The 55,092-nt window shown below is 71.6% G+C and carries 51 protein-coding genes (1 of these 51 cut by a window edge); 18 read left to right on the top strand and 33 right to left on the bottom strand.

Going from position 1 to position 55,092, the window contains the following annotated elements; translation table 11 throughout:
* Positions 1 to 33: 33 nt before the first annotated feature.
* The 11 genes from pdxT to xylA form a co-directional block, all read right to left on the bottom strand.
* Positions 34 to 612: a pyridoxal 5'-phosphate synthase glutaminase subunit PdxT gene (gene pdxT / locus ACZ6WN_RS13340; protein ID WP_465865125.1), complete on the bottom strand. Its 579-nt coding sequence runs from the start codon at positions 610 to 612 to the stop codon at positions 34 to 36.
* A gap of 42 nt (positions 613 to 654) precedes the next feature.
* Complete coding sequence (locus tag ACZ6WN_RS13335; protein ID WP_465865124.1) at positions 655 to 1,803, bottom strand: signal peptidase I; 1,149 nt, start codon at positions 1,801 to 1,803, stop codon at positions 655 to 657.
* Positions 1,800 to 2,393 (bottom strand): SipW-dependent-type signal peptide-containing protein, encoded by a 594-nt coding sequence (locus tag ACZ6WN_RS13330; protein ID WP_465865123.1) that lies wholly within the window; start codon positions 2,391 to 2,393, stop codon positions 1,800 to 1,802. The genes ACZ6WN_RS13335 and ACZ6WN_RS13330 overlap by 4 nt, the downstream gene beginning before the upstream one ends.
* Complete coding sequence (locus tag ACZ6WN_RS13325) at positions 2,390 to 3,028, bottom strand: LPXTG cell wall anchor domain-containing protein (protein ID WP_465865122.1); 639 nt, start codon at positions 3,026 to 3,028, stop codon at positions 2,390 to 2,392. The genes ACZ6WN_RS13330 and ACZ6WN_RS13325 overlap by 4 nt, the downstream gene beginning before the upstream one ends.
* Positions 3,025 to 3,645: a signal peptidase I gene (locus ACZ6WN_RS13320; RefSeq protein ID WP_465865121.1), complete on the bottom strand. Its 621-nt coding sequence runs from the start codon at positions 3,643 to 3,645 to the stop codon at positions 3,025 to 3,027. Before ACZ6WN_RS13320 ends, ACZ6WN_RS13325 begins: the two co-directional genes overlap by 4 nt.
* A gap of 32 nt (positions 3,646 to 3,677) precedes the next feature.
* A complete protein-coding gene (locus ACZ6WN_RS13315) occupies positions 3,678 to 4,232 on the bottom strand; it encodes an alternate-type signal peptide domain-containing protein (RefSeq protein ID WP_465865120.1) in 555 nt (184 codons plus the stop codon).
* 238 nt (positions 4,233 to 4,470) lie between these two features.
* Entirely contained in the window at positions 4,471 to 5,403 is a 933-nt protein-coding gene (gene pdxS, locus ACZ6WN_RS13310) for a pyridoxal 5'-phosphate synthase lyase subunit PdxS (RefSeq protein ID WP_465865119.1), read from the bottom strand.
* A 43-nt stretch (positions 5,404 to 5,446) separates the two neighbouring features.
* Positions 5,447 to 6,235 carry an inositol monophosphatase family protein gene (locus ACZ6WN_RS13305; protein ID WP_465865118.1) on the bottom strand — a complete coding sequence of 263 codons (789 nt, stop codon included), beginning with the start codon at positions 6,233 to 6,235 and terminating at the stop codon, positions 5,447 to 5,449.
* The gene (pgsA, locus tag ACZ6WN_RS13300) at positions 6,232 to 6,852 is read right to left on the bottom strand and encodes a phosphatidylinositol phosphate synthase (RefSeq protein WP_465865117.1); all 621 of its coding nucleotides are present in this window, start codon (positions 6,850 to 6,852) and stop codon (positions 6,232 to 6,234) included. The genes ACZ6WN_RS13305 and pgsA overlap by 4 nt, the downstream gene beginning before the upstream one ends.
* Before the next feature lie 368 nt (positions 6,853 to 7,220).
* A complete protein-coding gene (gene xylB / locus ACZ6WN_RS13295) occupies positions 7,221 to 8,615 on the bottom strand; it encodes a xylulokinase (RefSeq protein WP_465865116.1) in 1,395 nt (464 codons plus the stop codon).
* A 10-nt stretch (positions 8,616 to 8,625) separates the two neighbouring features.
* Positions 8,626 to 9,780: a xylose isomerase gene (gene xylA, locus ACZ6WN_RS13290; protein WP_465865115.1), complete on the bottom strand. Its 1,155-nt coding sequence runs from the start codon at positions 9,778 to 9,780 to the stop codon at positions 8,626 to 8,628.
* Between the two features lie 139 nt (positions 9,781 to 9,919).
* On the opposite strand from xylA, the gene ACZ6WN_RS13285 reads away from it, so the two are divergent.
* Positions 9,920 to 11,101, top strand: a complete 1,182-nt coding sequence (locus ACZ6WN_RS13285; RefSeq protein WP_465865114.1) for an ROK family transcriptional regulator — start codon at positions 9,920 to 9,922, stop codon at positions 11,099 to 11,101.
* On the opposite strand, the gene ACZ6WN_RS13280 is transcribed toward ACZ6WN_RS13285, so the two are convergent.
* The 4 genes from ACZ6WN_RS13280 to ACZ6WN_RS13265 are packed head-to-tail and all read right to left on the bottom strand — an operon-like array spanning position 11,098 to position 16,782.
* Positions 11,098 to 13,494: a beta-xylosidase/alpha-l-arabinosidase gene (locus ACZ6WN_RS13280; protein ID WP_465865113.1), complete on the bottom strand. Its 2,397-nt coding sequence runs from the start codon at positions 13,492 to 13,494 to the stop codon at positions 11,098 to 11,100. The two genes, ACZ6WN_RS13285 and ACZ6WN_RS13280, sit on opposite strands and share 4 nt — an antisense overlap.
* A gap of 25 nt (positions 13,495 to 13,519) precedes the next feature.
* Positions 13,520 to 14,416: a carbohydrate ABC transporter permease gene (locus ACZ6WN_RS13275; protein ID WP_465865112.1), complete on the bottom strand. Its 897-nt coding sequence runs from the start codon at positions 14,414 to 14,416 to the stop codon at positions 13,520 to 13,522.
* On the bottom strand, positions 14,416 to 15,483 hold the full coding sequence (locus ACZ6WN_RS13270) for a carbohydrate ABC transporter permease (RefSeq protein WP_465865111.1): 1,068 nt from the start codon (positions 15,481 to 15,483) through the stop codon (positions 14,416 to 14,418). The genes ACZ6WN_RS13275 and ACZ6WN_RS13270 overlap by 1 nt, the downstream gene beginning before the upstream one ends.
* A 9-nt stretch (positions 15,484 to 15,492) precedes the next feature.
* Complete coding sequence (locus ACZ6WN_RS13265; RefSeq protein WP_465865110.1) at positions 15,493 to 16,782, bottom strand: ABC transporter substrate-binding protein; 1,290 nt, start codon at positions 16,780 to 16,782, stop codon at positions 15,493 to 15,495.
* 242 nt (positions 16,783 to 17,024) lie between these two features.
* On the opposite strand from ACZ6WN_RS13265, the gene ACZ6WN_RS13260 reads away from it, so the two are divergent.
* Complete coding sequence (locus tag ACZ6WN_RS13260; RefSeq protein ID WP_465865109.1) at positions 17,025 to 18,053, top strand: LacI family DNA-binding transcriptional regulator; 1,029 nt, start codon at positions 17,025 to 17,027, stop codon at positions 18,051 to 18,053.
* A 102-nt stretch (positions 18,054 to 18,155) separates the two neighbouring features.
* Here the strand turns inward: ACZ6WN_RS13260 and ACZ6WN_RS13255 are convergent, their stop codons facing one another.
* From ACZ6WN_RS13255 to ACZ6WN_RS13245, 3 genes are read right to left on the bottom strand one after another with little or no spacing between them, the layout of a single operon-like run.
* On the bottom strand, positions 18,156 to 19,424 hold the full coding sequence (locus ACZ6WN_RS13255; protein WP_465865108.1) for a sugar ABC transporter permease: 1,269 nt from the start codon (positions 19,422 to 19,424) through the stop codon (positions 18,156 to 18,158).
* Positions 19,421 to 20,173 carry an ATP-binding cassette domain-containing protein gene (locus tag ACZ6WN_RS13250; protein WP_465865107.1) on the bottom strand — a complete coding sequence of 251 codons (753 nt, stop codon included), beginning with the start codon at positions 20,171 to 20,173 and terminating at the stop codon, positions 19,421 to 19,423. Before ACZ6WN_RS13250 ends, ACZ6WN_RS13255 begins: the two co-directional genes overlap by 4 nt.
* On the bottom strand, positions 20,170 to 21,291 hold the full coding sequence (locus ACZ6WN_RS13245; RefSeq protein WP_465865106.1) for a sugar ABC transporter substrate-binding protein: 1,122 nt from the start codon (positions 21,289 to 21,291) through the stop codon (positions 20,170 to 20,172). Before ACZ6WN_RS13245 ends, ACZ6WN_RS13250 begins: the two co-directional genes overlap by 4 nt.
* Positions 21,292 to 21,482: 191 nt before the next feature.
* Between ACZ6WN_RS13245 and ACZ6WN_RS13240 the strand changes: the two genes are divergently transcribed.
* Complete coding sequence (locus ACZ6WN_RS13240) at positions 21,483 to 23,657, top strand: acyltransferase family protein (protein ID WP_465865105.1); 2,175 nt, start codon at positions 21,483 to 21,485, stop codon at positions 23,655 to 23,657.
* On the opposite strand, the gene ACZ6WN_RS13235 is transcribed toward ACZ6WN_RS13240, so the two are convergent.
* From ACZ6WN_RS13235 to ACZ6WN_RS13225, 3 genes are read right to left on the bottom strand one after another with little or no spacing between them, the layout of a single operon-like run.
* The gene (locus ACZ6WN_RS13235; protein ID WP_465865104.1) at positions 23,654 to 24,058 is read right to left on the bottom strand and encodes a RidA family protein; all 405 of its coding nucleotides are present in this window, start codon (positions 24,056 to 24,058) and stop codon (positions 23,654 to 23,656) included. The genes ACZ6WN_RS13240 and ACZ6WN_RS13235 overlap by 4 nt on opposite strands.
* A 26-nt stretch (positions 24,059 to 24,084) precedes the next feature.
* On the bottom strand, positions 24,085 to 24,834 hold the full coding sequence (locus ACZ6WN_RS13230; RefSeq protein WP_465865103.1) for an IclR family transcriptional regulator: 750 nt from the start codon (positions 24,832 to 24,834) through the stop codon (positions 24,085 to 24,087).
* Positions 24,834 to 25,853 carry a sugar kinase gene (locus ACZ6WN_RS13225; protein WP_465865102.1) on the bottom strand — a complete coding sequence of 340 codons (1,020 nt, stop codon included), beginning with the start codon at positions 25,851 to 25,853 and terminating at the stop codon, positions 24,834 to 24,836. Before ACZ6WN_RS13225 ends, ACZ6WN_RS13230 begins: the two co-directional genes overlap by 1 nt.
* 131 nt (positions 25,854 to 25,984) lie before the next feature.
* Between ACZ6WN_RS13225 and ACZ6WN_RS13220 the strand changes: the two genes are divergently transcribed.
* The 4 genes from ACZ6WN_RS13220 to ACZ6WN_RS13205 are packed head-to-tail and all read left to right on the top strand — an operon-like array spanning position 25,985 to position 30,989.
* Positions 25,985 to 27,316: a type III PLP-dependent enzyme domain-containing protein gene (locus tag ACZ6WN_RS13220; RefSeq protein ID WP_465865101.1), complete on the top strand. Its 1,332-nt coding sequence runs from the start codon at positions 25,985 to 25,987 to the stop codon at positions 27,314 to 27,316.
* Positions 27,317 to 27,327: 11 nt separating this feature from the next.
* Positions 27,328 to 28,932: an N-acyl-D-amino-acid deacylase family protein gene (locus tag ACZ6WN_RS13215; RefSeq protein WP_465865100.1), complete on the top strand. Its 1,605-nt coding sequence runs from the start codon at positions 27,328 to 27,330 to the stop codon at positions 28,930 to 28,932.
* Positions 28,929 to 29,567: a bifunctional 4-hydroxy-2-oxoglutarate aldolase/2-dehydro-3-deoxy-phosphogluconate aldolase gene (locus ACZ6WN_RS13210; protein WP_465865099.1), complete on the top strand. Its 639-nt coding sequence runs from the start codon at positions 28,929 to 28,931 to the stop codon at positions 29,565 to 29,567. The genes ACZ6WN_RS13215 and ACZ6WN_RS13210 overlap by 4 nt, the downstream gene beginning before the upstream one ends.
* Before the next feature lie 33 nt (positions 29,568 to 29,600).
* Positions 29,601 to 30,989: a GntP family permease gene (locus tag ACZ6WN_RS13205; RefSeq protein WP_465865098.1), complete on the top strand. Its 1,389-nt coding sequence runs from the start codon at positions 29,601 to 29,603 to the stop codon at positions 30,987 to 30,989.
* Between the two features lie 12 nt (positions 30,990 to 31,001).
* On the opposite strand, the gene ACZ6WN_RS13200 is transcribed toward ACZ6WN_RS13205, so the two are convergent.
* The 3 genes from ACZ6WN_RS13200 to ACZ6WN_RS13190 are packed head-to-tail and all read right to left on the bottom strand — an operon-like array spanning position 31,002 to position 34,261.
* Entirely contained in the window at positions 31,002 to 31,544 is a 543-nt protein-coding gene (locus tag ACZ6WN_RS13200) for an HIT family protein (protein ID WP_465865845.1), read from the bottom strand.
* Positions 31,545 to 31,598: 54 nt separating this feature from the next.
* Entirely contained in the window at positions 31,599 to 33,473 is a 1,875-nt protein-coding gene (locus tag ACZ6WN_RS13195; protein ID WP_465865097.1) for an FtsX-like permease family protein, read from the bottom strand.
* The gene (locus tag ACZ6WN_RS13190; protein ID WP_465865096.1) at positions 33,470 to 34,261 is read right to left on the bottom strand and encodes an ABC transporter ATP-binding protein; all 792 of its coding nucleotides are present in this window, start codon (positions 34,259 to 34,261) and stop codon (positions 33,470 to 33,472) included. Before ACZ6WN_RS13190 ends, ACZ6WN_RS13195 begins: the two co-directional genes overlap by 4 nt.
* A gap of 109 nt (positions 34,262 to 34,370) precedes the next feature.
* Between ACZ6WN_RS13190 and ACZ6WN_RS13185 the strand changes: the two genes are divergently transcribed.
* Together ACZ6WN_RS13185 and ACZ6WN_RS13180 are read left to right on the top strand one after the other, a co-directional pair.
* A complete protein-coding gene (locus ACZ6WN_RS13185) occupies positions 34,371 to 35,645 on the top strand; it encodes a sensor histidine kinase (protein WP_465865095.1) in 1,275 nt (424 codons plus the stop codon).
* Positions 35,624 to 36,286 (top strand): response regulator, encoded by a 663-nt coding sequence (locus ACZ6WN_RS13180; protein ID WP_465865094.1) that lies wholly within the window; start codon positions 35,624 to 35,626, stop codon positions 36,284 to 36,286. The genes ACZ6WN_RS13185 and ACZ6WN_RS13180 overlap by 22 nt, the downstream gene beginning before the upstream one ends.
* Here ACZ6WN_RS13180 and ACZ6WN_RS13175 read toward each other — a convergent pair.
* Genes ACZ6WN_RS13175 through ACZ6WN_RS13165 form a run of 3 tightly spaced genes read right to left on the bottom strand, consistent with a single transcriptional unit; the run spans position 36,283 to position 39,325 of the window.
* The gene (locus ACZ6WN_RS13175) at positions 36,283 to 37,572 is read right to left on the bottom strand and encodes an MFS transporter (RefSeq protein ID WP_465865093.1); all 1,290 of its coding nucleotides are present in this window, start codon (positions 37,570 to 37,572) and stop codon (positions 36,283 to 36,285) included. The genes ACZ6WN_RS13180 and ACZ6WN_RS13175 overlap by 4 nt on opposite strands.
* On the bottom strand, positions 37,569 to 38,216 hold the full coding sequence (locus ACZ6WN_RS13170; RefSeq protein ID WP_465865092.1) for a polysaccharide deacetylase family protein: 648 nt from the start codon (positions 38,214 to 38,216) through the stop codon (positions 37,569 to 37,571). The genes ACZ6WN_RS13175 and ACZ6WN_RS13170 overlap by 4 nt, the downstream gene beginning before the upstream one ends.
* Positions 38,213 to 39,325, bottom strand: coding sequence for an MGDG synthase family glycosyltransferase (locus ACZ6WN_RS13165; RefSeq protein WP_465865091.1), 1,113 nt, complete (start codon positions 39,323 to 39,325; stop codon positions 38,213 to 38,215). Before ACZ6WN_RS13165 ends, ACZ6WN_RS13170 begins: the two co-directional genes overlap by 4 nt.
* A 91-nt stretch (positions 39,326 to 39,416) precedes the next feature.
* Between ACZ6WN_RS13165 and ACZ6WN_RS13160 the strand changes: the two genes are divergently transcribed.
* From ACZ6WN_RS13160 to ACZ6WN_RS13145, 4 genes are read left to right on the top strand one after another with little or no spacing between them, the layout of a single operon-like run.
* Positions 39,417 to 40,940 carry a hypothetical protein gene (locus tag ACZ6WN_RS13160; RefSeq protein ID WP_465865090.1) on the top strand — a complete coding sequence of 508 codons (1,524 nt, stop codon included), beginning with the start codon at positions 39,417 to 39,419 and terminating at the stop codon, positions 40,938 to 40,940.
* Complete coding sequence (locus ACZ6WN_RS13155; RefSeq protein WP_465865089.1) at positions 40,937 to 41,623, top strand: response regulator transcription factor; 687 nt, start codon at positions 40,937 to 40,939, stop codon at positions 41,621 to 41,623. The genes ACZ6WN_RS13160 and ACZ6WN_RS13155 overlap by 4 nt, the downstream gene beginning before the upstream one ends.
* Positions 41,620 to 43,071, top strand: coding sequence for an ATP-binding protein (locus ACZ6WN_RS13150; protein ID WP_465865088.1), 1,452 nt, complete (start codon positions 41,620 to 41,622; stop codon positions 43,069 to 43,071). Before ACZ6WN_RS13155 ends, ACZ6WN_RS13150 begins: the two co-directional genes overlap by 4 nt.
* A 35-nt stretch (positions 43,072 to 43,106) precedes the next feature.
* Positions 43,107 to 43,871 carry a polyprenol monophosphomannose synthase gene (locus ACZ6WN_RS13145; RefSeq protein WP_465865087.1) on the top strand — a complete coding sequence of 255 codons (765 nt, stop codon included), beginning with the start codon at positions 43,107 to 43,109 and terminating at the stop codon, positions 43,869 to 43,871.
* Here the strand turns inward: ACZ6WN_RS13145 and ACZ6WN_RS13140 are convergent.
* The 5 genes from ACZ6WN_RS13140 to ACZ6WN_RS13120 form a co-directional block, all read right to left on the bottom strand.
* Positions 43,861 to 44,907: a M36 family metallopeptidase gene (locus tag ACZ6WN_RS13140; protein WP_465865086.1), complete on the bottom strand. Its 1,047-nt coding sequence runs from the start codon at positions 44,905 to 44,907 to the stop codon at positions 43,861 to 43,863. The two genes, ACZ6WN_RS13145 and ACZ6WN_RS13140, sit on opposite strands and share 11 nt — an antisense overlap.
* Positions 44,908 to 44,964: 57 nt before the next feature.
* Entirely contained in the window at positions 44,965 to 45,672 is a 708-nt protein-coding gene (locus ACZ6WN_RS13135) for a TetR/AcrR family transcriptional regulator (RefSeq protein ID WP_465865085.1), read from the bottom strand.
* A gap of 55 nt (positions 45,673 to 45,727) precedes the next feature.
* Entirely contained in the window at positions 45,728 to 47,410 is a 1,683-nt protein-coding gene (locus ACZ6WN_RS13130) for an FAD-dependent oxidoreductase (protein WP_465865084.1), read from the bottom strand.
* 36 nt (positions 47,411 to 47,446) lie between these two features.
* Complete coding sequence (locus tag ACZ6WN_RS13125) at positions 47,447 to 48,442, bottom strand: AurF N-oxygenase family protein (protein WP_465865083.1); 996 nt, start codon at positions 48,440 to 48,442, stop codon at positions 47,447 to 47,449.
* 125 nt (positions 48,443 to 48,567) lie between these two features.
* A complete protein-coding gene (locus tag ACZ6WN_RS13120) occupies positions 48,568 to 49,314 on the bottom strand; it encodes an IclR family transcriptional regulator domain-containing protein (protein ID WP_465865082.1) in 747 nt (248 codons plus the stop codon).
* 114 nt (positions 49,315 to 49,428) lie between these two features.
* Here ACZ6WN_RS13120 and ACZ6WN_RS13115 point away from each other — a divergent pair, with 114 nt between their 5' ends.
* Genes ACZ6WN_RS13115 through ACZ6WN_RS13095 form a run of 5 tightly spaced genes read left to right on the top strand, consistent with a single transcriptional unit; the run spans position 49,429 to position 54,525 of the window.
* Positions 49,429 to 50,691, top strand: coding sequence for an SRPBCC family protein (locus ACZ6WN_RS13115; RefSeq protein ID WP_465865081.1), 1,263 nt, complete (start codon positions 49,429 to 49,431; stop codon positions 50,689 to 50,691).
* Positions 50,691 to 51,155, top strand: coding sequence for an aromatic-ring-hydroxylating dioxygenase subunit beta (locus ACZ6WN_RS13110; protein WP_465865080.1), 465 nt, complete (start codon positions 50,691 to 50,693; stop codon positions 51,153 to 51,155). The genes ACZ6WN_RS13115 and ACZ6WN_RS13110 overlap by 1 nt, the downstream gene beginning before the upstream one ends.
* A 2-nt stretch (positions 51,156 to 51,157) precedes the next feature.
* On the top strand, positions 51,158 to 52,117 hold the full coding sequence (locus ACZ6WN_RS13105) for a PdxA family dehydrogenase (RefSeq protein WP_465865079.1): 960 nt from the start codon (positions 51,158 to 51,160) through the stop codon (positions 52,115 to 52,117).
* The gene (locus ACZ6WN_RS13100) at positions 52,117 to 53,121 is read left to right on the top strand and encodes a 2Fe-2S iron-sulfur cluster-binding protein (protein WP_465865078.1); all 1,005 of its coding nucleotides are present in this window, start codon (positions 52,117 to 52,119) and stop codon (positions 53,119 to 53,121) included. The genes ACZ6WN_RS13105 and ACZ6WN_RS13100 overlap by 1 nt, the downstream gene beginning before the upstream one ends.
* A 27-nt stretch (positions 53,122 to 53,148) precedes the next feature.
* Positions 53,149 to 54,525 carry an MFS transporter gene (locus tag ACZ6WN_RS13095; RefSeq protein WP_465865077.1) on the top strand — a complete coding sequence of 459 codons (1,377 nt, stop codon included), beginning with the start codon at positions 53,149 to 53,151 and terminating at the stop codon, positions 54,523 to 54,525.
* Between the two features lie 72 nt (positions 54,526 to 54,597).
* On the opposite strand, the gene thrS is transcribed toward ACZ6WN_RS13095, so the two are convergent.
* A protein-coding gene (gene thrS / locus ACZ6WN_RS13090) for a threonine--tRNA ligase (protein WP_465865076.1) crosses the window boundary here: on the bottom strand, positions 54,598 to 55,092 show its end. 1,494 nt of this gene lie beyond the right edge of the window; the window shows 495 of its 1,989 coding nt (coding positions 1,495-1,989); its start codon lies off the right edge, out of view — the gene reads right to left on this strand; the stop codon is at positions 54,598 to 54,600.

Here is a 55,092-nt window from a genome sequence, read left to right as displayed (position 1 = left end):
GTGCCCATTCTAACTACGTGGCCTCGGTCACCGTCACCAGCAGGTGTCGAGGAAGAGCCGGTGCAGCCGGTCCTCGCCGTTGACCTCGGGGTGGAAGGACGTCGCGAGCAGATGCCGGTGGCGTACGGCGACGGGGTGGCCCGCCACGCTCGCCAGCACCTCCACCTCGGGGCCGGTCGCCTCGACCCAGGGCGCGCGGATGAAGACCGCTCGGACCGGCTCCTCCACCCCGGCCACGGTCAGGTCGGTCTCGAAGGACTCGGTCTGGCGCCCGAACGCGTTGCGCCGCACCGTGATGTCCAGGCCGCCGATCGTCTCCTGACCCTCGGCAGCGTCGAGCAGGCGCTCGGCGAGCAGCACCATCCCGGCGCAGGTGCCGAAGACCGGCATCTTGTCCTCCACGCGCGCCCGCAGCGGTTCGAGCAGCTCGAAGGTCCTGGCCAGACGCCACATCGTGGTCGACTCCCCACCGGGCAGCACGAGCCCGTCGCAGGTGTCGAGCTCGGCCTGGCGGCGTACGGGAAGGGTCTTGACCCCCAGCCGGGTCAGCGTGGCCAGGTGTTCGCGGACATCGCCCTGAAGAGCGAGTACGCCGATGGTCGGTGCAGTCACCTCGGCAGCGTAGTTCGCGGTGACGGCGGCACGGAACTCGGCTCAGGCGGTGTTGCACTCGAAGGAGGCGAAGGCGAGGATGGCGCTGCTGGAGAAGTTGACCTGGACGGTCGTCGCGCCGTACCAGCTGGTGCCGGTCAGGTGGGAGCGCACCCGCAGCTGCAGCCGGGTGTTGGAGAGCAGGTTGAGGCCGAGCAGGTTGCCCAGCGTCGTCGCGTTCTGCTGGTAGGTCTGTCTCGATCCGGCGGCCCCGGAATGGGCGACGGTCAGGGCGGCGCCCTGGTTCTGGTTGGTGTCCCGGTTGAAGAACTGCAGCTGGTAGCCATAGCTCGCCAGCGGCGGCGCGGAGGCCGGTGCGACTCCCTCCCAGCGCAGCATGATCATGCTGCCGAGCGCCTGGTTCTGCGCCTGGCAGTTGCCGGTCCCGGTGCCGTTGCCTCCGCCGGAGGACGGCGCCGCGGTGGGCGAGACCAGGCTGGTCGTGCCGAGCGTGGCGCCCGTGACAACCACCGGGTCCGTCCAGGCCGCCCAGGTCGGTGGCACCGGCGTACCGAGCACCAACGCGAGCACGAGGACGGCGAACACGAGCCGTCCTCGGCCCGGCCGGCGGCCGCCGGTCGGCGCCGGCGCGGGTTGCGATGGTTCCGGTGGCTCCGGCGGCTCGGGGGCCGCGGGGGCGCTCGGAGCGGGCGGGCTCGCCCGGCGGCGGATCAGGATCGTCAGCAGCAGCGCCGCGTAGCCGGCGAGCACGAAGATCCCCGGCGGGTGCGAGAGCCAGGCGATCGCTGCGCCGAGGTGGGGCACCGAGAAGACGACCCGGTCCGCGGCGGTGACCTGGTAGGGACGCAGGTCGGCGGTGTCGTTGGCGTCGCCCTGCAGCCGCAGCAGCGAGCTCGCCTCGGTGTGGTCGATCGAGACGACCCGGTGCGTCACCCGCGTGCGCTCGTAGGGCACCGAGACCACGTCGCCGACCTCGATCTCGCGGTGGTCGACCGGCACCGCCAGCGCCAGCGACCCGGTCGGGATCGCCGGCGACATCGAGCCGGAGCGGAACACGAGCGGTCGTACGTCGAAGGCGAGCCCCGCGAGCAGGATCAGCAGGCACAGCACACCGGCCACCGCGGCCAGGGTGAGCGCGAGCTCCCCCACCCGCCGGGCGGTGCTGGCGACGAGGCGCTGCAGTCGGGTCACGGCAGCTGGGTCCCGGTGAGGGTGAAGGTGAGGTTGCTCGAGCGGCCCTGGGCGGTGTCGGGGGCGTCGGTGCCGAGCGTCACCTGCAGGCAGAGCGTCTGCGACGCGCCCGGCTGGAGCGTACGCGCGGTCGCGATGCCGGAGGAGGGCAGCGGGCCGCCGGTGCCGGAGAGCGCGGTGCCCGGGCAGGTCTGGTTCACGGTGCCGTCGTTGGTCACGCTGGTGTCGGCGGTGACCTTGAGCGTGAGCGGGGCCAGCGTGGTGGTCGAGGAGGCGCTCGTCATCGTGTAGCTCAGCGGGACCGATCCGACGTTCTGCACGGTCAGGATCCCCGCCGAGGAGGTGCCCGGATACATGCCGGTCAGGCTCAGCGCGGTGAAGCCGGTATAGGGGTCGGCGCCGTTGACCTGGAGGTCCAGGGTGCCGGTGGTCAGCGTGGTGCCGGTGACATCGACCGTGTCGGTCCAGTAGGCCAGCGTCCCGGTCGCCCCGATCGAGACGACCACACCGAGAGCGAGCAGGGCGCGTAGGCGTGCGGACCTCACCGCACGCCGGAGCGCGGCACCCGGGCGCCGTCGTGGACTGGTCATGATCTTCCCTTTCGCTTGCTGCGCAGGACGAGGGCCGTGCCCCCGCCGATCGAGAGTGAGGCCAGGGCGAGAAGCCACCACGTCACCGGGCTGCCGGTGTCGGGCAGCAGGCCACCGTCGCCCGCGGCATCACCGCCGGGCGGCGCGTCATCGCCCGGCCCGGTCGCATCCTCCCCCGTCAGCCGTACGTCGAGGCTGAACGTGAGCGACCTGTCCATCGTGTCGTTGCCCGCGCCCGGCGCGTACGTCGCGACGACACCGATCCGGTCCCGGGCGCCCTGTTCCAGCCGGCCCAGTTCGGCGCGGGCTCCTGGCCGTACGTCCTGCCACTCGCCCTCCCCGCGGCGCAGCCGCAGGCTCATCGCACCTTCGGCGAGCAGGCCGTCGGTGTCACGGACGTCAGCACTCACGGTGAGCGCGCCGCGGCTCTCTCCTGCGTCGCGTACCCAGAAGGTGGCCTCCCGGGAGTCGCCGGGAACCCAGCGCACCTCCGGTTCGAACAGCGGCCGAGGCAGGTCGGCGGCCCAGGTGCGGCCGTCGTTGCTCAGCTGCACCGGCTCGGTTGCCGCCGCCGGTGCGGCCGCTGCGACGGTCGAGATCACCAGGAGCGCGAGCAGGAGGCGTACGGCCGTCATGGCTTCACCTCTGCGTCCTCGGCCCGCTCCCGGCGACGGTCGCGGATGGAGCCCCCGAACATCACCAGCGCGTAGCCGATGAGCAGCCCGGCGCCGACCAGCCGGGTGATGGCGCGCTGCTCACCGTTCAGCAGCGAGTTGAGATGGCCGACGTAGGGCAGCCAGTACCAGCGCTCGCCACGCACCTGCACCGCCCGCACCGGCTTCACGTCCTCGGCGTCGTTGGCGTCACCGCGGGTCGTGAAGACTCGCTCGCCCTTGGTGGTGGTGCCGAGGCCGGTGATCCGATGGGTCGCGACCGTCGGCTCCCCCGACCTCAGCTGGAAGGTGATCACGTCCCCGATCTGGAGCGTGGCCGGGTCCACCGGGCGTACGACCACCAGCGACCCCGGCGGCATGCCGGGCCGCATCGAGCCGCTGAGCACTGTGAACGCCTCTCCTCCGACGAGCCGCGGCGCGGCGACACCGAGGAGGATGACCGCGCCGGCCGCGATGATCACGAACCACACCACGAACTGCCCCAGGAAGCCGAGCACGGCTCGTGGCCCTGGGGTGGGCAGGCGTCGGCCTCCCGGCGGCGAGGAGCGCCGGGCGGACAACGCAGCGGCGGATGTCATGGACACCGCCTCACAGGAGCTGGACACAGGGATCAGGGGTTCGGGTTCTGGCCCGAGCTCTGGTCCTGGGTCAACGTGATCGTGATCGCGTCCAGTGTCGCGGTGACGTCCTGGGTGTCGTTGGCGTTGATCGTGGTCGCGTTGCCGTAGGGGAAGATCACCTCCACGTCGGCGACCAGCGTGGTCGGCCCGTCGATTGCGAACGAGTCGCCGTCGCCCACCGGGTCGCCGCCGAGCTGGTAGTCCGCGGTCGCGGTGAGCTGCATCGTCGTGGTGGTCTTGTCGGTGGTGTAGGTGACCTCACCCGGGGCCGAGACGGTGGCGGTGAGGTGGTCACCGGAGCCGGTCACCTCGAACGAGCAGGACTTGGTGATCGAGTCTCCCGGGACGATGGTCGTGACCGCCGAGCCGTCGGGGTAGGTCCAGGCCGCCTCGCAGGTGCCGTCGCTCAGCGCCATGTTCCCCGTCGTGATCGTGCCGCCGGAGGCGGTGCCGTCGTCGGTCCAGTAGGCCAGCGATCCGGCGCCCCCGAGAAGCAGGACCGCGGCGCTCGCGGCGGCCACTGCACCCTTCGTCGACTTCTTCATGTTTCTGTCCCCATCTCCACAGGGACGCGGTGCCCCCGTTATGTATGGGACCAAGGTCCCCCATAACGCAACGTTTTACGCGGAAACGGGACAATCGTTATGTTTTGAGACTATTTGATGCATTCCTACCTTGGTTGTTCCCGTTGTCGAATCGTCCATGCACCGCACAACGCCGACGCGGCCACGCAGCCCCCGCTCGGGGGCCACGCAGCCGCGTCGGTTCGACGTGGGTCGGGCTCTACCAGCCACGCTCCGCGAACTGGATCGAACGCGCCGGCTCGTCGACGTTGATGCCGACCATCGCCTCACCGAGACCGCGGGAGACCTTGGCGACGACGTCGGGGTCGTCGTGGAAGGTGGTCGCCTTGACGATCGCCTCGGCGCGCTGGGCCGGGTTGCCGGACTTGAAGATGCCGGAGCCGACGAAGACGCCTTCGGCGCCGAGCTGCATCATCATCGCCGCGTCGGCAGGGGTCGCGATGCCGCCGGCGGTGAACAGGACGACCGGGAGCTTGCCGTTCTCGGCGACCTCCTTGACCAGCTCGTAGGGGGCCTGGAGCTCCTTGGCGGCCACGTAGAGCTCGTCGTCGGCGAGCGCGCCGAGGCGGCGGATCTCGCGGCGGATCGTACGCATGTGGGTGACCGCGTTGGACACGTCGCCGGTGCCGGCCTCGCCCTTGGAGCGGATCATCGCCGCGCCCTCGGTGATCCTTCTCAGGGCCTCACCCAGGTTCGTCGCACCGCACACGAAGGGGACGGTGAAGGACCACTTGTCGATGTGGTTCTCGTAGTCGGCCGGGGTCAGCACCTCGGACTCGTCGATGTAGTCGACGCCCAGGGACTGCAGCACCTGGGCCTCGGCGAAGTGGCCGATCCTTGCCTTCGCCATCACGGGGATCGAGACGGCCTCGATGATGCCGTCGATCATGTCCGGGTCGGACATACGGCTCACGCCGCCCTGGGCGCGGATGTCGGCGGGGACGCGCTCGAGCGCCATCACCGCCACCGCCCCGGCGTCCTCGGCGATCTTCGCCTGCTCGGGGGTGACCACGTCCATGATCACGCCGCCCTTGAGCATCTCCGCCATCCCGCGCTTGACCCGCGAGGTTCCCGTCTCATTCGTGCTTGTTGCCATGGGGCCGATCGTAGGTCGGGAGCCGACGTACGCCATCCTCGGAAAGGCCTGGTCAGGCCACTGTTCCCGAAGTGGACTGCTAGGAGGCCAGTGCCTGGGCGGCCTCGGCCACCGCGGTGGGAGCGCCGGCCAGGGACCAGAGAACGCCACCGGCTTCCACCTGGGTCATGGCTCCGCCGGCACCCAGGACCAGGGCGGCGCCGGGAAGACGGTCCCAGTCCGGGACGGAGTGCTGACAGAAGAGGTGGAGCTTTCCCTGGGCGATGGCGGTGAGGTCCATCGAGCCGGAGCCGAGGATCCGGATCGAGGCGGCGCCGCTGGCGACGCGGACGTAGGCCTCACCGACCGGTTGCCTCAGCTTCGACGGGTGCAGGTAGGTGGTGAGGCAGGCGAGGCCGAGCGGCGTGTCGGGCATCGCGTCCAGCCGCACGCCGTTGCGGGTGGTGGGCAGCTCCGGGCCGCCGACGTAGACCGCGTCCTCGGCCGGCGAGTAGATCGCGCCCAGGACGATGCTGTTCGCGTCTGCCGGGTCTCCGTCGGTCAGCGCCAGGGCCGAGCACCACCAGTCGAGACCGCGGACGAAGTTGTAGGTGCCGTCGACCGGGTCGATGGTCCACACCCGGCCGGTGGTCGACTCCCGGGCCGAGCCCTCCTCGCCGAGGATGCCGTCGCCGGGATGCTCGACCGCCAAACGGTCGACGATCGCCTTCTCGGCAGCCTTGTCGGCAGCGGTGACCAGGTCGGAGACCGAGGTCTTGGTCTCGATCGAGTCGCCGATACCCTCGCTGCGCATCTTCGCGGCGAGCGAGCCGGCGCCGCGGACGAGCTCCGCGGCCAGGCGTACGTCTGCCTCGGTCGGCGCGGTCACGAGGCCGCCTCCTCGGCCAGGGCCTGCTTGCGGACGGTCCAGACACGCTGACCGACGGTGACGGTCGAGGCGACGGCGAGGATCCACAGCGCGATGTAGATGAGCAGGTCGAGGTCGAAGATGCCGGCGAAGCCGGTCAGCACCAGGACCAGGACGAGCCGGTCGGCACGTTCGGCGATGCCGACGTTGGCGGTGAAGCCCAGCGACTCCGCGCGGGCGCGGGCGTAGGAGGTGACCGCGCCCATCACCACGCACCACAGCGTCAGGCCGAGGTAGAGGTCGGAGTCACCCGGGCCGGCGAAGTAGAGCGCCAAGCCGCCGAAGACCGCGCCGTCGCCGATCCGGTCGAGGGTCGAGTCCCAGAAGGCACCGAACTTGCTCGTACGGCCCACGGCACGCGCCATCGCGCCGTCGATCAGGTCGCTGAAGACGAAGCAGGTGATGAAGATCGTGCCGGCCAGCAGCTCGCCGCGCGGGTAGAACGCCAGCGCCCCGACCGCTACTCCGATGGTGCCGACGAGCGTCACGACGTCGGGGCTGATCTTCAGCGCCACGAAAAACCGGACGATGGGCGCGAGGACGACTCCCTGTACGAAGCCTTTGATGTGATCCAACATGGCGCGGCCACGCTATCGGATCCCGCCGAGGCGTCACTCCCGCGCGCCGAAACGTCACCCACATTCTGCCCAGGCGTCACGTACGTCGGCCGAGACGGCAGCGGGTGACATCTCGGCCGACGTAGGTGACGTGTCGCCCGACGTACCTGACGCTTCGGCCGACGCAGCTGACGCCTCGCTCAACGCAGCTGACGGCTCGCCCGACGTAGGTGCCGAGTCACCCGACGTACGTGACGGCTCGCCCAACGCAGCTGACGGCTCGCCCGACGCAGCTGACGCCTCGGCCGACGTAGCTGACGGCTCGCCCGACGTAGCTGACGGCTCGCCCGACGTAGCTGACGGCTCGGCCGACGTAGGTGACGGCTCGGCTAGGTGCCTTCGGTCAGGTCGCGGACCTCGGCGTAGCGGGAGCGGACGGCGGGGTCGGGGGTGGCCTCGTAGGTCTCGGTGCCGGCGAGCTCCCAGGACGGGGGCTCGTGGTCGGCGGTGAGGAGCCAGGCGGCCTGGCGGGCGGCGCCGTCGGCGACGTACTCCCCCGGCTCGGGGACGAGGACGGGGTGGCCGAGGACGACGGGGGCGAGGCGGCGTACGGCCTCGGAGCGGGCGCCACCGCCGACGAGGAGGACGCGGTTGACCGCGACGCCTTGCGCCTTGAGGGCGTCGATGCCGTCGGCGAGGCCGCAGAGGAGTCCCTCGACGGCCGCGCGGGCCAGGTGGGCGGGCTCGGCGGTGGCGAGGGTCAGACCGTGGATGACGCCACGGGCCGAGGGGCGGTCGGGGGTGCGCTCGCCCTCGAGATAGGGGACGAGGACCAGACCCCCGGAGCCCGAGGGCGCCGAGAGCGCCAGCCGGGAGAGCTCCTCGTGGGTGACCCCGAGCAGCCTGGTGGTGGCGTCGAGGACCCGTGCGGCGTTGAGGGTCGCGACCAGCGGCAGGTAGCGGCCGGTGGCGTCGGCGAAGCCCGCCACCGTGCCCGACGCGTCCGCGGTCGGCGTCTCCGAGACCGCGCAGGCGACGCCGGAGGTGCCGATGGAGACGACGACGTCGCCCGGCCGGGCACCCACGCCCAGGGCCGCGCCGGCGTTGTCGCCGCAGCCGGGGCCGAGGAGAGCCCCGAAGGACGTACGCCCCGCCGACGCCGAGGGCGCGAGCACCTGCGGCAGCACGACATCGTCGCGTCCGAGCGCACGCTTGAGCAGGTCGCGACGGTATTCGCCGGTCACGGCCGAGTAGTAGCCGGTGCCGCTGGCGTCGCTGCGGTCGGTGCGCAGCGCGTCCAGCCCCGGCGCCCCCGCGAGCTTCCAGGTCAGCCAGTCGTGGGGCAGGCACACGGCCGCGACCCGGGCCGCGGCCTCGGGCTCGTGCTCGGCCAGCCAGCGCAGCTTGGTGGCGGTGAAGCTGGCCACCTGCACCGAGCCGACCGCCTCGGCCCAGGCCGCGGCACCGAGCTCGGTGTTGAGCGCGGCGGCCGCCCCGGCCGAGCGGGTGTCGTTCCACAGCAGCGCGGGACGTACGACCTCTCCGGCCTCGTCCAGGCACACCATCCCGTGCTGCTGACCCCCGACGGAGACCGCGGCGACGTCGTCGAGCCCGCCGGCGGCTTCGGCGGCCGCCTCGAGGGCGGTCCACCACGCCGCCGGGTCCACCTCCGTCCCCTCGGGGTGGGGCGCGGAGCCGGAGCGCACCAGCGCCCCGGTCTCCGCGTCGCGGACGACGACCTTGCAGGACTGGGTCGAGGAGTCGACCCCGGCGACGAGCGGCATGCCCTGCAACCTAACGAAGCCCGAGCAGGTGGTCCATGGCCAGCTGGTCGAGGTGCTCGAACGCGTAGCCGTGGTCCAGCTTCTCGATGTCGTAGCTCGCCTTGCGGATGTCCTCGAGCGTCTCGCCCTCGGCCAGCGTCGGCACGGACAGCTCCTCGACCTGCGAGGCCTCGAGCGCGGCCTTGACCTCCGGGTCGGCACGGAACGCCTTGGCCCGCTCACGCAGCACGAGGTAGTTGCGCATGCAGCCCGCGGCCGAGGCCCACACGCCCTCCTCGTCCTCGGTGCGCGGCGGCTTGAAGTCGAAGTGGCGCGGGCCCTCGTAACCCTTGGTCTCCAGCAGGTCGACCAGGTTGAAGGCACCCCGCAGGTTGCCGGCGCCGAAGCGGAGGTCCTGGTCGAAGCGCGGCCCGTGCTGGCCGTTGAGGTCGATGTGGAAGAGCTTGCCGTGCCACAGCGCCTGGGCGACTCCGGAGGCGAAGTTGAGCCCCGCCATCTCCTCGTGACCGACCTCCGGGTTGAGGCCGACCATCTCGGGGCGGTCGAGGCTGTTGATGAAGGCGAGGGCGTGGCCGATGGTCGGCAGCAGGATGTCGCCGCGGGGCTCGTTGGGCTTCGGCTCGATGGCGAACCGGATGTCGTACCCCTGCTCGGTCACGTAGTCGCCGAGCAGGTTGACCGCCTCGCGGTAGCGGTCCAGCGCCGCCGCGATGTCCTTGGCGGCGTGGGACTCGGCGCCCTCACGGCCACCCCACATGACGTACGTCGTGGCCCCGAGCTCCGCGGCGAGGTCGATGTTGCGCGCGACCTTGGCGATCGCGTAGCGGCGCACCTCACGGTCGTTGGAGGTGAACCCGCCGTCGCGGAAGACCGGGTGACCGAAGAGGTTGGTCGTCGCCATCGGCACCTTGAGGCCGGTCTCGTCCAGCGCCGCCTTCAGCTTGTCGATCTCCGCCTGACGCTCGGCGTCGCTCGCGTCGATCGCGAAGACGTCGTTGTCGTGGAAGGTGATGCCGTAGGCACCCAGCTCGGCCAGCTTGTGGACCGAGTGCGCGACGTCGAGATGGGGCCGGCTCGCCGAGCCGAACACGTCCTGTCCGTTCCAGCCGACGGTCCACAGGCCGAAGGTGAACTTGTCGTCCGGGGTGGGGGTGTACTCCGTCATAGCCTTGCTTCCTCACTTTAGTTCACGACTCGGACTATATGAGCCACATCCAACGCGACGAGCGTCACATTGTCAACCCTCCCCGCGCCGCGAAGCACAGCGCTTGACCTAAAGTTCAGAACTTGCTCTAATCCCCTTCATGACGGTCAGAACCGAGCCTGCCCAGCATGCCGGGATGCGGGCGAGCAACCTTGCGCTGGTGCTCGGCGAGGTGGCCCGCACCAGCCCGGTCTCCCGGGCGCAGGTCGCCGCACGCACGGGCCTGACGAAGTCGTCGGTGTCGGGGCTGGTGTCGGATCTGATCTCCGCCGGCCTGATCCAGGAGAGCGCCCCGGCCGCGACCGAGCGGGGTCGGCCCGCGACAGCGCTCAGCCTCGCTCCCGGAGGCGTCGCCGGGCTCGGCCTGGAGGTCAACGTCGACTACCTGGCCGCCGTGGTCACCGACCTGACCGGCACGCCGCGCTACCACCATGTCGTACGCCGCGACAACCGCGGCCGCGACGTCGACGAGGTGGTCGCCGACCTCGTCGAGCTGGCCCGCACGGCCGCCCGCAGCGCCACCTCCCAGGCTCTGCCGCTCTCAGGCGCCTGCGTGGCGGTGCCGGGCCTGACCGTCGAGGGTGCGGTGGTGCGCGCCCCCAACCTGGGCTGGGCCCGGGTCGACCTCGCCGACGCCGTCGCCGAGGGCACCGGGCTCGACGTCGATCTGGAGAACGAGGCCAATCTGGCGGCGCTCGGCGAGATGTGGTTCGGCGCTCACGAGCACGACGGCGCTCCCCTGCGCGACTTCGTGCACGTCTCCGGCGAGATCGGCATCGGTGGCGGCATCGTGATCGGCGGCGAGGTCTTCCGCGGCGCGCACGCGGGCGCCGGCGAGCTCGGCCACGTCGTGGTGGCTCCCGACGGCCCGCGCTGCGCCTGCGGCGGCCACGGCTGCCTGGAGCGGATGGCCGGGCAGCAGGAGATCCTCGCCCGCGCGCAGGTGGCGACGATGGCCGACCTCACCCGGGCCTGCGAGACGGGCGACCGGGCCGCACTGGAAGCCGTCGCCGACGCCGGCCGCCACCTCGGCGTCGCGCTCGCCTCGGTCATCACCCTCCTCGACCCCACCGCCATCGTGCTGGGTGGCGCCTTCGCCACGCTCGCGCCCTGGCTCACCCCGGCGACCGCGGCCTCGCTCGGCCACCACACCGGTGCCACCGAGCCGCCGCGGCTGCTGGTCTCCGGGCTCGGCAGCGACGCCGCGGTGCGCGGAGCGGCCGGGACCGTCGTACGCCGCGTCATCGCCGATCCCGCCGCCCACCTCGCTCGGCGCCCCTAGCGGGAGACCGTCGCCGTGGTGATCCGCCGGTCGCCGGGGCCGACCGGGTAGACCTCGCCGGTGATGGTGACCAGCACCTTGTCGCTGCCCGACTCGGCGGCCGCCGAGGCGGCCTCGACCTCGGAGAGCTCGGCGATGCCCTCGGCGACCGCGGTCGCCACCTTCTCGCCGGCCGAGGCGGCCACCCAGACCTCCACGTCGCCGGGCTCGACGACACGGGTGAGGCTGCGGTCGGCGAAGGCCAGCCGCGTCGTGGGCACCTCGAAGCGCACCACCGCCGACTCCCCCGACTCCAGCGCGACCCGCTGGTAGCCGAGCAGCTGCGAGACCGGCCGGACCACCGAGGCCTGCAGGTCTCGGCCGTAGAGCTGGACCACGTCCGCGCCGGCGACGTCACCGAGGTTGGTGACCGTCACCTCCACATGGAAGGTGCCGCCGGCCGCGACCGAGCGGTCGGCCGAGAGCCCGCTGTGGCCGAAGGTCGTGTAGGAGAGGCCGAACCCGAACGGCCGTGCCGGCGTCGGGTCGGTGGCGGTGACCTCCGAGGGGCCACCCAGCAGCGGCTGCAGGTAGCTGTAGGGCTGAGTGCCGGAGACCCGCGGCAGCGAGACCGGCAGCCGCCCCGAGGGGTTGACCGCACCGGAGATGACGCGCGCCAGGGCCGGTCCGCCCTCCTCGCCGGGGAAGAACGCCTGCAGCACGGCCGCGGGACGGGCCTCGTCCTCGAGCGCCCAGCCGATGGCGTACGGCCTGCCGGTGACGACCACGAGCACGACCGGTGTCCCGGTCCCGACGACGGCGGAGACCAGATCGCGCTGGACCCCGGGGAGCTCGAGCGACTCGGAGTCGTTGCCCTCCCCCACCGTGCCACGGCCGAAGAGTCCGGCCTGGTCACCCACGACGAGGACCGCCACATCGGCCGCGGCGGCGGCCGCGACCGCGGACGGGAAACCGGAGCGGTCCGAGCCCTCGACCTCGCATCCGGCCACCACCTCGAACGAGGCGCCACCGAGCTCGGCCCGGATCGCCTCGGCGATCGTCGGCAGCTCGATGCCCAGCGGCTTGTCGGGATAGCTCGCCATCACGTGGTTGACGAAGGAGTAGCAGCCCATCAGCGCCTCGGACCGGTCGGCGTTGGGGCCGATGACCGCCACCTTGCCGGCACCATCCGCGAGCGGGAGGATCCCGTCGTTGCTGAGCAGCACCACCGACTCCTCGGCCAGCCGGCGCGCCAGCGAGCGATGGGCCGGGGAGTCCAGGTCGATCGACTCGGGTGCCCCCTCCTCCAGAGCCGTCACGAACGACGAGTCCAGCAGCCCGAGCGACTCCTTCTGCGCCAGCGCCCGGAGCACGGCCCGGTCGACGAGCGACTCGGAGACCTCCCCGGAGCGGATCAGCGCGGCGAGCGGCTCGAGATAGGCATCCCCCGAAGGCAGCTCCACGTCGACACCTGCCTCCAGGGCCAGCGCCGCGGCACGCCCGCGGTCGGCGGCGATGGCGTGCATCACCGCGAGGAAGGCCACCCCGAAGTAGTCGGCGACCACGACCCCGTCGAAGCCCCAGGTCTCGCGCAGCAGCGTGGTGAGGTGCTCGACCGAGGAGTGCTGCGGCACCCCGTCGATGTCGTTGTAGGACGCCATCACCGATCTCGCGCCGCCGTCCAGCACCGCCATCTCGAACGGCGGCAGATAGATGTCGGCGATCTCGCGCGGCCCCGCGGAGACGGGCGCGTGGTTGCGGCCGGCACGCGAGCCCGAGTAGCCGACGAAGTGCTTCAGCGTGGCATGCACGCCGGCGGCCTGCAGCCCCCGGACGTACGCCGTCGCGACCGTTCCGACGAGGTACGGATCCTCGCCGATGGCCTCCTCGCAGCGGCCCCAGCGCGCGTCGCGGATCACGTCGAGCACCGGGGCGAGCCCCTGGTGCACGCCGAGGGCACGCATGTCGGCACCGATCATCGTGGCCATCTCCTCGACGGCCTCGGGATCGAAGCTGGCACCCCACGCCAGCGGCGTCGGGAAGGTCGCGGCCTGCCAGGCCGCCAGCCCGGTGAGGCACTCCTCGTGGACCAGGGCGGGGATCCCCAGCCGGGTCTGGGAGACCAGGCGTCGCTGCTCGGCCCACAGCCACGCGGCCCGCTCGGCGGGATCGACCGGCCGGGTGCCGTACACGCGGGTGTAGTGGCCCAGGCCGTGGGCGGTGATCTCCGAGAGACGCCGGTCGCCACCGGTGTCGCCGGCCATCTCGTTGGCCATCGGCGCGACGACGTCGCCGCCTCGGTCGAGCCAGTAGCCCACGATCTGGGCGAGCTTCTCCGCCAGGGTCATCCGCGCGTGCAGGTCGCGCACGCGCTCGGAGACCCGCGGCCAGGCAGGCAGAGGTACATCGGTCATCGGTTCAGTCACAGGGGTGTCCGTTCTAGCCCTTGACCGCGCCCTGCAGGCCGCTGACGAGGCGGCGCTGGAAGGCGAGGAACAGCACGAGGGCGGGGATCATGGCGAGCGTGGTGAAGGCGAGGACGCCGGCGGTGTCGGCGGAGTGCTCGGTGGAGAAGTCGGCGACGCCGAGCGGGAGCGTGCGCATCTCGTCCTGGAGCAGGAGCAGCGGCAGCAGGTAGGCGTTCCAGGAGGTCACGAACGCCAGCACCCCGACGGTGATCATCCCGGGTGCCGACAACGGCATCAGGACCCGCCAGAAGACGCTGATCCGGCCGGCGCCGTCCATCAGCGCCGCCTCCTCCAGCTCCTTGGGCAGCGCCATCAGGAACGGGCGCAGGATGACCACCGTCATCGGCAGCGCGAACGCGGCCTGCGGCAGGGCCACGCCCCACCAGGTGTTCGCCATCTGCAGGTTGCGGGTGATGATGATGAACAGCGGGATGATCGCCACGGCCGCCGGGAAGAGCAGGCCGAGGACGAAGACCATGAACAGCGCCTCGCGCCCCCGGAACTGGTAGCGGGCCAGCGGGTAGGCGGCCATCAGCCCGAACACGACGGTCACCACCGTGGTGATGATCGCGATCATCGTCGAGTTGAGGGCGTACTGCCAGAACGAGGGGTTGCTCAGCACGCCGGCGTAGTTGCTCCACACCCACGGGTCGGGCAGCCCGGCCGGCTTGTCGGCGAGCTGGGCGTTGGTGCGGAAGCCGCCCATCGCGCCGTAGAGGACCGGACCGAGGGTGATCGCGACCACGACCAGCGCGATCAGGTAGACCCACAGGTTGCCGCCGCCGGACCCGGCGCGGCGCCGCTTGCGGGGTGAGCCGCCCGAGCCGTCTGCGGTCTCGGCGAGAGGGTCGAGGGTCACGCTGGCCATCACGCCGCCTTTCGCTTGCGGAAGAGGGCACCGAACAGCGCGCTCTCCGCTCGGGTGTAGCGCTGGGTGTCGTCCCGGGTGTCACGACGCAGGATGAGGACCTGGTAGGCCAGCGCCATCGCGAACGCGATCACGAACAGGATCACCGAGGCCGCTCCGGCGATGCCGTAGTTGTGGCGCTTGGTGCCCTCGTCGATGAGATACGTCGCCATGGTGTTCGTCGCGTTGGCGGGACCGCCCTGGGTCAGCACCCAGATCATGTCGAAGCACTGGATCGAGCCGATCATCGACAAGAAGGCCCAGGTACGCATGGTCGGACCGAGCAGAGGGATCGTGATCCGCCACTGCGTCTGCCACCAGGAGGCCCCGTCGAGCTGGGCCGCCTCGTGGAGCTCCTCGGAGACCCCCTGCATCCCGGCCAGGAAGAGCAGCACGGCAAGGCCGAGGTACTTCCACGTCAGCACGAGGAGCACGATCCACAGGGCGTACTCCGGGGTGCCGAGCCAGCCCTGTTCGGGTGGGGTGAGGCCGATCCCCGCGGTGAAGGCGTCGATGAAGCCGTACTGCGGCTGCAGCAGCTGCAGCCAGATCACCGCGGCGATGACCTCGGCCAGCACGTACGGCACGAAGATGATCGTGCGCAGCAGGCCCTGGCCCCGCATCCTGCGGTTGAGCAGGAGGGCGATGCCGACGCCCAGTGGGAGCTGGAGCAGGATCGAGCCCACCACGATGATCATGTTGTGGCCGACCGCGCTGCGGAAGACCTCGTCGCCGAGGACCTCGGCGTAGTTCTCCAGGCCGACGAAGTCGGTCAGGTCGCCGAACCCCTTCCAGTCGTAGACCGAGAAGCGCACCGCGGTGACGATCGGCCAGGCGACGAAGAGCGCGATGAGCGCGAGGGCGGGGGTCACGAAGACCAGGATCTCCAGGCGCTTGCGCCAGGCGTCACCACGATGTCTGGTCCCCCCGGGACCGCCGGGTGCCCGGCGTACGGCATCCGTACGCCGGGCCTCCGAGGTGGCGTGCCCTGGCGCCGCCGGAGCGGCTTCGGTCACGTCGTGTGTCACAGGATCAGCTCACTTTTCCTTGTCCGCGGCTTCCTGGGTGGCGGTGACGATGTCCGCCCCCGTGCCCTTGCCGGCGAACACGTTGACGATCGCGTCGTTCATGGCACCTCCGACGCCCTGACCGAAGGCGGTGTCGAAGTAGAGCTGGACGTACGGGGCGCTGTCGCGCACCTTGATCAGGTCGGCCAGGGCCGGGTCGGTCAGCGCACCGGTCGCGTCCGGGTTGGTCGGCAGGCCCATCCCCTTCTCCGCGAAGCCCGTCTGGACGTCGGTGGAGAGGAGGTACTTCACGAAGTCGACCGAGGCGTCCGGGGCGCCTTCGGAGACCGCCCAGGCGTCGCCGCCGCCCATCTGCGCGCCCGGGTCACCCTGGCCGCCCTCGATCTGCGGGAAGGCGAACCAGCCGGTCTTGTCCCCCAGGCCCTTCTTGTCCTCGGTGATGCCCTGCATCACGCCGGGCTCCCAGTGGCCGGCGAGCTCCATGGCCACCTTGCCGGTGGCGAGGAGGCCGGAGGCCGAGGTCGGGCCCTCCTGGGCGCCGGTGGAGAGGAACCCGTTGTTGAACGGCTTCTTCGCGACGATGTCGGCGACGTCGTCGCCGGCCTTCTCGAAGCAGGGGTCGGAGAAGTCGAGGCTCTTGACCGCCGAGCTGAGGACGTCCTCGGAGCACTCCCGGACCGCGGTCCAGTAGTAGTAGTGCGCGGCCGGCCAGGCGTCCTTGGCACCGACCGAGACCGGCTGGATCCCGGCCGCCTCGAGCTTCTCGACGGCGGCGTAGAAGTCCTCCATCGTCGTCGGCGCGGCGGTGATGCCGGCCTTGGCGAAGAGGTCCTTGTTGTACCAGAACCCGACCACGCCGATGGAGAACGGGAGTGCGTACGTCTTGTCCTCGACCTGCCAGCCGGCGACCGAGCCGCCGATCATGTCGATCTCCTCGGCCGCGTCCTCGGACAGGTCCTTGGTCAGGCCGGCCTCGACGTGGTCGGCGAGCTCGCCGCCGCCACGCTCCATGTAGACGTCCGGGATCTGCTCGGGGTCACCGCTCTGGAACGCGGCGTCGAGCTTGGTGAGCATGTCCTCGTGGGCGAAGGCCTGGACCTTGACGTCGACGCCGGGGTTGGCCTCCTCGAAGTCCTTCGCGACCTGCTCGTAGTAGCCCTTCCCGGGATCGTTGTTGGAGTTGTGCCACCAGATGATGGTGTTGTCGTCGCCACCGGAGTCGCCCGAGCCGCCACAACCGGTGGCGGCAATCATCAATCCGGCGCACAGCGCGGCGAGCGCTTGTGTCTTCCTCGACATCTTGGGACCTCTTCGTCACAGCTCTGGATGTATGGGTGATGTGACTGCCGCCACATTGTCGGGGTCGAGCATGGCGCGTCCGAGGTGGTCGTGTCAATCGTTGTCGATAACGTTTTCGTAGATGGTTATCGAACATCCACCAAGTGGGCTACTGTCAGGGTCATGAGCGAGCGCCAGCGAGTGACCACAAGCCTCGGGCCGCCGCGTCCGTACGATCGCGCTTGCGCTACGGAGGCGGCGGCATGAGTACGCTCGACCAGCCCCGCCCTCGCCGGGTGACGATCACCGATGTCGCCCGCGAAGCCGGGGTCTCGGTGGCCACGGTCTCGAAGGTGATCAACGAGCGCTACGGCGTCAGCGAGGCGACGAGCGAGAAGGTCCTCGCGGTGATCGACCAGCTCGGCTACCAGTCCTCGCTGATCGCCTCGAGCCTGCGGCGCAAGTCCACCGGCGTGATCGGGGTGCTCGTGGCCGAGTTCGAGCCCTACTCCGCCGAGCTCCTCAAGGGCATCTCGGCGGCCCTGGACGGCACCGGCTATGAGTTGTTGGCCCACGCCGGACGCACCGGCGCCCACAACCACACCGGCTGGGAGCGCCGCTCGCTCTCCCGCCTGGGCCACACCCTGATCGACGGCGCCATCGTGGTCACGCCGTCGATGATCATCACCGACGAGACCACCATCCCCGTCGTCGCGATCGACCCCCACACCGGGCCGGACGGCCCGATGACCGTCGACGCCGACAACATCACCGGCGCGCGCCTGGCCGTCGACCATCTGGTCGGGCTCGGCCACCGGCGCATCGGGTTCCTCGGCGGACGCCCCGACCTCCGCTCCGCCGGCCTGCGCGAGCAGGGCTACCGCGAGGCGCTCCACGCCGCCGGCCTGAGCGTCTCCCCCGACCTGATCCGGGTGGGCGGCTACCACCCCGAGCTCGCCGAGGCACCGGCCCGCGAGCTGCTCTCGCTCCCGGCCGGTGAGCGGCCCACCGCCATCTTCGCCGCCAACGACATCTCCGCGATCAAGGTCATCGAGGTCGCCGGCTCGCTCGGCCTGCGCGTGCCCGAGGACCTCTCGGTGATCGGCTTCGACAACGTACCCGAGGCCCGCGACGCCACTCCCCCGCTCACCACCGTCGCCCAGCCGCTCCACGAGATGGGCCGCGCCGCCCTCGAGCTCCTGCTCGAGCTGCTGGAGGGCAAGCAGACCGAGCGCCATCTGCGGCTGCCCGCCGAGCTGGTCGTGCGCAGCAGCACCGCGCCGCCGGCGTGAACCTTCAGCAAGGTATGCAGCGAAAGGCGCACATCCCGCGCGGAGCTCCGCTGGGGATGTGCGCCTTCACCTGCATACCTTGCTGAACTAACGCGCCCGCCGCTACACGTGCCCCGTCGCCGATGCCCGGCGCCGGGAGAGCGCGTCGACGCTGGCCGCGACCAGCAGGACCAGGCCGGTGACCATCCAGACGGTGCCCTGGGGCTGGTCGAGCAGACCCATCCCGTTGTCGATCACGGCCACCACGGTGCCACCGATGACCGCGTCGATGACCCGGCCCTTGCCTCCGAAGAGCGAGGTGCCGCCGATGACGGCGGCGCCCACGGCGTACAGCAGGGTCGTCTCGCCACCGGTGTTCGGGTTCACCGAGTTGGTGCGGCTGGCGATCATGATGCCGGCCACCGCCGCCATGGTGGAGCAGAGGATGAAGCACGACAGGCGCACCCGGACCACGTTGATCCCGGCCCTGCGTGCCGCCTCGGCGTTGCCCCCGACCGCGTAGACGTGCCGGCCCCACCCGGAGCGGGTCAGCATGAAGGTGAGCACGATCAGCAGCCCGACGATCACCACCAGCGAGACCGGCACCCCCTTGAGCGAGGTCAGTGCCGGGTTGCGGCTGCGCTCGACGGAGAGATACCCGACCACGGCGAGCACCACGACCGCGAGCAGCCCGGACTTGAGCCCCCACAGCAGGATCGGCTGCACGGTGAGGTTCTTGGCGCGGCGACGCGCGTCGGTGACGTACGTCGAGGCCGCGTAGCCCACGATGCAGACGATCCCGAGGACCCAGCCGAGCCAGACCGGCAGGTTGGCGTTGTTGAGGCCGTTGATGAAGTCGTTGCGGTAGGGAATCGTCCCGCCCTCACCGATCATCGTCAGGAGTACGCCCTGCAGCCCGAGGAACGCGGCCAGCGTGACCACGAACGACGGGATCCCGAGCCGCGCGACCAGCAGCCCGATGCAGAGGCCGATCACCGCTCCGGTGAGCAGCGCCGCCAGCAGCGCCGGGATCAGCGGCCACTCCTGCCGGGTCAGGAGCACGCCGAGCACCCCGGCGCACGTGCCGCCCGCGAACCCCGCCGACAGATCGATCTCACCCAGCAGCAGCACGAAGACCAGGCCCATCGCGAGCACGGTCACGCCTGCCGACTGGCCGATCAGGTTGGCGAAGTTGAACGAGTTGGTGAACTGCTCGGGACGCAGCGCGGAGAAGACCAGGACCAGCGCGATCAGGCCCAGCACCGCGGGCAGCGAGCCGACCTCACCGCCCTTGATCTTGGCCAGGTAGGCCCGGAAGATCCCGCCGAGCGAGTTGTCGGGCTCCGGATCCGGCTCCGCGGCGATCGTCGGGTCATCGGCGTCAAGGCTCATGCCACTCCTCCTTCGGGCACCATGCCGGTGGTGATCGCCTGCACCACCCGCTCACGCGTCGTCGAGGCTGCCTCGATCTGACCGATCATCCGGCCCAGGTACAGGACCGCGATGTCGTCGGCGACCTCGAAGACGTCGTTGAGGTTGTGACTGATCAGCACGACGCCGAGGCCGCGGTCGGCCAGGCGGCGCACCAGCCGGAGCACCTGCTCGGTCTGGGCCACGCCGAGGGCCGCGGTCGGCTCGTCGAGGATGACCATCTTCGAGTTCCACAGCACGGCCCGGGCGATCGCCACGGTCTGGCGCTGGCCACCGGAGAGGGAGGCCACCGGCGTACGCACCGATTTCAGCGTACGCACCGAGAGACCGTCGAGCGTCTCGCGAGCGCGCTGCTCCATGGTGTCCTCGTCCACCAGCCGCAGCCGTCTCTTCATCTCGCGGCCGAGGAACATGTTGTGGACGACGTCGAGGTTGTCGCACAGGGCCAGGTCCTGGTAGACGACCTCGATCCCGAGCGCTGCGGCCTCCTTGGGGCTGGCCACCTTCACCGGCTCACCCTCGAAGAGGTAGTCGCCGGCGTCGAAGAGGTGGATCCCCGCCATCCCCTTGACCAGGGTGCTCTTGCCGGCGCCGTTGTCGCCGACGAGCGCGGTGACCCGGCCCGCCTGCACCGAGAGGTCCACTCCGCGCAGGACCTGCACGGCGCCGAAGGACTTCTCGACGCCGCGCAGCTCCAGGAGGTGACTCACTGAGGCACGCCGTTCTCGGTGCACAGCTCCGCGATCGCGCCGGCGCACACCTCCGCGGCGTCGGCCTGACCGTCCTTGACGACGGTCGCGACGGACTCCTTGGTGACCCAGACGGGCTCGGCGAGCACCGACGGCACGTCCTTGCCGGCCTCGGTGTCCTCCACGGTCGCGGTGGCCAGGTCCGACGCGGCGGCGTCGTCGCCCTCGATCAGCGCGATCGCCAGGTCGGAGGCGGCCTTGGCCTCGAGCTCGGTGTTCTTGTAGACCGTGCCGCACTGGAAGCCCTGCAGGATGTTCTGCAGACCCTCGACCGAGGCGTCCTGGCCGGTCACCGGGATCTTGCCCTGGACCTTGTTGGCCTTCAGCCGGGCGATGATGCCGCCGGCCATGGTGTCGTTGGCCGAGACGACGCCGTCGATCTTGCCGCCGTTGGCGGTGTACATCTGGTCGAAGACCTGACCGGCCTTGGTGGCGTCCCACTCCCCCGACTGGTCGCCGACGAGCTTATAGGTGCCGTCGGCGATCTTCGGCTCGAGCGCCTTCTCGTAGCCGGACTTGAACAGTGCCGCGTTGTTGTCGGTGGCCGCGCCGTTGACGTAGACGATGTTGCCGCCCTTCTTGCCCATCGCGGTGATGCACTCGTCCAGCCCGGTGCCCATCAGCTCGCCGACCTTCACGTTGTCGAAGGAGACGTAGTAGGAGGCACCCCCGTTGAGCGTCAGCCGGTCGTAGTCGATGCTCGTGACTCCGGCGTCGGCGGCCTTCTTCAGGCAGGAGGCACCCGACTCGGAGTCGAGGTTGGTGATGATGATGACCTTGACGCCCTCGTTGATCATGCTGTCGCAGAGCTGACCGAACTTGGCGGTGTTGCCCTGGGCGTTCTGGATCGTGGCCTTGAGGTCGGCGTCCTTGAACGCCTTCTCGAGGTTCGGCCGGTCCTGGGACTCCCATCGGGGAGACGTGGTCGCATCGGGCAGGATCACTCCGACGTCGGTGCCGCCCGAGTCTCCCGAGTCGCCGCCACCGTCATCCGAGCCTCCACATGCCACGAGCGATGCGGTCGACAGGGTCGCCACCGCGGCGACCGCCATCAGGCGGCCGATCTTGTGCGTGTTCATCGTCGAACTCCTCAGTCCTGGGTGTGATCTATGTCACGTCGGGGTGCAACCTATCTCCTTCAGCGGCGGTTTGAAGCGGTTCTGAGGAGATCTCGACGACCGTTCGATGTCGGCCGTATGCCTTCAGGTCACCACTGCTCGTTATGGTGCGACGGCTCCCACCCGCCCACACCCACTAGAACAGCGATCACGTGACCGCCATCTCGGATTTCCGCACGCCCCCGACCAGCCGGACCGACAGCGGACCCAAGAGCCCCAAATCTGGGCACACCGCCGGACACATCAGCGAGATCCACGGCCTGCGCGGTATCGCGCTGGCGCTCGTGGTCGCCTTCCACCTCTTCGGCAACGGCCGGGTCTCGGGCGGGATCGACGTCTTCCTGGTGATCTCCGGCTTCCTCGCCACCCGGTCGCTGGTGGGCAGGGCCGAGCGCGGCCGGGTGGACCTCGGGGAGCACTACGGACGTACGTTCGCGCGGCTCGCCGCACCAGCCCTGATCGTGCTGGCCGCGACGGCCCTGCTGATGGTGGTCTTCATCCCGCAGACGTTGTGGACCCAGACGACCCGCGAGCTCGTCGCGGCCGCGACCTACACGCTCAACTGGGAGCTCATCGCCAGCCAGCTCTCCTACGGCGCGGCGGGGCCGTCCTCGACGCCGGTGCAGCACTTCTGGTCGCTCGCGGTGCAGGGACAGTTCTTCCTGGTGTGGCCGCTGGTCGTCGTCGGGCTCGCCCTCGTGCTCCGCCTCGCGGCCCGCGGTCGTCTACGCGGGCGGCTCACGCTCGCGCGGGTGCTGTTCGTGCTGACCGCGGCCGCGTTCGCGGTCTCCTTCGCCTATGCGGTCAAGGTCTCCGGGGCCGACCAGGCGGCTGCGTACTTCAACTCCGTCACCCGCTTCTGGGAGATCGCCGCCGGCGCCCTGGCCGCGCTCGCGCTGCGCCGCGTGAGCCTGCCGGAGAGCATCAAGCCGTACGCCGCATGGGCCGGTCTCGCCCTCGTCGTGAGCTGCGGGTTCGTGATGGACGGCGCCGACCACTTCCCGGGGCCGGCGGCCCTGTGGCCGGTCACCGGAGCGCTGCTGGTGATGGCCGGCTCGACCCCATCGCCGTGGGGACCGCGGCACCTGCTGGAGGCCCGGCCGCTGCGGTTCGTCGCCGACCTCTCCTACGAGCTCTACCTGTGGCACTGGCCGCTGCTGATCGCCTGGCTCTACTACACCGGCGACGAGCGGCTCACCGTCGCCTCGGCCGCGGGCGTGCTGGTCGTCTCGACGCTGCTCGCCTGGGCGACCAACCGCCTGGTCACCCGCCAGGTCCAGACGTACGTCATCAGGCCCGGCGGTCCGCGAGCCCTGGTCGCCACCCTGGCTGCCCTCGTGATCGCCGTCGGCGCCGGCTGGAGCGGCCTGGCCGCGATCGACCGCTCCGAGGACAGGGCGATCGCGGCGGCCGCCCGGCTCGCCACCGCCGACCCGTTCACGACCGAGTGCCTCGGTGCGGCCTCGCTGGCGGCGAGCTCTGCGGGAGGCTCGTGCCGCAACCCCGACCTGCGTGGGGAGCTGATCCCGGCGGTGGCCGCGATCGGCGAGGACGATGACAACCGCGGACAGTGCTGGTCCTTCGAGGAGCGTCCGGTGCGCTTCAGCGCCTGCCCGAACGGTGCGACCGAGAGCTATCAGAAGCGGCTGCTGATGGTCGGCGACTCCCACGCCGTGGCCCCGGTCGGCGCCCTCGACCTGATCGGCGACCAGCGCAACTGGCGCATCGACGTCGCCGCCCGCGCCGCCTGCCACTGGAACACCCGGCCGCTCGGCCAGGACATCGCCGACAACCGCCCCGCGTGCGCGGAGTGGAACCGGCAGCTCGAGGCCTACCTGCGCGCTCCCGAGCAGAGGGACCTCGACGCGATCATCGTGACCCACTCGGCGCGCAAGACGACCCAGCCGCTGGGCGGCGAGACGCCGTACGAGTCCACCGTCAACGGTCTGGTCGAGGCCTGGAGCCACCGGCCCTCGAAGCAGGTCCCGGTGATCGCGCTCGTCGACAACCCGATGTTCGAGCCCGACAACGCCGCCTATCTCCGCACCACGCTGGGCTGCATCCAGCGGCACTCCCCCGAGACCGCGGGCGAGGCGTGCGGGCGGCCGCGCACGGACGTGCTCGTCCGGGACCCGCACCGCGACGCGGTCGCCCGCGACCCCAACGCGCACCTGGTCGACATGACCGACCTCTTCTGCGAGGACCGGGTCTGCCCGGCGGTGATCGGCAACGTGATCGTCTACCGCGACGGCAACCACATCACCTCGCGCTACGCCCGCACCCTGGCGCCCTACCTCAGCCAGGAGCTGGCCCGGGCCCTGGGTTAGCGGGCCACGGCGAGCGCGTCGATCTCGACGAGCATCTCCTCGCGCGGCAGGCCGGTCATCACGGTGGTGCGGCACGGGAGGATGCCGCCCTCGGGGACCCGTGCGCCGATGAACTCGCCGTAGGCGTCGTTCATCGCGGCGAAGTCGTCGCGGGAGGTGAGATAGACGCGGAGCATCAGCACGTCCTCGAAGCCGGCGCCCGCGGCGGCCAGGATCGCCTCCACGTTCTGCAGGGTGCGCACGGTCTGGGCCTTCACGTCGCCGGGGAACAGGTACTCGTTCGTGGCGGGGTCGACCGGGCCCTGGCCGGAGACCTGGAGCAGGCCGCCGCGGACGACGCCCTGGGAGAAGGTGTGCGCGGGAGCCGGGGCCTGGTCGGTGGAGATGCGGATGTCGGTCATGGGATGGGTTTCCTCTCGGGTGGTTCTCATGAGCTCCGGCCGGCCCAGTCGGCGGAGATCGCTTCGGTGGCGGCGAGGAGCTGCGGCACCAGGGCACGCACCCCCTCGCGGGGCAGGATGACGTCGGGCACGGAGACGGAGACCGCGGCGACGACGCGCCCGGTCTCGTCGCGCACGGGCGCCCCGACGCAGTTGATGAAGTCCTCGTGCTCGGCGGCGTCCTCGGCCCAGCCCTGCTCGCTGGTGCGGGCGAGCACCTCGCGGTAGCCCGCCGCGTCGGCGATGGTGCGGCTGGTGAAGGGCCGGAAGTCGATGCCCGCGATCACCGCCTCGCGCTCGCCCGGCGGGAGGTCGGCGACGAGGACCTTGCCGACGGCGGTCGCGTGGAGCGCGGCGGGCAGACCGACGCGGGAGTACATCCGCACCGCGTGGGTGCTCTCCACCTTGGCGAGGTAGATGGCTGCGCCGTTCTCGTAGCCGGCGAGGTGGACGGCCTGGCCGCCCGTCTCGGCCGCGAGCCGGGTCAGATGTGGCTGGGCCACGTCGCGGATCGCGTGCTGGGCGAGCGCGGCGCCGCCGAGGGCGAACAGCCGGGAGCCGAGGTGGTAGCGCTGGCGGTCGTCGCGGCGTACGAACCGGTCGGCCTCCAGGGTGTGCAGCAGCCGCATCGCGGTGGTCTTGTGGACCTCGAGGCTGGCGGCCACCTGGTCGAGAGACCGCTCGCCCTCACCGAGCTCGATGAGGATCTGCAGCGCGCGGGAGAGACTCTGGCTCATCAGGGGGCCTTCCTATCGGTGTCGAGCGCCGGCGAGTCGATGCCGGCGGCGCTCACCCGGGTCGCGGCCCAGGCGTCCTCGGCGCAGTCGAGCAGCCGGGCGCGTACGTCGGCGGCCGGCGGGGCCGCGTGATCGCCGGTCGCGGCCAGCACGCCCGCCGCGACCAGATGGCCCTGGCGCAGCCGGCCGACCGGCCCGATCCCGTCGACGAGCGCGGCGAGATAGCCCGCCGCGAAGCCGTCACCGGCGCCGACTGGCTCGACGACGTCGACCCGGAGCGCGGGGACCTGGGTGGCGCTGCCGTCCGCGTCGTACTCACCGGCGGCGTGGGAGTCGGCCTTGATCACGAGCCGCGGACGCTCGCCGAGGAGCTCGCGGAGGTCCTGCGGGGCGTGCGCGCCGAGCGCCGCACGCGCCTCGTCGGCCCCGAGCAGGACGATGTCGGCCGCGCGGAGCAGGTCGAGCAGCGGCGCGGTGCTCCGCCCGGCCCACAGCGCCGGGCGCCAGTTGAGGTCGACGCTGAGCCGGAAGCCGAGCTCCTCGCGCAGCGCCAGCAGGCGGGCGACGAGCGCCGAGCCCTCCTCGAGGATGCCCGCGGTGATGCCGGAGGTGTGCACGACCTCGGCCGAGGCCAGCGCGCTCGCGACCTCGGGCAGGTCGAGCAGGTCGGCGTCCATGGCGGCGGCCGCGGAGCCGGAGCGGTAGTAGTGCATCCGGCTGCCACCGGGGGCCGGCTCCTTCACGTAGAGCCCCGTCGGCCGCTCGGGATCACGCTCGGTCTCGACGTGCACGCCGCGGCCGATCAGGTCCTCTGTCACGACGTCGCCGAACGGGTCCTGGCCGAGCCGGGAGACCCAGGCGGTCCGCACCCCGAGGGCCGCCAGGGCTCCGGCCACGTTGGCCTCGGCGCCGCCGACCGAACGTCGCAGGGTCCTCGCCTCGGCCAGCGACTCCTCGCCCTCAGGACGCAGCACGATCATCGCCTCCCCGAGACAGACCGCTCGCACGTCTCCGCTCACCCCCACGAATGGAGCTCCTCCCCTGTTGGTCCCCCGCCGGGCCGTTGACGCCCGCTGTGGCCGATGCTACAACTAACGAATCGAAATACGCAATCGCCGTTGCATAATACGCAACGAAGGAAGGACGGGCCATGGATCACCCCGCAGCCCACATCGACGCAGCCGCCGTCAGGGCCCTGCGCGAGGAGCGGGTCGACTGGCGCCACAAGGCGATCCCGCCCGCGCTGTGGGGACGTACGGTCGCCGAGGTGCTCGAGACGGCGCCCCGGCTCTCGCAGCTGCCCACGCCCGTGCTCTCCCTCTCCCACGTCGCGATGACCCACAACCGGGACACGCTCGCCGCCTGGTGCGCGGAGCGGGGCATCGCCCTGGCCCCGCACGGCAAGACCACGATGGCTCCCCAGCTCTGGGCCGAGCAGCTCGCCGCCGGTGCCTGGGCGATCACCGTGGCCAACCTTCCTCAGCTCGCCGTCGCCCGCGCCTTCGGTGTCTCCCGGGTGATCGTGGCCAACGCTGTCGTCTCACCGCTGACGCTGCGGTGGATCAGCGACCAGCTCACCGAGGACCCCGGCCTGGAGGTGCTGGTGTGGGCCGACTCGCCGCGCACGGTGGCCCTGATGCACGACGCGCTCGCGGCCCACGCGGCCGAGGCCGGTCCACGACGCCCGCTCGGCGTCCTCGTCGAGCGGGGTGCCGCGGGCGGTCGCACCGGCGCTCGGGACGAGGAGACGGCGATCGCGGTCGCCGAGGCGATCGCCGCCTCGCCCCATCTGGAGCTCGCCGGCGTCACCGGCTACGAGGGCGCCCTGGCGCACACGACCGACGAGGCCGCGCTCGGCCTCGTCCATGCGTACGTCGACAGTCTGGTCTCCCTGCACCGGCGGATCTCCGACCTGCTGCCTTCCGGCCGGACACCGGTGGTGAGCGCCGGCGGCAGCGCCTACTTCGAGCAGGTCGCCGACGCGCTCGCCCCGCTCGTGGCAGGTGACGAGGCCCGTGTGGTGCTGCGCAGCGGCGCCTACATCACCCACGACGACGGCTTCTACCGCGGCATCTCGCCGTTGGGGAGCGCGCCGCGCACCACCGGCCCGGGACTGCGCAGCGCCCTGCACGGCTGGGTGCGGATCTCCTCCCAGCCCGAGCCGGGGCTGGCGCTGTTCGACGCGGGCAAGCGGGACCTGCCCTTCGACGAAGGTCTTCCCGAGGCCCAGCTGCTGCGGGCGCGGACCACCGGGTCCCCCGCGACTCCGCTCACCGGTGTCACGGTGACCGCGCTCAACGATCAGCACGGCTTCCTCCGCTGGGACCCCGCGGGTGAGCCGCCGGTCCTGATCGGCGACGAGCTCCGCCTCGGGCTCTCGCACCCGTGCACCGCCTTCGACAAGTGGGGCCTCGTCCCGGTCCTCGACGACGCCGACGCCGAGGACCCGGTCGTCGTCGACCTCGTGCGGACCTGGTTCTGAGAGGGGCCACCATGACCGACCTGCTCATCCGCGACGCGACCGTCATCGACGGCACCGGCGCCCCCGCCTTCCACGCCCACGTCAGCATCGAGGCGGGCCGGATCACGGGCCTCCACACCGATACTCCGCCCCCGGCCGCGCGGCGCACCATCGATGCCGCCGGGCGGGCGCTGACCCCGGGGTTCATCGACATGCACGCCCACTCCGACCTGCAGATCCTGGTCAACCCCGACCACACCGCCAAGGTGAGCCAGGGCGTCACCCTCGAGGTGGTCGGGCAGGACGGTCTCTCGTTCGCGCCCGCCGATCCGGCGACGCGGGCCCAGCTGCGCCGCCAGATCGCGGGGTGGAACGGTGAGCCGGACGACTTCGACTTCGACTGGGACACCGTCGCCGGCTACCTGGACCGGCTCGACCGCGGGATCGCGTGCAACGCGGCGTACCTCGTTCCGCAGGGGACCCTGCGGCTGATGGTCGTCGGCCCGGACGACCGGGCCGCAACCGCCGCCGAGATCACCGAGATGGCCCGGCTGCTGCGGGTCGGTCTCGCGGAGGGCGCGGTCGGGATGAGCAGCGGGCTGACCTACCCGCCGAGCATGTTCGCCGACGACGAGGAGCTGGCCACGCTGTGCCGGGTCGTCGCCGAGGCCGGCGGCTATTACAGCCCGCACCACCGTTCCTACGGCGCCGGTGCGCTGGAGGCGTACGCCGAGATGATCGCCGTCGCGCGCACCTCCGGGTGCGCTCTCCACCTCACCCACGCGACCATGAACTTCGAACCCAACCGCGGGCGGGCCGGCGAGCTCGTCGACCTGATCGAGACCGGCCTGGCCGACGGCGTCGACATCACGCTCGACACCTACCCCTACCTCCCGGGCGCCACCACGCTCAGCGCCGTGCTGCCCAGCTGGTCGACCTCCGGCGGCCCGGACGCGCTGCTCGCGCGGATCGCCGACCCGGCCGACCGGGCCCGGATCGCGCACGAGCTCGACCACGTCGGCACCGACGGCTGCCACGGCTGCGTGACCGAGTGGCACACGATCCAGATCAGCGGCGTACGCAACCCCGAGCTGTCCGGCCACGTCGGCCGCACCGTGGCCGAGATCGCCGAGGAGTCCGGTCAGGCGCCGACGGAGGTCTTCTTCGACCTGCTCGTCCGCGACCGGCTGGCCACGACGATCCTGCAGCACGTCGGCCACGAGGAGAACGTGCAGACGATCATGCGGCACCGCACCCACTGCGGCGGCAGCGACGCGATCCTCGTCGGCGAGCGCCCGCACCCGCGCGCGTGGGGCACCTTCCCTCGCTACCTGGCCCGTTACGTACGCGAGCTCGGGGTGCTCGACCTGGTCGACTGCGTCCACCACCTGACCGGCCGCCCGGCGTCCCGGCTGCGGCTCGCCGACCGGGGCCTCGTCCGGGAGGGGTACGCCGCCGACCTGGTGCTCCTCGATCCCGAGACCGTCGCGGACACCGCCACCTTCGAGCAGCCGCGGCAGCAGGCGCGCGGCATCGACTGGGTGCTGGTCAACGGCACCGCCGTCATCGAGGACGGCCACCGCACCGACGCCCTGCCCGGCCGGGCGCTGCGCCGCACCGAGGAAGGGACCCGATGAGCAACCCCGTGATCGAGACGCTCCGCGCCGACCGGGCACTGGTCGTCGTCCGCGCCTCCCGGCTCACCGATCCCGTCGCGCTCTGCCGTGCGCTGGCCGCCGGCGGCATCCGGACCGTCGAGCTGACCTTCACGACGCCGGGCCTCACCGATCTCCTGGCGCAGGTCAGCGCCCGCGCGGACGACGACATCGTCGTCGGCGCCGGGACGGTGGTGTCCGCCGACCAGGCCCGGGCGGCGCTCGCGGCGGGGGCCCGGTTCCTGGTGACGCCGGGGCTTCCGCCGGAGGCCGCGGAGATCGTGGCGGAGGGTCACGCCGCGGGCGCGGCCGTCGTGCTCGGCGCGCTCACCCCGACCGAGGTCCTCACCGCGACGACGCTGGGCGCCGACGCGGTCAAGATCTTCCCGGCGCGGACCGTGGGCCCGCGCTACTTCGCCGACCTGCGGGGGCCGTTCCCCGAGGTCGCCCTGATCCCTTCCGGCGGAGTCGACGACGACAACGCCGCGGAGTTCCTGCGGGCCGGCGCCATCGCCGTGACCGCCGGGACGTCGGTGGTCCAGCCCGCCGACGTCGACGAGGCCAGGTGGGAGCAGATCACCACCAACGCCGCCCGGTTCCGCGCAGCTCTGCGCTGAGACCGTCCCCCACCCGACACGGGAGAACCAACCATGCATTGGCTCCAGACAAGCACGACCGGCCTGCTGCTGCTCTGCGGCGCAGCGATCGCCGTCCTCCTCTTCCTGATCATCAAGGTGAAGCTCGAACCCTTCATCGCCCTCTTCATCAGCGGCATCGGCCTCGCCGTCGCGGCCGGGCTGTCCGTCGAGCAGATGGTGGGCACCGCCCTGTCCTCGAAGGAGTCGCTCATCGAGACCGGCTTCGGCGGCGTACTGGGCCACATCGCGCTCATCATCGGACTCGGCACCGTCCTCGGGTCGCTCCTGGAGCGGTCCGGCGGCGCCGATGTCCTCGCCGCGAGGCTGATCGGCATCTTCGGCGAGCGCGGCACCCCGGTCGCGATGGGCCTGGTCGGCCTGATCTTCGGCATCCCGGTCTTCTTCGACATCGGCATCTTCGTGCTCGCGCCGCTGGTCTACGTCGCAGCTCACCGCGGCGGCAAGTCGCTCGTCCTCTACGCCCTTCCCGTCCTCGCCGGCCTGTCGATGACGCACGCCTTCCTGCCTCCCCACCCCGGCCCGACCGCCCTGGGCGGCCTCCTCGGCGTCGACCTCGGCTGGCTGATCATCATGGGCCTGCTGTGCGGCCTGCCCGCGTTCGCCGCGGCCGGCATCCTCTTCCCCATGTGGATCGCCCCGCGCGTCCAGGTCTCGGTGCCCGAGGAGTTCCTGGTCGCGGAGACCGAGGCCGAGCAGGACGCGACGCCGACCACCCCCGTCTCGCTCGCCCTCGTCATCGGGGTCATCGCGGTGCCGCTGATCCTGATCCTCGGCGCGACCTTCGGCACGATGCTGCTCGACCCGGGCCGGCTGCTCGACGTGCTCACCTTCCTCGGCAACCCGGCGGTCGCGCTCACCATCGCCGTGCTCCTCGCCTTCTGGCTGCTCGGCACCCGGCGCGGGATGAGCATCGAGGAGATCTCGGAGTTCACCGGTGCCTCGCTGCGACCGGTCGGCATGATCCTGCTCGTCGTCGGTGCCGGTGCCTTCTTCGGCGCGGTGATCTCCGCGACCGGCATCGGTGCCGCGCTCGCCGAGGTGCTCTCCGACGCGGGCCTGCCGATCCTGCTGCTGGCCTACGTCATCTCCTGCGCGCTCCGGATCGCCCAGGGCTCGGCGACCGTGGCGATCGTGACCACCGGCGGCATCATCGCCCCGACCCTCGGCACCGGCTACTCCCAGCCCGAGCTCGCCGTGATCGCGGTCGCGATCGCCGCCGGCTCGATCATCCTCAGCCACGTCAACGACGGCGGCTTCTGGATCGTCTCGCGCTACTTCAACATGACCGTGAAGCAGACGCTGGCGACCTGGACCGTCCTGGAGACGGTGCTCTCGATCGTCGGCTTCGCGGCCGCCGCGGTCGCCTGGGCGATCGTCTGATCGAACCAGATGCTAGGCCGACGCCCACGCCTGCGCGAGCAGGTCGCGGGTGTCGGTCAGCAGCTGCGGCAGGGTCTTGGTGCGGCCGATGATCGGCATGAAGTTCTGGTCGCCGACCCAGCGGGGCACGATGTGCTGGTGCAGGTGGGCGGCGATGCCGGCGCCGCCGGCGGTGCCCTGGTTCATCCCGATGTTGAAGCCCTCGGCGCGCGAGACGCCGGCGAGGGTGCGTACGGCCTGCTTGGTCAGCACCGCCATCTCGGCGGCCTCCTCGTCGCTGGTCTCGACATAGCCGGCGACGTGGCGGTAGGGGCACACCATCATGTGGCCCGGGGCGTACGGGTAGAGGTTGAGCACCACGAAGCAGGTCTCGCCGCGGTGGACGACCAGCCCCTCGGTGTCCTCGAGGGTCGGCACCCGGCAGAACGGGCACTTCGTCTCGGACGGATCACTGGGCTTGTTCTCCCCACGGATGTAGGCCATCCGGTAGGGCGTCCACAGCCGCTCCAGCCCGTCGCCCTCGCCGATGCCGTCCTGGGTGAGCACCCCGTCCATCTCTGTCACGCGGCAAACACTACTTAACCCCTCACAGGCCCCTTCAGGACAGGCTCAGTCGGCCGCTTCCCCACCCCGCAGCGTGTACGCCCCGGCGACGGCGGCGGCGAGCAGCACGACCAGGCAGGCCGCCGTGATCCCGGACAGCGCCGGCCAGGGGAACGTCAGCGGCGCGCCGGGCACGTCGCGTACGACCGCCTGTCGCATCAGCCAGCCGGTGAGACCGGTCACGGCGCCGCCGACCAGCAGCGCCCCGGCGCCGGTGAACGCCGTCTCCCACAGGGCGGTGCGGCGCACCTGTGCCGGGGTGGCTCCGACGAGCCGGGCGGTGGCGGTCTGACGGCGGCGCTGACTCGCCCCGATCAGGACCGCGTTGACGGCCGCGATCGCGGCGTAGACGCCGGCCGGGCCGAGCATGACCCACAGGACGACCGTGTTCATCTGGCGCGCCTCGGCCGAGATCGTGCCGATCCACTCCTCTCCCGTGCCGACCTCGGCCCCGGTCTCCCGGATCGAGCGTGCGGTGGCGGCCACGTCCGCGCCCGCCTCGGTGCGCACGAAGACCGTCCCGGTGTCGTGGGCGACCCTGTCGATGCCGGGCAGGTCATCGGGCACGATGACGTCGCTCCACAGGTTCGGCGCGTCGGGGACGACCGCGACCAGGCGGACCTTGATGATCCGGCCGTCGACCCGCATCCGGCGGGTCTGACCGACTCGGGCGCCGAGGTCGGTGACGTAGGAGGCGGTGACCGCCATCGTCCGGCCGCGCAGGTCGGCGAGACTCCCCCGCGTCGCCTGCAGGCTCCGGGTGGCGGCCGCGCCGGCGACGTCGACGACCTCGACGTCCTCGGGACCGCCCCCGAACCCGACCCTCGCCGTGCGGCGTACGTCGCTCACGCCCACCCCGGGCACGTCCTGGATCCGCTCGGGACGATCTGTCCGGCCGACGACGAGCTCCGACCTGAGCGCGGCCCGGTCGGCACCTTCGCTCCAGTCGGCGGTCGCCCCGACCGCGAGCACCATCGAGCCAGCCACCGCCATGATGGCCACCACCGGCGCCGCCACCGCCGCGGTCATCCGGCTGCTGGTGCGGGCGAGGTCGCGGGCCAGGTGCGCCGCCGGGTCCCGTCGCGCCACCGTGGCGCCGACCCACGCGGCCAGCTGGGTGTAGAGCAGGCCACCCACCGCGTTGGCGCCGATCACGGCGACGATCGGCAGGAACATGCCCACGAGCAGTGCGAACAGCAGCGGCATCTCGGAGGCGAACCAGGCCGCCGCGACCAGCGCCCCCGCCGCGGTGAGCGCGACCAGCGCCTGGATCACGGTGGGCCGTCGCCGCTCGAGGACCGCCTCGCGCAGCGCCTCGACCGGCTGCGTACGTCCCGCGCGAGCGCCCGCGCGCCAGGCCCCGACCAGGGCGACCCCCACACCGCAGGAGGCGGCGATCGCCCACCCGGTGGCCTGGCCCGGTATCGCGAGCAGGACCGGCGTGACCCCGACCTGGTGCAGGACCCGCAGCACCGGCACCGTGACGGCGGTGCCGAGCAGGCAGCCGGCGACCGTGCCGAGGCCCGCGACGGCGAGCGCCTCCGCGAGCAGCAGCGTGCGCACCTGCCGCGGGGTGGCGCCGAGCAGGCGGAGCAGGCCGAGCTCGCGGCGCCGGGTGGCCACCACGAAGCCGAAGGTCGAGGAGACCACGAAGAGCGCCAGGAACAGCGAGATGCCAGCCATGATGCCGAACAGCGACCCGAGGTCGTCGATCTGCGTCCGGGTCTGCTGGTCCAGCCCGTCGGTGGCGGTGCCGAGCGCTCCCAGCATGTTGGTCGCGAGGGTGATCAGGGCGATGCCGCCGGCGAGGGCGACCGCGGCGCCGGCGTACGGGGGCCAGGACTGGCGCAGGGTCTTCAGGCTGTGCGCGACCAGGCTCATCGCGCGGCCTCCAGCTCGGCCATGCGGGCGCCGATCCGGGCCGGGTCGCTGCGCTCCATCTGCCCCACGACCCGGCCGTCGGCGAGGAACAGCACGCTGTCGGCGTACGAGGCGGCGAGGGGGTCGTGGGTGACCATCACGACCGTCTGCGCCGGCCCCTGAGTCATCGGCGCGTCGACGAGGTCCCGCAGCAGCCCGAGCACCTCGCGTCCGGCATGGCGGTCCAGCGCACCGGTGGGCTCGTCGGCGAAGAGCACCGCGGGCCGGGCGTGCAGCGCCCGCGCGATGGCCACGCGCTGCTGCTGGCCGCCGGAGAGCTCCGGCGGCCGTCGCCGGGCGAGGCCGTGCAGGCCGACCTGCTCGAGCGCCCCGATCACCTCGGCGCGATCCGGGCGCCGCCCGGCGAGGCGGGCGGGCAGGACGACGTTGTCGTAGGCGGTCAGGGCGTCGAGCAGGTTGTACTGCTGGAACACGAAGCCCATCACCTCTCGGCGCAGCTTCGTCAGGGTCGTCCGGCTCAGGCCGGCCAGGTCGGTTCCGGCGACCCGGACGCTGCCCCGGGTGGGCCGGTCGAGGCCGGCGGCGATCTGCATCAGCGTGGACTTGCCCGATCCCGACGGACCCATGATCGCGGTGAACGTCCCGGAGGCGAAGGCGTGGCTCACGCCCCGCAGGGCGTGGACCTTCCCGGAGCGGGCTCGGTAGGTGCGGGTGACGTCGTCGAGGACGACGGCGGGCGGGCCGGGCGGCCGAGGCGCATGGACGGCGTCGGGGATGGTGGCGGTCATGACCTCCAGCCAACGCCGTCCCCGCGGCGCGCGCACGGGCGTGGACGCCACGGCGAGGTAGCGCGTGCGCTACCCCGTTGTGGACGATCGGTGCCTAGGCTCGAGAGTCATGAGACCACCACCGGACGTCTGGGCCGCGCTGCGCTCCTCCCCCTGGCGGCTGCTCGCCTCCAGCTGGCCGTGGCGCGCCCTGGCCTACCTCGTCTCCGGTGCCCTGATCGGCCTCGTCGTCGCCGCCGTGCTGTTCGTGCTGGTCGGCGTCGGACTGCTCACCCTGGCCCTCCTGGTCGGGATCCTGGTGCTCGCCGGGATCCCGCTGCTCGCCGCGCTCGTCGCCGACGTGGAGCGGGTACGCCTCCGGCTCGTCCTTCCCGACGTCCGTCCCGAGCCGGCCGAGCGGCCCGTGCCGATCGTCTGGAGCGACCGGCTCCGGGCCCTGCGCCGGCTGCGGATCTCCGGGCCCGAGGTCGGCTACACCGTGCTGCTCGCCACCGTGCTGTGGCTGGTCGACGCCGTCGTGCTCAACCTGATCATCACCATCCCCGGCGTGCTCGTGCTCGCCCCGCTCCTGGTGCGTCTCGACGCTCCGATCGCCTTCGGCCCCTGGCAGCTCACCACCTCCACGGAGGCCTGGATCGCGGTGGTCCCGGGCCTGGTGCTGCTGGTCGCCGGCCTGTACGCCGCGACCCTCCTCGCCGCGGCCCAGGCGAGCCTGGCACGGCTCCTGCTCGAACCTGCCCAGGCCCGGCTGGCCGCGGCGGTCGCCGATCTGCGCCGCTCCCGCGTCGACCTCGTGGACGCCTTCGAGACCGAACGCAGCCGGATCGAGCGCGACCTCCACGACGGCGCGCAGCAGCGCCTGGTCGCGCTGACCATGACCCTCGGGCTGGCCGAGCTGGAGCTGCCCGAGGGCGCCGGCCTCGACCTGGTCCGGCAGGCCCATACCCAGGCCGAGACGGCCCTGGCCGAGCTTCGCGCCACCGTCCGCGGGATCCATCCCCGGGTGCTGGTCGACCACGGGCTCACCGCGGCCGTGCGCGAGCTCGCCGACGCCGCCGGGCTGCCGGTCGCTGTCGACCTGCGCGTGGCCGGCCGGCTGCCGGCGCCCGTCGAGGCGGCGGCGTACTTCATGGTCGCCGAGGCGCTCACCAACGCGGTCCGCCATGCCGGGGCCCGCTCGGCCCGCGTCGAGGGGCAGGTGATCGGTGACCGCCTGGAGATCCTCGTCCGCGATGATGGGGCCGGCGGCGCCGCCGTGCGTCCCGGGGGCGGGCTCGCCGGTCTGGCCACCCGCCTCGCCGCCCTGGACGGCCGCCTGGAGGTCACCAGCCCACCGGGCGGACCGACGGAAGTGAGGCTGACGTGCCCGACCGTGCTCCCCTGAGGATCGTCCTGGCCGAGGACGCCGCGCTGCTGCGCGAGGGCCTGCTGGCCATCCTCGAGCGAGCCGGCCACGACGTCATCGCCGCGGTCGGCGACGCGGACGCCCTGCTCGCCTTCACCGACCACACCCGCCCCGACGTGGTCATCACCGACATCCGGATGCCTCCCACCCACACCGACGAGGGGCTGCGCGCCGCTGCCGAGCTCCGCCGGCGCCACCGCGACCTGGCCGTCCTGGTGCTCTCGGCCTATGTGGCCGACGCCTATCTCGCCGAGCTCCTCGACACCACCGGTGGGGCCGGCATCGGCTACCTGCTCAAGGACCGGGTCGGCCACGTCCGCGACTTCCTCGACAGCCTGGACCGGGTGGCCGCCGGGGAGACGGCCGTCGACCCCCAGGTCGTCCGCGGCCTCCTCGACCGGCACCAGCCCGACGGGCCCCTCGACGTGCTCTCGGAGCGCGAGCGCGAGGTCCTGGCCCTGATGGCCGAGGGCCGCACCAACGGCAGCATCGCCACCGCCCTCTTCGTCTCCGAGGCCGCCGTCCGCAAGCACGTCGGCAACATCTTCGCCAAGCTCCGGCTCGACCCCACCACCGACCGACGGGTCTCCGCCGTCCTCGCCTACCTGCGCGAGGCCTAGCCGGCCACCGCGCCGGTCCGGCGCCGGGTGACGTGGACGAGCAGCGCGAAGGCGGCGACCTGCAGCCCACCGATCACCCCGGCCAGGACCGGGACGTGACCGGTGACCAGCGCGCCGGCCAGACCGCCGCCGGCGAGCGCGCCGAGACCCTGGACGGCGGCGAAGACCCCGTAGGCCGTGGCCCGGCGAGGCGCGGGGACGAGGTCGGCGACGTACGCCTTCACCGTCGAGTCCTGGATGCCGTAGGCCACGCCCCACACCACGACACCGGCCAGCACCAGCCAGAGCTGGGAGGCGAAGACGCACCACGGCACCAGGGCGACGAGGACGGGGACGACCAGGAGCACGCGGCTGCCCCGGCGGTCGAAGAGGTGGCCGGTGCCGAGCGCCGCGACGGCCTCGACCGCCATCGCCAGGGCGTAGACGAGGGGGATGGCGGCTGCGAGGAGGAGACCGTCCTCGACCATCCGGAAGGAGATCACACCGAACGTCATCAGGCCGGCGGTCATCATGGCGGCGGCCAGGGAGAAGAGATGGAACGTACGCGGCAGGTCACTGCCCGTCACGGCCCGGCCGATCGCCGCGAGCGTGCTCGGCGCGCGGCCCGCCGGGTCGACACCCTTCGCAGGCTCGGTCTCGGGCTCGGGCTCGGTCACGATCGGTGCCCGGCGGCGCAGCTGGGCCAGCAGCAGGAGCGAGATCGCACCGGGCACGGCGAGCAGGGCGAAGCCCGGCCAGATCAGCCCGGTCGCGGCGGCGACCCCGGCGAGCAGGAGCGGCCCGGAGAAGGCACCGACCTGGTCCAGGGCCTTGTGGACGGCGAACCCCTTGCCCCGGCCGGTGGAGGTGGCCATCCGCGCCAGCAGGGCCGACTTGGCCGGGCTCCGGATGGCCTTCCCGGTGCGCTCGAGCAGGATCAGGGTCGTCGCGACCGCCAGCCCGGCGCCGCCGAGGAACGGCGCGACCGCGAGGAGCGGCACGCAGACCGCGGTCATGGCGTAGCCGAGGACCGTCAGCCGCCAGTGGTTGTGGCTGCGGTCGGCCCACACCCCGGTCACCAGCCGCAGCACGAGCGCGATCCCCTCGCCGGCACCGGTGATCAGGCCGACGGTCAGCGCGGAGGCGCCCAGGCTGCCGAGGAACGGCCCGGCCATCGCCCGCATGCCCTCGTAGACCATGTCGGCGCAGAGGCTGACGAGGCCGAAGGCGAAGACCGCACGCCACGGGGTCCAGGTCCTGGGCCCGACGGCGGGTGCGGCGTCGTGGCCGGGCGATGTCTGCGTCACGTGGATCCATTCTCGCAGGGAACCTCGCGCCAGTGCTCCCCCAGGGTGCCGACGTTCGCGGAGACCAGCGGACCGGCGAGCAGCTGCTCGGTCGCTGCCAGCGTACGCCGCCAGTCGCCGTGGGGTGCGTGGCGGTCGGTGTCGTGCAGCAGGATCGTTCCGCCGGGCCGCAGCGTACGCAGGACGGTCGCGACGACGGTGGCCGGCGAGGCCGCTCGCTCCCACTCGCGTCCCCAGGCCGTCCACAGCACGGGTGTCAGACCGAGGGCCCGGCAGGCCAGGACGGACTCGCCGCTGGGCACCCCGTACGGCGGCCGGTACCAGGTGACCTGCTCGCCGCTGATGTCCTCCACGACGTCGCGGGCCCGGCGGATCCCGCGGGTCAGCCTGGTGGGCGGCAGCGCCAGGGTGCAGCGGTGCGTCCAGCCGTGGATCGCCAGCTCGTGCCCTTCCCGGCTGATCCGACGGATCAGGTCGGGGTGATCGAGGGCCTGGGAGCCCAGGACGAAGAAGGTCGCCCTCCGGCCGTGGCCGGCGAGGAGGTCGAGGAATGCCGGTGTGCTGGCCGGGTCGGGCCCGTCGTCGAAGGTGAGGGCGATGTGGGATCCGCCGCCGGCTCCCCGGGCGGCCGCGATCCGGCTCATGCCGCCACCTCCGTCGGGACGTGTCCGGTGAGCACGTCGAGGAGCTCGGGCGCGTCCACGGGCAGGTGGCTGCGCCGGGGAGCGAGCCCGGCCCCGGCGAGGAACCGGGCGAGGTCCGCCGAGGTGCGGGCCCACGGGATCAGGCCAGCGGCCTCCAGGTTGGCCGAGTTCGCGACGCCGTGACCCGGCAGGGGCCGGTAGGTGACCACCGGCGTACCGGAGGCCAGCGCCTCCAGCGACGTGAACCCGCCGGCGTTCTGCACGACGCAGTCACAGGCGCTCATCAGCGCCGGGATGTCGTCACGCCAGCCGAGCGCGACGACGCCGGGGATCCGGGACAGACGGCGACGCAGCCGGGTGTCGGTGCCGCACAGCACGACCGGCGTCATCCGTCCGTCGGCGAGGAGGTCGCGCGCGGTGGACTCCAGCCGTCCCATGCCCAACGAGCCACCGGTGACCAGGGCCCAGGGTCCGGCGATGTCAGCGGGGCTCGGCTCCTGGCGGGGCGCGCCGAGCCCCGCCGGCCGCTCCGGGATGAGCGGCCGCACGACCTCGGTACGTCCGCCCCACCGTCGTGCCTCGGCGGCCGCGACCTCGTGGATGGCGAGGTTGAGATCGACGCCGGCGTGGATCCACAGCGGGTGGACGGAGGTGTCGGTGAGGTAGGTGACCACGGGAGCGGCGAGCATGCCGCTCACCCGGGCGTGCCCGAGCGCCTGGGCACCGAACGGATGCGTGGTGAGGACCAGGTCGCAGCCCCGCGTGGCCTCGACGATCCGGGCGGCGGTCGCGGCGAGGAGCCGGGTCACGAGCCGGTACGCGGCGCGGTCCGGCTCGAGCAGCCGCAGGGTGGTCCCCCAGGACCCGGGCCGGCGCCGGAGCTGGGCGTAGTAGACGCGCCGCAGGAGCGGGCCGAGCCGGAGCGGCAGCAGGGTCACGACGTCGTGGATCTCGACGTCGCAGCCCGCCGCCGTCAGGACACGGGCGATCTCCCGAGCAGCGGAGTTGTGACCGGCGCCGTAGCTGCCGGTGATCACCGCGACCCGCGGCGTCCCCGGGGCGAGGGCGAGCAGCGGCACCGCCGCGATGGGCATGGTCTGAGTCGTCATGGCGGCGAGGATGACTCCCTGCGTATGAAGGATTGATGAAGCCCGATCCGCCTTCATCGAGCCTTCATGCAGGCCTTCCTAGCGTGCGAGTGTGACTCTTCCCGTCAGCTGGCCGACGGCACCTGCAACCCCGGCGACCGTCCCGCCCGTACGCGCCCGGCGGTGGGCGACGGCCGGCGTCGTCCTCGCGATCCTGGTGGCGACGGCGGCGTGGCTGCCGTTCCTCGAGCGGCCGTTGTCGGCGGACGAGAGCGGGTTCCTGATGCTCGCGCAGCAGTGGCGGCCGGGGCACTCGTTGTACGGCGACCTCTGGGTCGACCGGCCGCCGCTGCTGCTCTGGCTGTTCGCCGCGGCGGGGCATCTCGGCTCGAGCGGTGCGACGGCGACCGGGTTCGTCGCGCCGGGCGTCAAGATCCTCGGCGCCCTGGCCAGCGCGACGTCGGTGGGACTGGCCGGCGTCCTGGCGAGCCTGGTCTCGCCGACGCGCCACGGCCGACTCACCTGCGTCGTGCTCGCCGCCGCGCTGCTGTCCAGCCCGCTGCTGGCGATGCCCGAGGTCAACGGCGAGCTGCTCGCGGTGCCGTTCGTCCTGGCCGGGCTGGTGTGCGCGGTCGTGGCGCTGCGCGGGACATGGGGACTCCGTACGGCCGGACTGGCGGTCGGTGCCGGTGCGGCCGGCATGGCGGCGGCGCTGGTCAAGCAGAACGTCCTCGACGTGTTCGTGTTCACCGCGGTCCTCGTCGTCGTCTCCTACGGGCAGGTGTCTCGGCTCGGGAGACGCGTCGCCGCGTTCGCCGGTGGCGCGATCACGGTCCTGGGCGTGGTGCTCGCCGGGGCCTGGGCCCGCGGCACCTCGACCCCGGGCCTGTGGGACGCCGTCGTGCTCTTCCGCGGCCAGGCTTCCGAGGTGATCAACGCCTCCGCCTCGAGCGCGACTCTTCTCCGTGGGGCGGAGCTCGCCGCGGCGGCGGTGGTCTCCGGCGTCGCGGTGGTGCTCGTCGTCGCGGTGGCGGCGATCCTCACGCACCGGACCCGCCTCGCCTGGCCGGCGCTCGCGCTGACCGCCTGGGAGCTGTTCGCGATCGCCGCGGGTGGCAGCTACTGGCTGCACTACCTGACCGGCATCGTCCCCGGCCTGGTGCTGCTGGTGGCGATCGCCCCGCCGCGGGCAGGGCGTGCCCTGACCCGGGCCGTGGCCTACACGGTCGCGGTCACCCTCACCGTGTGGACCTATCGGGTCGCCTCCCCGCCCCCGCCCTCCCCCGAGGCGCAGGTCTCCACCTACCTGCGCGAGCACGCGCACAGCTCCACCGACGGCGTCGTGGTCGGGTTCGGCCACCCCGAGATCGTCGCCGCGAGCGGCCTGGACAGCGCCTACGAGTATCTGTGGAGCCTGCCGGTGCGGGTTCGCGACCCCGGGCTGCACCGGCTGCACGCCGCGCTGGCCGGGCCCACGGCCCCGCGATGGGTCGTCGTCGACGGCGGCAGTCTCGACACCTGGGGCCTGAACGCCGACATCGCGCAGCACTATCTGGTTCAGCATTACGTTGAGAGGGTGGGCTACGACAACTGGCACATCTGGGAGCGCCGGAGCGGCGAGGTGACGAGGCGATGAGGATCCTCGTCGCCGAGGACGACGTACGCCTCGCCGGCCTGCTCGAGCAGTCGCTGGCCGAGGCCGGCTGGCAGGTCGACGTCGCCCACAACGGGCAGGTCGCCTACGAGCGCCTGCTGAGCGACGCCGGCTACGACGTCGCGCTCCTGGACTGGATGCTGCCCGGCCTCGACGGCGTCACCGTCGCCCGGCGGCTGCGCGACCTCGGGCTGGCGACGCCGATCCTCATGCTCACCGCCCGGGGCGACGTACGCGACCGGATCAACGGCCTCGACGCCGGGGCCGACGACTACCTGCCCAAGCCGTTCGACCTCGACGAGCTGCTGGCCCGGCTGCGCGCGCTCTACCGGCGTGGCGGTTTCAGCGGCGAGGCGCCCGCGCAGATCGGTGACCTCGTGGTCGATCCCGGGGCCCGCCGGGTCACCCGTGGCGGCGTCGAGATCACCCTGTCCACCCGCGAGTTCGACATCCTCTATCTGCTCGCCTCGCACGCCGGGCAGGTGGTGACCCGCCTGCGGATCCTCGATGAGGTCTGGGACGGCGAGACCGACCTGCGCAGCAACGTCATCGACGTGCACGTGGCCGCGATCCGCGGCAAGATCGACCGACCGTTCGGCACCGACACGATCACCACCCTGCGCGGAGCCGGCTACCGCCTCGAGACCGCGCCGCCGAGCCGATGAGCTCGCTGACCGTACGCCTCTCCCGGCTGCCGCTGCGGGTACGCCTGGTCGCCGGCTTCTCCGCCGCGAGCCTCGTCGTCCTGGTCGCCGCCGGGATCTTCGTCTACTGGCGCGTCGACTACGCGCTGGACCGTGGCCTCGACACCGAGCTCACCCAGGCCCGCCACGCGCTCGAGCCGCTGATCGGCGCCGACGGCCGGGTCCGCAGCCGGTCCGCGGCCGATGCCACCGGCGTTCCCTGGCAGGTGCTGGGCGCGGACGGCACGGTCATCGACCGCGGTGGCGCCGCGGGGACCACGCCCCTGGTGGCGGCATCCCGGCTGGACCGGGTGACCACGACGCCACGCACCTTCAACGTCGGTGACTTCCTGCCCGCCGCGGCCGAGCCCTACCGGCTTCAGGCGGTCCGGCTCTCGACCTCGCCGCAGCGCTACCTGCTGGTCGGGGTGCGGCGCGACCACCGCGACGAGGCGTTGCGCGAGCTCCTCGTGCAGCTCGCTCTCGCCGGTCTCGGCGCCCTGTGCATCACCGCGCTGGTCGGCGACCGGCTGGCCCGCGCGGCCCTGCGCCCGGTCGAGCGCTACCGGCGTCAGGCCGCCGCGATCACCGCCGGCAACACGAGTCTTCGGCTCGACGTGCCGCCCCAGCGCGACGACGAGATCACCCGCCTGGGCGACACCTTCAACGACATGCTCACCAGCCTCGAGGCCGCGCTGGACCGGGAGCGCCAGTTCGTCACCGAGGCCAGCCACGAGCTGCGTACACCGATCACGCTGCTGACCAGCCGGATCCAGCTGGCGCTGCGCCGCCCCCGCAGCGCGGTCGAGCACGAGCGCATCCTGACCGAGCTCATGGTCGACCTGGACCGGCTCGCCGCGCTCTCGGAGCAGCTGCTCCAGGTCGGTCGTGCCGAGGGCAGCCACCCGGCCGGGCACGCCGACCTGGTGACCGTCACGGCGCGTACGGTCAACCAGCGCCGCCTCGCCGACCCCGATCACGCCGGCAGCCTCGCCGTGACGCTTCCCGAAGGACCCGTGCCCGCGCCGATGGCGGACTTCGAGCTGGAGCGGGTGCTCAGCAACCTCCTCGACAACGCCTCGACGCACGGCGCCCCACCCGTGCAGGTCGGCGTCGACGAGCCGGCCACGGGGTGGGCACGGCTGATGGTCGCGGACGCCGGCCCCGGGATGTCCTCCACGCTGCTGACCACGGCGACCCAGCGCTTCACCCGCGCCGAGGAGGCACGCTCGCAACCCGGCTCGGGGCTGGGCCTGTCCCTGGTCGGCACGCTCGTCTCCCGGGCCGGCGGTGAGCTGAGGCTGTGCCACGACGGCCGCCACGCCACCTACGGCTCCCCCGCGCCCGTCGCGTGCACCCACGGTCCGCAGATGACGGTCACCGTGCTCCTGCCGACCGACCGCACCGATCACACCGACCGCACCGGTTAATCCGTCCTTCACGTCCGGCTCCGTACGGTCCACTCATGCGCTGCGTCATCGTCGTGCCGACCTTCAACGAGGCGGCCACCCTCCCCGCGCTGCTCACGAGCCTCGAGACCGTCAGAGCCGGCGACCCGGCGCGCATCGACGTCCTGGTCGTCGACGACGGCAGCCCGGACGGCACCGCCGCCCTGGTCCAGGCGCACGAGGGGTTCGGCGACTGGCTCACCCTGCTCGGCCGTAGGTCCAAGGACGGTCTGGGGGCGGCGTACCGGGCCGGCTTCGCCGCGGCCGTGGCCGGCGGCTACGACGCGATCGTCCAGATGGACGCCGACGGCTCCCACCCCGCCACCGAGATCCTGGCGATGCTCGCGCTGCTGCGCACCCACGACGTCGTCCTCGGGTCGCGGTACGTCCCGGGCGGCGCCACCGAGAACTGGCCGCTGCGCCGGCGCGCGCTGTCCTGGTGCGCCAACGCCTACGCCCGCCGCGTGCTGGGGCTGAGGACGCACGACACGACCGCGGGGTTCCGCGCGTGGCGCACCGACGCGCTGGTCCGGGCCGGCGTCCTGCGGACGACCTCGACCGGCTACGGCTTCCAGGTGGAGAACACCTGGCGCTGCGAACGGCTGGGCCTGCGCGTGGCCGAGCATCCGATCACGTTCGTCGAGCGCACCGCCGGCACGTCCAAGATGAGCGGCGAGGTGGCCCGCGAGGCCGCCGTCATGGTGCTGCGATGGCGGCTCGCGGAGCTCACCTCCGCCCGGCCGCACCCGGTCGGCGCGGCCGGCGCGATGATCAGAAGGTGATCCCCCGGGCGGCGAACCGGTCGCGGACCAGGTCGGCGGCCTCCTCGCCGTCGCGAGCAGCCGCCGCGGCGTACGTCTCGGCGGCCGCGGCCTGGAAGCTGGTGTCCGGCGCGTAGGAGAACTGGGAGTAGATCAGTGTGGTGTCCCAGTCGCGGGTGGAGAGGCCGAGGGCCTGGTAGCCCTCGCGGATCTCCCACAGCGCCTGGCTCCAGATCTGGCCGTCGTAGTGCACCTGGTTGCGGCGGTCCTCGAGGGTCAGGTCGAGGTGGAAGCTGCGGATGCAGTGCGGGGCATCGGTGTAGGAGGTCGAGTCCCAGTCCATCGGGCAGGAGGGGTCGGCGGCGACCGGCCAGCCGAACTCCGAGGCGGCGTCGAGGCCGACCGTGACCGCGAGGTAGTCGCCGAACGACTCCCCGATCGCGCCGGCGTCCAGGCTGCTGCCGTAGCCGGGCACCTGGCTGGCGTGGACCGCGTGGCCGTACTCGTGGACGATCACCTCGGCGTCCTCGGCGTCGTCGACACCACCCTTGCCCAGCCGGATCCGGTAGGGCTTGTCGGTCTGGTAGGAGTTGTCGCCGCCGTACTGGTTGATCTTCACCGAGAACGGCTCGTTCAGGACGCCCGGGAGCGTCTCCCCGAAGCCGAGAGCGTGCAGGTAGGTCTGTGCGCGGGTCACCCAGAAGTAGCCCATGACCTGCTCGAACTGGTCCTGGTTGCGGTCGTAGAAGAAGCTGTTGGTGGTCGAGCGCGCGGGGGTGCCGGTGCTCGACTCGACGACCGCGTAGTCGCCGCGGAGGTAGCCCGAGCCGTCCAGGTGGGTCAGCGGCACCTCGGCGTAGGCGCTGTCGGGCACGGCGCTCGCGGCGTCCTTCTGGTCGGTCAGGCCCTGGTCGTTGCTGGACTGGACCGGGTTGACCATGAAGACGCGGGCGGTGCCCTCGGAGGAGCCGCTGCCGGGGGCGGCGGTGGCCGGGATCAGCGGGACGGCGAGCCCGGCGGTGGCCGCCAGGCCGACGGCGATCGAGAGTCTGCGCATGTGGGGCATGGTCTTCTCCTGGACTGAACGGCCGTGCGGCCGGGTGATACCGGGAGGTTATACCGCGAGGATGTCCTTGGACAGGAGTTCTTCCAGGGGAAGGTCGGGATCGAGCTCGATCCCGAACCCGCGCGCGTGACCATCGATGACGAACCAGATGGACTGCGCGGTGAGCCGCTCCAGCGTCTCGGCCGGCAGGCGCTCGCCGGTGCGGGTCAGCCAGCGGCGTACGGCACCGAAGACCGCGCCGACCAGACCGTAGATCAGCGGGTCCAGGGCCTCGGCCTCCTCCTCGGTGGGGTTGCCCCCGAGGGCGATCACGGCGGTGCCGACGATCGCCGCGATCCGGCCGGCCAGCTGCTCCATGCCCTGCTGGAATGGGCCGTCGTCGCCGCCGTCGATGTCGTGGTCGGCGGCGAGGTGGAGCGCCGGATGGGCCCGGGCCCAGCGGACGTAGGTGCCGATGATCCGCTCGATGATCTGCGGCACGGTGCCGTCCAGGGTGATCCCGGGCATCAGGTCGGACCAGAGCCCGTCGAGGATCGCCTGCTGCACGGCCCGGTCGAGGTCGGCGCGGTCCTCGAAGTGGCGGTAGATGACCGTGCGCGAGAGGCCGGCGCGCACCGCGATCTGCTGCACCTGCACGTCGCCGCCGGGCTCACCGGCCTCGATCACCGCGATGGCGGCATCGATGATCTGCTGGCGGCGCTGCTCGTTGTGCTTGCTCCACCGATCCTGCCGACCATCGCGCTTCTCTCCGGCCACCCGCGTCTCCCCCTGCTCCCGTGCTCCCGAATCACCCCGGTGTCGCGAGAGCGTCTCAGCGCTCCTTGCGACGACCCAGAGCGTATCGGGGTTTCCGCGACTTCGCCGCGATGCCCCGCATCTCCTCGACATCGGTGATCTTGACCCGCGGGCGCCCGGTCTCGGCTCCGCGCCGCTTCTCCTCGCGGTCGATCGCCTGCCAGCCGGCCAGGTCGACCATGCCGGGCTGGCGGCTGCGTACGATCGCGGTGATCTCGCGGGCATCGCCCACCGGGGCCGGGACCCGGTCACCGTCGAGGTCGTCGAGCACCTGCTCGACCGTCTCCTCGGCGTCGGACTTGTTGGTGCCGATGAAGCCGTTGGGACCACGCTTGACCCAGCCCGCGACGTAGACGCCCGGGAGCACCCGGCCGCGCTCGTTGGGGACGGTGCCGGTCGCGGCGTCGTAGGGGAGGTCGGCCACGGGCAGGCCCTTGTAGCCGACCGCGCGCAGCAGCATCCCCGTCTCGAGGACCTCGGTCTCGCCGGTGGGAACCGCCCGGACGACACCGTTCTCGTCGCGCTCGAGGCGGTTGCGGCCGACCTCGACGCCGGTGACCCGGCCCTCGCCCAGCACGCGCACCGGCGAGCTGAGGAAGCAGAGCACGATCGTACGCAGCTCCGGACGCACCTCGCGGCCGGCGAGCTCGCGCAGCAGCCGGACGGTGGTGTCGCCGCCGGCCAGCGCCTCCTCGATCGGGAGGTCCCCCGTGTCGACGACCACGTTGACGCCGGTGTGGCCCATCAGCCCGACCAGCTCCGGCACGGTGAAGGCCGCCTCCCCGGGCCCCCTGCGCCCGAGGACGACGACCTCTCGCACCGCACTGTCACGCAGGACCGCCAGCGGTCCCTCGGCGATGTCGGTGCCGGCCAGCCGCTCCGGGTCCTCGGCGAGGATCCGGGCGCAGTCGAGCGCCACGTTGCCGTTGCCGACCAGGACGACCCGCCCCGAGGGGATGGACCCGGCGTCGAGGTGGATGGGCAGGTCCTGCTTGTCCGGGTGGCCGTTGTACCAGCCGACGAAGTCGGTCGCGCTGAGCGAGCCGGGCAGGTCGTCGCCCTCGATCCCGAGCGGCCGGTCGCTCGCCGCGCCGACGGTGTAGACGACGGCGTGGTAGCGCGCGGTCAGCTCGGCGTGGGAGACGTCCTTGCCGACCTCGACGCCCAGGAAGTAGCGGAACCCGGGCTGCGACTCGATCTGGGCGAAGAGCCTCTCGACCTGCTTGGTGTTCTGGTGGTCGGGCGCGACGCCGGCCCGGACCAGGCCGTACGGCGTCGGCAGCCGGTCGAAGACGTCGACGGTGATCTCGGGGTGCTTGAGCAGCTCGTCGGCGGCGTACATCCCGGCCGGCCCGGCGCCGACGACCGCGACCCGGAACGGTCCGGTGCGGGTCAGGCGGCGCTGGGGGTGGACCAGCGCGAGCGGGGTGCGGTCCTTGTGCGGGAAGACCTCGAAGTACTCCGCGTTGATCGCCAGGAACGGCGTCTGCGCGGGCGTCAGGGTCGTGTGCGGGACGATCGCGTCGGCCGGGCAGGCCGTGACGCAGGCTCCGCAGTCGACGCAGCTCTTGGCGTCGACGTAGAGCATCTCGGCCTCACCGAAGCCGGGCTCGCCCGGGGCGGGATGGATGCAGTTGACCGGGCAGGCGACGACGCACGAGGCGTCGGCACAGCACGACTGGGTGACGACGTGAGGCACAGGTGACTACCGTTCTAGGACAACGGGCTCAGGGGATCAGTAGGACGCCGCGCGCGGCTCGGCGCGGAAGCGCGAGGCGCGCCCGTCGATGCCGGTCAGCTTCCACAGCAGCTTGGCCGGTCCCTTGCGGATGCCGAGGTTGTCGGCCAGCAGGCGTACGTCACCGAAGAGGTCACGCAGCAGCTTCTCGGAGTCCTCCGACTTCCACCAGATCTCACGGGCGACCTCGCCCGGGATACCCATGTCGTAGCGGGCCTGCTTGCTCGGGACCATGATCACGTCGCACAGCAGGCGCATGATCACCGGGAACAGGTAGGCCAGCAGGGTCTTCTTCACCCGGCCGAGCTCGGGCACGTGCTGCTCGAGGTACTGGTGGGCGAAGCCGATGTGGCGCGCCTCCTCGGCGATGTGGATCTGCATGATCCGGTTGGCCGCGGGGTGGCTGCCGCCGGCGCGCATCGCGCCCTTCTGCAGGTGGTCGATCGGCTCCTCACCGGCGAGGATGCCGGTGAAGAACGCCTCCGGGAAGAACGCGCCCGCCGAGGCCATGAAGGGCACCAGGACCTTGAAGTAGGTCGGTGCGCCCGCCACGTCGGGGTTCACCCGGTTGACGAACTCCTGGAACATCTGGGTGTGGTGGGTCTCCTCGGTCACCTCGTGAGTCGCGTAGCGGAACTCCGGGTTGTTGTTCTCCGACCAGACCAGGTGGTTCATGACGCCGCCGATGAGCAGCTGCTCGAACTGCAGCCCGACCTTGGCGACCTGGGCCCAGCGGTACATCCCGATCTCGATCTGGCGCTGCTTGGACAGCGCCTTGTACCACGGGTGGGCACCGATCTCGTCGGCGTCGTTGAGGATCCAGCGCTCGTCGTCCGGGCGCACCTCCAGCTCGGCGGAGTCCCAGTCGATGTCCTTGAACGGGTCGAAGTTGACCTCCACCGAGGCCTCGGACAGCGTGCGAAGCGTGTCGAGGTAGGCCTGCTTGCCCTGGCGGACGTATCCGGTGGACTTCTCATCCTGAACGGCGGTCATGACGATCGCTCCTTCATCGTTGAGTTCTACGTTGAGCTGCTGACGACGTGACCCACGTTACCCGGACACGCGTCCCGATAACAAGAGTACGCGCGACGGAGTGTCACATCTAAATATGTGCCGCCTCAGAGCTGACGACCTAGCTGCTCGGCATGCCGGACCAGGGCGTCGCCACACCGGCTCCGGAACTCCACGACATCGAGTCGCGCCACCGCCGCACTGACCGAGATCGAGGCCACCGTGACCCCGCGCGCGTCCTTGACCGGCACCGCCAACGCGAACAGCCCGATCTCGAGCTCCTCGTCACTGACCGCGACCCCCTCGCGCCGGACATCCTCGATCCGCTCGCGCAACCGCTCGCGATCGAGGATCGTCCGAGACGTACGCGCCACCAGCTCGACCCGCTCGAGATAGGCGTCGAGGTCCTGATCGTCGAGACCGGCCAGCAGGGCATGTCCGGTTGCTGAGGCAAACAGCGGGAGCCGCGCCCCGACCCGTACGCCGGCGTCGAAGACGCGTGCCACCTCGCTACGAGCCACGAAGAGGGACTCGTCGCCCTCCATCACAGCGAGCGAGACCGACTCGTCCAACGCCTCCCTCAGGGCGGTGAGATGGGGCCGCGCCAGCTGCGGGAGGGGCACCGCGTCCGCGTAGATCGCCCCGAGCCGGAGCACCCTCGGGGTCGGGCTGAAGAACTTCTCGTCGAAGGTCAGATAGCCCGCCTCGACCAGGGTCATCAGGCAGCGCCGAGCCGCCGCGCGACTGAGCCCGGTCGCCCGCGCGGCGTCGCTGATCGTCAGTCTCGGCGTCTCCCGGCCGAACGCCTCCAGCACCGCCAGGCCCTTGGCCAGCCCGGCCATTCCCTCGCTCATGTCGCCGTCCCTTCTTGACACCTGTGACAAAAGCCACTTTGGTATGTCCTGTTCGGAAAACATACATGTGTTCGCTATCCGAACGCAAGTGAAATATCTTGATCAGGAGGACGGATGTCAGAGGCGACCACCACCATGGCCGCACGCGAGTGGCCCCAGGCGCTCAGCAAGGTTCCCTACTGGGTGTTCCAGGACGCGGAGGTCTACCGCGCCGAGCAGCAGAACATCTTCCACGGACCGTTCTGGAGCTACCTCTGCCTGGAGGCCGAGCTCGGTGAGCCCGGCGACTACTGCGCAACCTTCATCGGCGAGCAGCCGGTGCTGGTGACCCGCGACTTCGACGGCGAGATCTACGCCTTCGAGAACCGCTGCGCGCACCGCGGCTCCCTCATCGCGATGGACCACTACGGCCACGCCAAGGACTTCACCTGCGTCTATCACGCCTGGACCTACAACCTCCAGGGCGACCTGACCGGCGTCGCCTTCGAGGAGGGCATCAACGGCAAGGGCGGTATGGGCTCCGACTTCTGCAAGAAGGCGCACAGCCCCCGCAGGCTCCGGCTCGCCAACGTCCACGGGCTGATCTTCGGCAGCCTCGACAACGACGTCCCCGACATCGAGGACTACCTCGGCCAGGAGATCCTGGACCGCATCGAGCGTGTCCTCGGCGGCCGCAAGCCGGTGGTGCTGGGTCGCTTCACCCAGAACCTGCCGAACAACTGGAAGCTCTACATCGAGAACGTCAAGGACTCCTACCACGCGAGCATCCTGCACCTGTTCTTCACCACCTTCGGGCTCAACAAGCTGAACCAGAAGGGCGGCATCGTCGTCTCGGAGAGCGGCGCCCACCACGTCAGCTGGTCCGCGATCAACCGTGAGGCCGAGTCCGGCGAGCACTACAAGGACCAGAAGATCCGCTCCGACTCCGAGTACCAGCTCGAGGACCCCTCGCTGGTCGACAGCTTCAGCGAGGTCGGCGACGACATCACCCTCCAGATCCTCTCGGTCTACCCCGGCTTCGTGCTGCAGCAGATCCAGAACTCGATCGCCGTACGCCAGGTGCTGCCGACCGGCGTCGACACCACCGACCTCCACTGGACCTACCTCGGTTTCGAGGACGACACCGAGGAGCAGCAGCTGGTCCGGATGAAGCAGTCCAACCTGGTCGGCCCCGCCGGGTACGTCTCGATGGAGGACGGCGCCATCGGCGGCTTCGTCCAGCGTGGCATCGCCGGCGCCAGCGGCGAGTTCGCCACGGTCCAGATGGGCGGCCAGGAGGCGGTCTCCAGCGAGAGCCGGGTGACCGAGGCCTCCATCCGGGGCTTCTGGAAGGTCTACCGCGAGGCCATGGGCTTCAGCATCGAGGAGAGCAAGTGATGGACGCCTTCACCCTGATCAGTCGCGCCCAGGGCAGCTATGTCCGCACGATCGACGACGGCCCCATCGAGGACTGGCCCGAGCACTTCACCGACGACGCCTTCTACAAGGTGACCACCGCCGACAACCACCGTCGTGGCCTGCCTGCCGGTGTCATCTGGGCGAACAACAAGGCGATGCTCAAGGACCGCATCTCCGCGCTCAAGGAAGCCAACATCTACGAGCCGCACTCCTACCGCCACCTGCTCGGGCAGCCGGCGATCCTCGAGGAGAGCGGGGCCGGCGCCACCAGCGAGACCTCCTTCCTGGTCGTCCGGATCACCGGCAACGGCCCGACCGACGTCTTCGCCAGCGGCCGCTACCTCGATGAGCACGTCTTCGTCGACGGCAAGGCCCTGCTGAAGAAGCGCGTCGTGGTCTGCGACAGCACCCGCACCGACACTCTCCTGGTGCTGCCGCTGTGAGCGTGTCCCCCAGGCTCCTCCTCACCACCGGCGACCCGTTCGGGATCGGCCCGGAGATCGCGATGAAGGCGGTCGCCGAGCTCGGCTGCGCCGCACCGGTCGTCATCGGCGACCGGTGCGCGCTCGAAGGGCCGGCCGCCGCGCACGGGATCGAGCTGCGTACGGCCGAGCCCGGGCTCCTCGCCGAGACCGGAGTATGCGACGTGGTCGATGTCGGCGCACTGACCTCCGACCAGCTCCGAGTGGGCGAGGTACGTCCCGAGGCGGGTGCCGCCACGATCGCGTACGCACGCGCCGCCGTGGCACTGGCGAGGCAGGGCGGCTACCGCGGGATCGTCGCCGGCCCGCACTCGGAGTCCGCGGTGCATGCGGCCGGGATCGGCTTCGCCGGCTATCCGCCGCTCGTCGCGGAGCTGACCGGCACCCCGGCCGACCAGGTCTTCCTGATGCTGGTGGGAGGCGGTCTGCGGGTGGCCCATGCCACCCTGCACCTGTCGATGGCCGAGTCGCTCGAGCGGCTCAGCGTCGACCTGGTGGCCTCCGCGGGCCGGGCGCTCCACCGGGCGCTCGAGTCGATGGGCACCCCCGCACCTCGGCTCGGCATGTTCGGCATCAACTGTCATGCCGGCGAGGGCGGGCTCTTCGGCGAGGACGACCTGACCGTCTCCGGACCGGCGGCCGAGAGGCTGCGTGGCGAGGGCATCGACATCACCGGCCCGACCGGGGCCGACGTACTGCTCGGTGACCCGCAGTGCGACGGCTACCTGGCGATGTACCACGACCAGGGACACATCCCCGTCAAGCTGCTCGCCGGCCGCACCGCCGCGGCGGTCACCATCGGCGCCGGTGTGCCGTTCTCCAGCGTCGGGCACGGCCCGGCATTCGACATCGCCGGACAGGGCGTCGCCGACCCCTCGGCCCTGCTGTCCGCGCTCAGCCTGTTCACCCCGAAGGAGGCGTGATGACGCACACGATCAGCGTCGCCGACACCGACATCTCGTTCACCGCCGAGGAGGGCCAGTCCGTCCTCGACGCGGCCGAGACCGCCGGCTGGGCCATCCCCTACTCCTGCCGCAAGGGCGTCTGCGCGACCTGCGAGGGCACCCTCAACGCCGGGAGCCTGGACACCCCGAACCAGGGAGTGGTCTGCGGTCCGGCCGACAACGTGCAGTTCTGCCGTGCCAAGCCGACCGGCGACGTCGAGATCACACCCAGGCGGATCCAGGAGAGCACACCCCCGGTTCGCAAGAAGCTCACCACCGCCGTGTTCAAGATCAAGCCCGCGACCGACGGGATCACGATCCTGGACCTGCGCTACCCGATCGGGCGACGTACGCCGTTCAAGGCCGGCCAGTTCGTCAACATCATCCTGCCCGACGGAGACACCCGGCCCTACTCGATGGCCAACAGCCCGCAGCACAACGATGCGCTGCAGCTGCACATCCGGCACGAGCCGGGTGGCGCCTTCTCCGACAAGATCCTCTCCTACCTCCGGTTCCACGACGAGGTGGAGATCGAGGCCCCGTTCGGCGAGTTCCATGTCGCCGACGGGGACTCCCCCATCATCCTGCTCGCCACCGGCACCGGCTTCGCACCGATGCGGTCGATCATCCTCGACCACATCGCCCGACGCCTGAGCCGCCCCATCCATCTCTACTGGGGCGGTCGCACCGCTGCTGACCTCTACGACGCCGACATGGTCCGCACCTTGACGCAGCGCTACGAGTGGCTCACTTTCACCCCCGTCGTCTCGCGTCCCGACCCCAGCTGGACGGGCGCGACGGGGTGGGTGCAGGACGCCTTGCTGGCCGACTACCCGGACCTGGACCAGCACGACGTGTACGCCTGCGGCAGCGAGGCCATGACCATCGCCGCCGTCAACGCACTGATCACGGAGCGCAGCTTCAACCCCGAGCGCTTCCACGCAGACGCATTCGTGTCCTCGGGCGCCGCGAACGCGTCCTGAACTCCTCCGAGCTTCCGAAGGGTCCACATGTCAGCAACAACAACCACGGGCGGGGGCGCCGTACGTCTCCCCGACTTCATCGACTCCCGCCGCACCGGCCGCTTCCAGGCGGGCACCGTCCTGCTCTGCGGTCTGGTGATGTTCCTCGACGGGTTCGACACCCAGGCGATCAACTACATGGCCCCGGCCATCAGCGCCGACTGGGGCCTGGAGAAGGCCGATCTCGGCCCGATCTTCTCGGCGGCCCTCGTCGGTCTGATGATCGGCTACCTGCTGGTCGCACCGCTCTCGGACAGGTTCGGCCACAAGCGGCTGGTGCTCGGCGGTGTCCTGCTCTTCGCGCTCACCACCCTCGCCTCGGTGTGGGTGCAGAACGAAGCCCAGCTGCTGGTGATGCGACTGGTCACCGGCATCGGCCTGGGCGCGGCGACACCCAGCACGATCGCGCTCACCGCCGAGTTCAGCCCCAAGAAGGTGCGCGCCAGCTTCGTGCTCGCCATCTACTGCGGGTTCTCCCTCGGCTTCGTCGCGGCCAACTACGTCGCGGACTGGCTGATCCCGGCCCACGGCTGGCGCTCGGTCTTCCTCGTCGGCGCGCTCGCCCCGCTCCTGCTCACGGTCGTCCTGGCCTGGCGGCTGCCCGAGTCGCTGAACTTCCTGGCCCGGCGTGACCGCCACGAGGCGGCGTACGCGCTGTGCCGCAAGATCGACCGCGACCTTCCCACGGTCGGCACACCGCGGGTGGAGACCGAGTCGGAGGCACAGGGCAAGCAGGTCAGGCTCCGTGAGGTCGTCGGGGGCGGACAGCTGCTCGGAACCCTCCTGCTCTGGCTGGTCTTCGCGCTGAACCTGGCCATGTTCTACGGCCTGCAGAGCTGGATGCCCACCATCTTGACCGAGCAGGGCTACTCCAGCTCGACCCTGGCCACCGCCGCCTCGATGACGACGATCGGCGGCATCGCGATCGCCTTCGTGGTCGGACCGGCGATGGACCGGCTGGGGGCGTTCGGTGCACTGAGCACGCTCTACTTCGTCGGCTGCGGGTTCCTGACGATCATGAGCCTCGCCCTCGGCGCGCCCGTGTGGGTGCTGCTGACCGCCATCTTCCTGACCGGCTGCTCGGTCAGTGGTGGGCAGAAGAGCGTGATCGCGCTCGCGGCGGTCTTCTACCCCGCCGACGTCCGCTCCACCGGCGTCGGCTGGGCGCTCGGCATCGGTCGTGTCGGTGGCATCCTCGGCCCGATGGTCGTCGGTGCCATGCTCGCCGGCGGCTGGAGCGCCGAGCAGTTCTTCCTCGCGATGGCGGTGCCCTCCGCGGTGTGCGGGGCCCTGGTCCTCTACCTGGGCGTACGCGCCAAGGCGAGGGCCAAGGCAGAGATCTCCGCGGAGACGGCGGCGGTGTAGGCCTTCGTCACGACGACATCGGCCCCTGGTGCGGAGCACCAGGGGCCGATCGTCAGCTGAGCGTCGCTCTGCTCAGACCTGCTCGTGGGACTCCACGGCGGCGACGATCCGCTCGATCGCCTCGTCGACGGGGATGCCGTTCTCCTGGCGGCCGTCGCGGTAGCGGAAGCTGACCGCGACCTTCTCGACGTCCTCGCCACCGGCGATCAGCATGAACGGGATCTTCTGGAGCTGGGCGTTGCGGATCTTCTTCTGGAAGCGGTCGCTCGACTCATCCACCTCGACGCGTACGCCGGCCTTCTTCAGCTTGCCGGCGATGTCGTAGACGTAGTCGTTGAAGGCGTCCGCGACCGGGATCATCTCCACCTGGACCGGGGCGAGCCACGGCGGCATGGCGCCGGCGTAGTGCTCCACGAGAACGCCCAGGAAGCGCTCGATCGAGCCGAACTTCGCCGAGTGGATCATCACCGGCTGCTGGCGGGTGCCGTCGGCGGCCTGGTACTCCAGGTTGAACCGGTCCGCGGAGGGCTGGTTGAAGTCGTACTGGACCGTGCCCATCTGCCAGGT

This window comes from Nocardioides sp. NPDC054178, from assembly GCF_055585005.1.
Note: the sequence above shows the minus strand (reverse complement) of the source record. Positions and strands in the feature narration are given on the sequence as shown.

Excerpts from the sequence above, each read along its gene's own strand:
- ACZ6WN_RS13285 (WP_465865114.1), top strand. The coding sequence starts at position 9,920 with ATGACGGTCAGAACCGAGCCTGCCCAGCATGCCGGGATGCGGGCGAGC.
- ACZ6WN_RS13260 (WP_465865109.1), top strand. The coding sequence starts at position 17,025 with ATGAGTACGCTCGACCAGCCCCGCCCTCGCCGGGTGACGATCACCGAT.
- ACZ6WN_RS13170 (WP_465865092.1), bottom strand. The coding sequence starts at position 38,216 with ATGAGCCGGATCGCGGCCGCCCGGGGAGCCGGCGGCGGATCCCACATC.
- ACZ6WN_RS13235 (WP_465865104.1), bottom strand. The coding sequence starts at position 24,058 with ATGACCGACATCCGCATCTCCACCGACCAGGCCCCGGCTCCCGCGCAC.
- ACZ6WN_RS13145 (WP_465865087.1), top strand. The coding sequence starts at position 43,107 with ATGCGCTGCGTCATCGTCGTGCCGACCTTCAACGAGGCGGCCACCCTC.
- xylA (WP_465865115.1), bottom strand. The coding sequence starts at position 9,780 with ATGACGGAGTACACCCCCACCCCGGACGACAAGTTCACCTTCGGCCTG.
- ACZ6WN_RS13275 (WP_465865112.1), bottom strand. The coding sequence starts at position 14,416 with ATGGCCAGCGTGACCCTCGACCCTCTCGCCGAGACCGCAGACGGCTCG.
- ACZ6WN_RS13165 (WP_465865091.1), bottom strand. The coding sequence starts at position 39,325 with ATGACGACTCAGACCATGCCCATCGCGGCGGTGCCGCTGCTCGCCCTC.
- ACZ6WN_RS13215 (WP_465865100.1), top strand. The coding sequence starts at position 27,328 with ATGACCGACCTGCTCATCCGCGACGCGACCGTCATCGACGGCACCGGC.
- ACZ6WN_RS13125 (WP_465865083.1), bottom strand. The coding sequence starts at position 48,442 with ATGACCGCCGTTCAGGATGAGAAGTCCACCGGATACGTCCGCCAGGGC.
- ACZ6WN_RS13185 (WP_465865095.1), top strand. The coding sequence starts at position 34,371 with ATGAGACCACCACCGGACGTCTGGGCCGCGCTGCGCTCCTCCCCCTGG.
- ACZ6WN_RS13195 (WP_465865097.1), bottom strand. The coding sequence starts at position 33,473 with ATGAGCCTGGTCGCGCACAGCCTGAAGACCCTGCGCCAGTCCTGGCCC.
- ACZ6WN_RS13265 (WP_465865110.1), bottom strand. The coding sequence starts at position 16,782 with ATGTCGAGGAAGACACAAGCGCTCGCCGCGCTGTGCGCCGGATTGATG.
- ACZ6WN_RS13320 (WP_465865121.1), bottom strand. The coding sequence starts at position 3,645 with ATGACATCCGCCGCTGCGTTGTCCGCCCGGCGCTCCTCGCCGCCGGGA.
- ACZ6WN_RS13330 (WP_465865123.1), bottom strand. The coding sequence starts at position 2,393 with ATGACCAGTCCACGACGGCGCCCGGGTGCCGCGCTCCGGCGTGCGGTG.
- ACZ6WN_RS13155 (WP_465865089.1), top strand. The coding sequence starts at position 40,937 with ATGAGGATCCTCGTCGCCGAGGACGACGTACGCCTCGCCGGCCTGCTC.
- xylB (WP_465865116.1), bottom strand. The coding sequence starts at position 8,615 with ATGCCGCTCGTCGCCGGGGTCGACTCCTCGACCCAGTCCTGCAAGGTC.
- ACZ6WN_RS13150 (WP_465865088.1), top strand. The coding sequence starts at position 41,620 with ATGAGCTCGCTGACCGTACGCCTCTCCCGGCTGCCGCTGCGGGTACGC.
- ACZ6WN_RS13245 (WP_465865106.1), bottom strand. The coding sequence starts at position 21,291 with ATGAACACGCACAAGATCGGCCGCCTGATGGCGGTCGCCGCGGTGGCG.
- ACZ6WN_RS13325 (WP_465865122.1), bottom strand. The coding sequence starts at position 3,028 with ATGACGGCCGTACGCCTCCTGCTCGCGCTCCTGGTGATCTCGACCGTC.
- ACZ6WN_RS13315 (WP_465865120.1), bottom strand. The coding sequence starts at position 4,232 with ATGAAGAAGTCGACGAAGGGTGCAGTGGCCGCCGCGAGCGCCGCGGTC.
- ACZ6WN_RS13120 (WP_465865082.1), bottom strand. The coding sequence starts at position 49,314 with ATGAGCGAGGGAATGGCCGGGCTGGCCAAGGGCCTGGCGGTGCTGGAG.
- ACZ6WN_RS13200 (WP_465865845.1), bottom strand. The coding sequence starts at position 31,544 with ATGGACGGGGTGCTCACCCAGGACGGCATCGGCGAGGGCGACGGGCTG.
- ACZ6WN_RS13095 (WP_465865077.1), top strand. The coding sequence starts at position 53,149 with ATGTCAGCAACAACAACCACGGGCGGGGGCGCCGTACGTCTCCCCGAC.
- pgsA (WP_465865117.1), bottom strand. The coding sequence starts at position 6,852 with ATGTTGGATCACATCAAAGGCTTCGTACAGGGAGTCGTCCTCGCGCCC.
- ACZ6WN_RS13230 (WP_465865103.1), bottom strand. The coding sequence starts at position 24,834 with ATGAGCCAGAGTCTCTCCCGCGCGCTGCAGATCCTCATCGAGCTCGGT.
- ACZ6WN_RS13115 (WP_465865081.1), top strand. The coding sequence starts at position 49,429 with ATGTCAGAGGCGACCACCACCATGGCCGCACGCGAGTGGCCCCAGGCG.
- ACZ6WN_RS13280 (WP_465865113.1), bottom strand. The coding sequence starts at position 13,494 with ATGACCGATGTACCTCTGCCTGCCTGGCCGCGGGTCTCCGAGCGCGTG.
- ACZ6WN_RS13205 (WP_465865098.1), top strand. The coding sequence starts at position 29,601 with ATGCATTGGCTCCAGACAAGCACGACCGGCCTGCTGCTGCTCTGCGGC.
- ACZ6WN_RS13220 (WP_465865101.1), top strand. The coding sequence starts at position 25,985 with ATGGATCACCCCGCAGCCCACATCGACGCAGCCGCCGTCAGGGCCCTG.
- ACZ6WN_RS13210 (WP_465865099.1), top strand. The coding sequence starts at position 28,929 with ATGAGCAACCCCGTGATCGAGACGCTCCGCGCCGACCGGGCACTGGTC.
- ACZ6WN_RS13255 (WP_465865108.1), bottom strand. The coding sequence starts at position 19,424 with ATGAGCCTTGACGCCGATGACCCGACGATCGCCGCGGAGCCGGATCCG.
- pdxS (WP_465865119.1), bottom strand. The coding sequence starts at position 5,403 with ATGGCGTACGTCGGCTCCCGACCTACGATCGGCCCCATGGCAACAAGC.
- ACZ6WN_RS13110 (WP_465865080.1), top strand. The coding sequence starts at position 50,691 with ATGGACGCCTTCACCCTGATCAGTCGCGCCCAGGGCAGCTATGTCCGC.
- ACZ6WN_RS13190 (WP_465865096.1), bottom strand. The coding sequence starts at position 34,261 with ATGACCGCCACCATCCCCGACGCCGTCCATGCGCCTCGGCCGCCCGGC.
- ACZ6WN_RS13140 (WP_465865086.1), bottom strand. The coding sequence starts at position 44,907 with ATGCGCAGACTCTCGATCGCCGTCGGCCTGGCGGCCACCGCCGGGCTC.
- ACZ6WN_RS13100 (WP_465865078.1), top strand. The coding sequence starts at position 52,117 with ATGACGCACACGATCAGCGTCGCCGACACCGACATCTCGTTCACCGCC.